Raw genomic sequence first — 57002 nt, 5'->3', positions numbered from 1 at the left:
TTGGTAGAACCAGTTGACGAAGTCGTGCCAGTCGCCGGGGTGGTGGGCGAACTGGGTCAGGGTTTCATCGATCAGCCGGGCATGGCGTGGCGTGTGTTCACGTACATAGGCCTTGCCGCTGCCGGGCAGCGCCGGGGTCACCCAGCCCAGGGCGTTGTACTCGTGGTTGCCCATGATGCAGAACGCCTGGCCGGCTTCGACCATGTCGTGGACGATGTGCAGCGCCTCGCGGATACGCGGCCCACGGTCGACGATATCACCGAGGAACAACGCCTGGCGTCGCGGGTGGCGCCACACGCCGGCCACGCGCTTGTATCCGAGAGTGTCGAGCAGGCGTTCAAGGGTCAGCGCACAGCCGTGCACGTCACCGATGATGTCGAAACTTCGCGCCGGATCGAACATCAGTCGTCCCTGCTCCCCAGGCGGCTGCCCCACCCCAGCTTGGTGCGGCAGACCTCGTAGTAATTGTGGTCCAACGGGTGGATCAGGCGCAGTTTCTGCGGTTTCTTGCTCACCGTGATGGTGTCGCCGGGGGCGCAGGTGAAGTGGTTCTGGCCGTCACAGGACACCTGCGGGTAGATCTGCAGGTCCTTGGAGACCACGATCTTCAGCTCGCTGTTGCCATCGACCACGATCGGCCGCCCCGACAGGGTGTGCGGGTACATCGGCACGATCACGATAGCGTCGAGCTTGGGGTGCATGATCGGCCCACCGGCCGACAGCGCATAGGCGGTGGAGCCGGTGGGGGTGGCGACGATCAGGCCGTCGGCCTTTTGGCTGCAGACGAACTGGCCGTCGATGTAGATCTCGAACTCGATCATGCGCGTGGACTTGCCGGGGTGCAGCACCACGTCGTTCAGCGCATCACCCTGGCCGATGGCTTCGTGGTGGCGGCGCACCTCGGCCTGCAGCAGGAAGCGGTTTTCTACCAGGTAGTGGCCATCGAGCACCTGGGCGACCTTCTCTTCCAGCTCGTCGGGGCGGATGTCGGTGAGGAAGCCCAGGTTGCCACGGTTGATGCCCAGCACCGGAATGTTGTGCCGGGCCAGGGCACGGGCAGCGCCCAGCAGGCTGCCGTCGCCGCCGACCACGATGACCAGGTCGCAGACCTCGCCCAGCAGCTTGCGGGTGGAGGTTTGCAGGCCATGGCCAGGCAGCACTTCGGCGATGGTGTCCTCGAGGATCACGTGCAGGTGGCGATCGAGGAGGAATTTTTTCAGTCGGCGAATGGTGTCGAGCACCTGCGAGCTGCCAAGGCGACCGATGATACCGATATTGCGAAATTGCTCCATGGGGCTCCTGCGAGGCTCTGCGGCGGGTGACGATGCGCCGATTATGGGCGAAAGCACCGGGCAGCGGCAAACCGGCTATGCTCGCAGGATGACGCCATTCACCTTGCTCCAAGACCTGCCCCGACAATTGCAGCGCCCCGCCGTGCGCGATTTGGCCTGGGCCCTGCTGTCGCCGCCACTGCTCAGCGCCCCGCCCTGCCCCCAGCGCCACCCGCTGGCAGGCAGCCTGTGGGCGCAGCAGCCACAACGCCTTGAACAGTGGTTGCGCGGGCTGGATGACGACGACCGCCCGTTGCGCGAATGGCTGGCGAAACTGGGCAGCCGGCGCCTGGGGCATTACTACGAACGCCTGTGGCAATTCGCCCTGGGCCAGGCGCCGGGCATCGAACTACTGGCGGCCAACCTGGCGATTCGCGACGGCGGGCGCACCTTGGGCGAGCTGGACGTGGTACTGCGCGACGGCGACGGCGTACACCACCTGGAACTGGCGATCAAGCTGTACCTGGGCCCTGAAGGCGGCGGGCTCAACCCGCACACCTGGCTGGGCCCAGGCTGCCATGACCGGTTGGGGACCAAGCTTGCGCACCTGGCCGGGCACCAGTTGCCCATGTCCAAGGGCGCGCACAGCCGCGAGCTGTTGGCCACGCTGGGGGTTGAGCAGGTGCAGGCCCATGTATGGCTGGGCGGCTATCTGTTCTATCCGTTGCCTGGGCATGCCGAGCCACCCGCTGGGGCCAACCCGCAGCACTTGCGCGGGCGCTGGGTGCGACGGCGGGACTGGGAGATGGCAGAGGGTGAGCATTGGCAGCCGCTGCAGCGGCATGCCTGGCTGGCACCGGCGCGGGTCGAAGCAGGCGAATGCTGGACGGTGGAGCAATTTGCGGCATGGTTGCATGTGCTGGAGCGGCAAGCGCCGGCACAGTTGCTGGTGAGGTTGGAGCAGGCGGGTGATGGCGCATGGCAGGAGGTGGAGCGGGTGTTTCTGGTGGCTGACAATTGGCCATTTTTACCCGAGGCATGATGTCGCCCGTTAAAAAGGCCGGTGCAGGCAACACAATTTTCACAGACCCAGCGCAAAGATTTGTTCCCGGTAACCTTTACAGTGGTACCTGAGCGCCAGCAAGAGCGCCATTCCGACCTGATGACGAGGACCGATCATGGTTTCATCCACCCCCGCGACCCATTACGCACGCCTGTCCATCGCCCTGCATTGGCTGATGCTGGTACTGCTGGCCGCTGTCTACGCCCTTATCGAACTGCGTGGCCTGTTCCCCAAGGACAGCGCCGAACGCAACCTGATGAAGGACCTGCACTTCATGCTCGGGCTCAGCGTATTCGTACTGGTCTGGCTGCGCCTGGCCATGCGCCTGAGCCGCCCGACCCCGCCCATCGTGCCCAAGCCGCCAGCCTGGCAAACCGGCCTTGCACACCTGATGCATTTGGCGCTTTACCTGCTGATGATCGGCCTGCCGCTGGCCGGCTGGCTGATCCTCAGCGCCGCCGACAAACCGGTGCCGTTCTTCGGCCTGGAACTGCCGCACCTGATCGGCCCGAACCCGGACCAGGCCAAGTTCATCAAGGGCTGGCATGAACGTATCGGCAGCTGGGGCTACTGGCTGATCGGCCTGCACGCACTGGCCGGGCTGTACCACCACTATGTGCAGCGCGACAACACACTGTTGCGCATGCTGCCCTACAAGTAACCGCGCCGGCCCTGCAGGCCACCTGTGTGGACGAAGATCAGGCGGCTGCCGGGCGTGAACAGCCCGGCAGCGACCTGATTACGCAGGGCCAGCAGGGCCTTGCCGGTGTAGAGCGCTTCGAACGGCACCCCAGTGTGTTGCTCGCACTCAGCAATGAAGGCCAGCAGTTCATCGTCGAACTTGCCGAAACCACCACGGCAGGCGTCGTGTAGCTGGTAACCAAGCGTGCCGGCCAATGCAGCTACCGTCTCCGGCACACCATGAGCCCTGGGCACGGCAAGTGCGCCATGTACCGCATGTGCCCCCGCCTCGGCCAGCACCAGGCCGGCCAAGGTAGTACCCGTTCCAGCAGCCAGCCACCAGGCGTCGTAGCCCGACCACCCCAGCGTCGCGATTTGCGCGTGCGCCTGCTGCATGATCAGCGCGCAGCCCTGCGCGCCAGCTTGCCCGCCACCGCCTTCGGGGATGCAGTGCCAGCCTGGGTAACGTGCCTGCCAGGGGCCCCAGAAACCGGGCTCGTTGCGTGCGCGGTAGCCGCCATAGCCCAACCAGTGCAGCGCCATGCCCAGCGCCTGCAGGTCACGCACGGTTGGCGTGTCCTGGGCGTGACCGCGCAGCAGGCCGACAGTGGCGAAGCCGAAGCGTTTGCCAGCGGCGGCCAGGGCGTGCAGGTGGTTGGAATGGTTACCGCCTAGGCTGATCAGCCCGGGGGCGTTATCGGCACTGGCCTGATCCAGGTGATGGCGTAGCTTGAACCACTTGTTGCCGCTGATCAGCGGGTCGATCAGGTCCAGACGCAGGATGGCGGCTTCGACCTGTGCGGTTGCCAGCCAAGGCAGATCCAGGCGTTGCAGGGGGGCTTGAGGAAGGTCGAATACAGGCATGGCCGCAGTTTACAGGGATGGACGAAGCGAAAGGTTACGCGATCCTTGTGCGAGCGGCCTTGGTCGCGAAAGGGCCGCGAAGCGGCCCCTGCCCATTCAAAGCTCAGCCGCTAATCGCGACCCCTGGTTGATCGCCCGCTTGGCGTCCAGCTCGGCCGCCACATCCGCGCCACCAATCAGGTGCACCGACTGCCCCGCCGCCACCAGCCCGTCCTGCAACTCGCGCAGCGGTTCCTGCCCGGCGCAGATCACCACGTTGTCCACCGGCAACACCTGCGGCTCGCCGTCCGCCACGCGAATGTGCAAACCGGCATCGTCGATACCCAGGTACTCGACGCTGTTGAGCATCTGCACCCGCTTGTTCTTCAACCCGGTGCGGTGAATCCAGCCGGTCGTCTTGCCCAGGCCATCACCCACCTTGGACTTCTTGCGCTGCAACAGGTAAACCTGCCGTACCGGGGCATGCGGCTCGGCCTTGATCCCGGCCACCCCACCGCGTGCCTCAAGATGGGTATCGATGCCCCACTCTTTCCAGAATGCGTCACGGTCCTGGCTGGAGGCCACGCCCTGGTGCACCAGGTACTCGGACACATCAAAGCCAATGCCTCCCGCGCCAATCACCGCGACAGCCTTGCCCACCGGCTTGCGCTCGAGCAACACATCCAGGTAGCTGAGCACCTTGGCATGCTCCACACCCGGAATGGCTGGGGTACGCGGGGCGATACCGGTGGCCAGGATAATTTCATCAAAGCCACCCTCCACCAGTGCCTGCACATCGACGCGAGTATTCAGGCGCAGCTCCACGCCTGTGCTTTTGACCTTGTTGCGGAAGTAACGCAGCGTTTCAAAGAATTCTTCTTTGCCCGGCACCCGCTTGGCCACGTTGAACTGGCCACCGATTTCGCTGGCGGCGTCAAACAGGGTCACGGCATGGCCCCGCTCGGCCGCCACGGTGGCCGCCGCCAGGCCTGCCGGCCCGGCGCCAACCACGGCGATACGCTTCACCGCGCGCACAGGCAAGTAGTTGAGTTCGGTTTCGTGGCAGGCACGCGGGTTGACCAGGCAACTGGTCAGCTTGCCGCCAAAGGTGTGGTCCAGGCAGGCCTGGTTGCAGCCAATGCAGGTGTTGATTTCGTCGGCTCGGCCAGCGGCGGCCTTGTTGACGAAATCCGGGTCGGCGAGGAACGGTCGAGCCATCGAGACCATGTCGGCATCCCCCTCGGCCAGCACCGCCTCGGCCACTTCCGGGGTATTGATGCGGTTGGTGGTGATCAGCGGAATGTTCACCACACCGCGCAGTTTGGCGGTGACTTTGCTGAACGCCGCACGCGGCACCTTGGTGGCGATGGTCGGGATACGCGCTTCGTGCCAGCCGATGCCGGTGTTGATCAGGGTCGCACCGGCCTGCTCGATAGCCTTGGCCAGCAGTTCGATTTCGTCCCAGGTGCTGCCACCCTCGACCAGATCGAGCATCGACAGGCGGAAGATGATGATGAAGTTCGGCCCTACCGCACCACGCACCCGGCTGACGATTTCCACGGCCAGGCGCATGCGGTTTTCATAGCTGCCGCCCCAGCGATCGGTGCGGTGGTTGGTGTGGGCGGCGAGGAACTGGTTGATGAAGTAGCCTTCCGACCCCATGATCTCGACACCGTCGTAACCGGCGCGCTGGGCCAACGCCGCACAATTGACGAAGTCGGCAATCTGTTTCTCGATGCCCGCCTCGTCCAGCTCCTTGGGCTTGAACGGGTTGATCGGCGCCTGGATCGCGCTAGGCGCCACTTGCCGTGGGCTGTAGGCATAGCGCCCGGCATGCAGGATCTGCAGGCAGACCTTGCCACCGGCGGCGTGCACCGCCTCGGTGACGATGCGGTGCTTGTCAGCCTCTTCCTCGGTGCTGAGCTTGGCCGCGCCGGAATACACCCCGCCTTCATCATTAGGCGCGATGCCGCCAGTGACCATCAAGCCAACGCCACCCCGGGCGCGCTCGGCAAAGTACGCGGCCATGCGCTCGAAACCACCGGGGCGTTCTTCGAGGCCGGTGTGCATCGACCCCATCAGGGTACGGTTGCGCAAGGTGGTAAAGCCTAGGTCCAGCGGAGCAAGCAGGTGCGGGTAGCGGTCGGCGGCCATGGAAAGGTCCCCTGGTGGCGTGATCACGGTATGCGGGCACCTCACTGGTCGGCGGGGCCCGTCGTTTGTCTGTCAGCGACATTAAACAGCCGTTTGAATTGGCTCAATGATCGAAACTGACAAGTTATTGATCCTGGCATACAGCGCGACTAACCTAGGGGACCCTCACTGTCCAAGGTGCCGTACTGCTTCATGCGAAAACTCCTGGCAAGCGCCCTGGCGCTGGTGATGATCGCCGCGCTTTGCGGCTACGGTTTCTGGACTCAACAGCGCCCGGAAGGCCACTACCTGTCCGACCTGCGCATCGAGTTGGCACTCAACCATGGCGTGCCGGGCGAGCATGGCAACCTGCTCGGTGTGGAGCCGCTGCTTTACCCAGGCGACTACCAGAACCTGCAACGCCTGCACCGCAAGCTCGCCGCTTACCTGGAGCAAGCCCGAGCCCAAGGGCTGGTGGGCCCACGCACGGTGGTGGTGCTGCCAGAGCACATCGGTACCTGGTTGTGGGCGCGCGGTGAGAAAAACGAGCTGTACCAGGTCACTCAGAGCCGCGAGGCTCAACAATGGCTGGAGCTAAGCAACCCGCTGCGCTACGGCCTGGCCATGCTTGGCGCCGACGGCGACGACTGGCGTGCCGATGCGCACCTGCGCATGAAGGCCGAGCAGATGGCCGCAGACTACCAGCAACTGTTCGGCGGCCTTGCCAAGGAGTTTGGCGTCACCTTGGTGGCCGGCTCGATCGTGCTGCCCGAACCCTACGTGAAACAAGGCGTGCTGCATGCCGGCCGTGGTCCGCTGTTCAACAGCAGCGTGGTGTTTGCCGGCGACGGCTCGCTACTGGGCCAGCCCCAACGCCAGCAATACCCTGACAGTGAAATGCGTCGCTATGTCCACGACGGCCGCCAGCACCCGCTGCAAGTCGTGCAGACTCCCGCCGGGCGCCTGGGGGTACTGGTGGGCAGTGACAGCTGGTACCCGGAAAACCACCAACAACTGGCACAGCAAGCAGTACAGCTGATCGCCAACCCGGTGTTCCTGAGCGGCAAAGGCAGCTGGGAAGCGCCATGGCGTGGCAATCGCCACCAGGAGGCCACCGCTGGGCTGGCCCTGCAACGTGGCGAAGTCAGCGAGCAGAACGCCTGGCAGCGCCTGACCGAGGCAGCCGGGGCCGGCGTCAGCAGCATGAGCGTGTTCATGCGCGGGCAGTTCTGGGAACAGGCCAGCGACGGCCAGGGCTTTGCCCGCCAGTCGGGTGAACTGCTGGCGGGTACTCCTAGCCATGGCGCCCGCCTGCTGAACCTGTGGCTGTAGGCCCATGGCCCGCCCCCGCGTACGCCTCGGCGACCTTTCAGTAGGCTTTGTCCAGCCGCTGACCGAGGCCCTGCGCGAGCGGGGTCATGACCCCGAGCCCCTGCTGCTGCGCTATGGCCTGGATGCCCCACGCCTTGCCGAAGCCGGCGCGCGCTTGTCGATCCCCCGCTACATGCACCTGGGCCACGCAGCCATCGAGCTGAGCGGCGAAGCCGCACTCGGCCTGCACATGGGGCGCTTGAGCCGCCTGGCACATGCCGGCCTGGCCGGAGTAACCGCCGCCCAGGCCCCCACCCTGGGCGAGGCGGCGCGCACGCTGCTGCGCTTCGAGCCCCTGTACGCAGCCAACTACCGTGGCCGTTCCAGCTTCGTGGAAGATGCCCAGGGCGCTTGGTTGCGCTTCTATTCCATCAGCCCCTACAACGCCTACAACCGCTTCGTGGTCGATTCACTGCTTGCCGGCTGGCTGGCGCAACTTGCCGACCTGGCCGGCATGGCGATACAGGCAGAACGCCTTAGCATCGAATTTTCCGCCCCCGCCTATGCTGCGCGCTATCAGGCGCTGTGCAGCACGCCAGTGCAATTCACGGCCGAAGCCAATCAACTGCGGCTAAGCCGCGCAACCCTACAACTAGCCAACCCCAGGCATTGCCCGAGCACCTGGCAGCACCTGCTGCAACTGTGCGAAGCAGAGTTGCTACAGCGCACACGGGTACGCAGCCTGGGCGAGCGCATCACCCATCTGCTGGGCCCGCTGCTCAATGGTGGCCGTGAACCGGACCTGGAAGAAGTGGCGCTGCACCTGCAGCTGCCAACCTGGACCTTGCGTCGCAAACTCGCCGAGGAGGGCACGCGGTTTCGCGACCTGCTCAACGAAACACGGCGCGACCTGGCAGAGACCTACATCCGTGACACGGAGCTGGCCTTTGGCGAGATTGCCTATCTGTTGGGGTTTGCTTCAGCCGAGGCCTTCCAGCGCGCGTTCAAGCGCTGGACGGGCCTCACGCCGGGGGAGTTCCGCCGCAGCCAGCGCCGGGCGGGTTAAAGCTCGGTGGCATCGTCGGCCGGTTCCGGGGTGTCCAGTTCATAAGCCTGGGTTTCAAGTAGTTCTTCCTGATATTCATCCATAGCCCTGCGTCCTCTTTGCTCATTTTGTCTTCGTGGGTATCGCCTTCAGCCTAAGCAGGTGGGATGAAGCGATGATGACAAGCGTATGAGTGATAAACGTAGCAGGTGTTCAGGAAGTTATCGCGGGGTGTCTGTAACAGGGGATGTGTACAGCCTGTACCGGCTTTATCAAAGGGAAGGCGGCACAGCCTCGGCAGGCTGTGCATCCTGCTGCACCTGAATCGGCGCAGCCTCCACGGGCGGTGCGACCGGCTGCGAACCCTGGCTGTCATCCACCACCGGTGCCGCGACTGCCTCACTTGCCGGGGAAACAGCCGCAGGCGCGGGTGCAGCTTCCTGGGCAGGGGCAGGCGCCACTGGGTTCGCCGCAGCCTGCTCCGGCAACCCCAGGTCAACCGCCGGCTTTTCAACCTTCGGCACTGGTGCGTCGACCTTGGCCTTTTCGACCTTCTTCGGTTTGGGCAAATAGCTCTCCACCAAGGCGAAATAGCGGTCATAGAACTGCGCCGCAGTCACGGTCTCGCTGGCTACCTTGACCATCGAGTCGTCACTGGAGCCGATCGGCATCGACACCGACCCCAGCACGCCCACACCCAGGCTGGCGGAGGTATTGGACTTTTTCAGTGCATAACGGTCCTGCAGGGCGTTGGCGAACATGGTCGAGCGCTGTTCGTCGCTCACATCCGGCGCGCAGGTGACGTTGAAGCTGATCTGCAGGTGGTTCTCGCTGTTCTGCTGGAAGCTCTTGTTGCCCACCACCTGGTTGGCACCGCTGCTGGTAATGATGTACCCCTGGCTGAGCAAGGCACGCCTGGCCGCCTCGCAAGAGCCAGCATCGCTCACCGGAAAGCTGCGCGAGAACGTACCTGAGTCATCGAAGTTTTCGTGCTCATAGACGGCCGCTTTTTTCGAGGAACAACCGGTCACGCCCGCCAGCACCAGGGCCAGCCCGAGCGCACCAAAGACGGAAGATCTGGTCATTGCGAATTCCGGGTATGTCGAGAAGGTGCCTATTGTGCAACACAGCAGGCAGGCACAGGAACCGCTGGTCGGTGAAGAACCTGTCAGGTTGGTGTAAATCTGGGTAAAGGCAGGCAATTTACCAGGCGCCAGAACGAAAAAAGCGACCCGAAGGTCGCTTTGACGTTGCTTCAAGGCGTTCATGGGGCCTTGAGGCGAAGATGGCGCAGCGGACGGGACTCGAACCCGCGACCCCCGGCGTGACAGGCCGGTATTCTAACCGACTGAACTACCGCTGCGTATCATTCAGGCTTGCGCCCGATTGAAACCTGGGTCTACCCTTGCGCCGCAATGGCCTCGGGGCAGGCACAAAAAAAGCGATAACGTGATCGCTTCTCTTGTGTTTGCTTCAAGGTGTTCTAGGGACCTTGAAACGAAGATGGCGCAGCGGACGGGACTCGAACCCGCGACCCCCGGCGTGACAGGCCGGTATTCTAACCGACTGAACTACCGCTGCGTATCGTTCAGGCTCGCGCCTGATTGAAACTGGGATCAGCCCAAGGCATTTGCCTTGTGGCTTCAGACCGGTGCCAGGCACCCATCTGTTACTGAAAAATGGCGCAGCGGACGGGACTCGAACCCGCGACCCCCGGCGTGACAGGCCGGTATTCTAACCGACTGAACTACCGCTGCGCAGTGCGTTCCTCTCTGGCTATCGACTTCTTGCGAACCCGATGCTTTAGGAACATCTCAGGAAGTGGTGGGTGATGACGGGATCGAACCGCCGACCCTCTGCTTGTAAGGCAGATGCTCTCCCGGCTGAGCTAATCACCCTCGCGATGTTGCTTGTTGCGTTTGCTTCGCTGAGGCCGCGAAATTTACGCAGATGGCGGAGCTAAGTCAATAGCCCCATTGAATTTTTTTCAAAAAAGACAAAAGCGGCATAGGTTGGACGGGAAGCCTCAGGTGTAGATCATCTTGCGGGTCATGCCGCCATCGACCACGAACTCCTGGCCGGTGACGAACGCCGCCTGGCGCGACAACAGCCAGGCAACCATGGCCGCCACATCTTCCACCGTCCCTACCCTCCCCGTCGGGTGTTGGGCATGATCGGCCTCGGTCAACGGCTCGGCACGGCGCTGCGACGGGTCACGGGCATCGATCCAGCCCGGGCTCACCGCATTGACGCGAATCTCCGGGCCCAAGCTCATGGCCAGAGCATGGGTCAAAGCCACCAGGCCGCCCTTGCTTGCCGCGTAAGCTTCGGTGTCGGGCTCGGACTGCCGCGCCCGAGTAGACGTCAGGTTGACGATCGCCCCATTGTGCGCACGCAGGTACGGCGCACAATGCTTGGCCAGCAGCATCGGGCCGTTGAGGTTGACCGCCAACACCCGGTTCCATTGCGCCAGGCTCAGGCTTTCGAGGGTCTGGTTGTGCGGGTTGGCAATGGCCGTATTGCACACCAGCGCGTCCAGCCGACCGAACTGCCCGAGCACTTCGGACACCCCGGCACTGACCTGGGCCTCGTCGGCAACGTCCATGGTGATGAACCAGGCGTTGTCACCCAACGCCTTGGCCACCTTGGCGCCGCGCTTGCGGTCCAGGTCACTAAGCACCACCTGCCAACCTTCGCAGATCAACCAAGCGGCAATGCCCAGGCCGATGCCGCGCGCGGCACCGGTGACCAAGGCTACCCGGCCATTGTGGCCTGGGGTACTGCCGCTGATTTCGATCACAGTGCAGCCAGCCCGCGCGCCAGGTCGGCTTGCAGGTCGGCCACGTCTTCCAGGCCTACGGCAACCCGGATCAGGCTGTCGCGGATACCCGCAGCTTCACGCTCCTGCGGCGACAGGCGACCATGGGAGGTGGTGGCCGGGTGCGCGATGGTAGTTTTGCTGTCACCCAGGTTGGTGGTGATGGAAATCACCCGGGTGGCATCGATGAAGCGCCAGGCACCCTCTTTACCGCCTTTGACTTCAAAGCTGACCACCGCACCAAAACCGCTCATCTGGCGCTTGGCCAGTTCGTGCTGCGGGTGGCTCGGCAGGCCTGCGTAATGCACCTTTTCCACGCCTTCCTGCTGCTCCAGCCATTCGGCCAGGGCCTGGGCGCTTTCGCAGTGCGCACGCATGCGCAGGCGCAACGTTTCCAGGCCCTTGGTGAAGATCCAGGCGTTGAACGGGCTGAGCGTCGGGCCTGCGGTACGCAGGAAACCGACCACTTCTTTCATCTGCTCGGCACGGCCGGCGACCACACCGCCCATGCAGCGGCCCTGGCCGTCGATGAACTTGGTGGCCGAGTGGAACACGATATCGGCACCCAGTTTCAGCGGCTGCTGCAGCGCCGGGGTGCTGAAGCAGTTGTCCACTACCAGCATGGCGCCATGGGCATGAGCGATTTCACTGAGCGCGGTGATATCGACCAGCTCGGCCAGCGGGTTGGACGGCGATTCGACGATCAGCAGCTTGGTGTTGGCCTTGATGGCCTTCTCCCAGCCATTGAGGTCGACCAGTGGCACGTAGTCCACTTGTACGCCAAAGCGCTTGAAGTACTTCTCGAACAGGCTGATGGTGGAGCCAAACACGCTCTGCGACACCAGTACATGGTCACCGGCGCTGCACAGCGACATGACCACGGCCAGGATTGCCGCCATACCGGTGGACGTACCCACGGCCTGCTCCGCGCCTTCCATTGCAGCCAGGCGCTCCTCGAAGGCACGCACTGAGGGGTTGGTGTAGCGCGAGTAGACGTTGCCCGGCGTTTCGCCGGCAAAGCGCGCAGCAGCATCAGCCGCTGTGCGGAACACATAGCTGGAGGTCAGGAACAGCGCTTCGCTGTGTTCGCCTTCCGGTGTACGGTTTTGACCGGCGCGCACCGCCAGGGTGTCGAAACCGACACCCTCGAGGTCACTGTCCAGTCGCCCGGCATCCCATTGATCCGTCATGCCGTCGCTCCCAAAATCAGTTGTTGTAGAGGTCGATGATCGCGCTGACGGCCTGGTTCTTGACCTTGGCCAGGTCATTACGGGCCTGCTCGATACGCTCGAGGTAGGCTTCGTCGATATCGCCGGTGACGTACTCACCGTTGAACACCGCGCAATCGAAATGATCGATCTTGATCTTGCCGCCACCGACCGAGTCGATCAGGTCTGGCAGATCCTGATAGATCAGCCAATCGGCGCCGATCAACTCGGCCACCTGTTCGGTGGTACGGTTGTGGGCGATCAGTTCGTGAACACTCGGCATGTCGATGCCGTAGACGTTGGGGTAGCGTACTGCAGGGGCTGCGGAGCAGAAGTAGACATTTTTGGCGCCGGCTTCGCGGGCCATCTGGATGATCTGCTTGCAGGTGGTGCCGCGCACGATCGAGTCGTCCACCAGCATCACGTTCTTGCCACGGAATTCCAGCTCGATGGCGTTGAGCTTCTGGCGCACTGACTTTTTGCGCGCGGCCTGGCCGGGCATGATGAAGGTACGGCCGATGTAACGGTTCTTGACGAAACCTTCGCGGAACTTGACGCCCAGGCGGTTGGCCAGTTCCAGCGCAGCAGTGCGGCTGGTATCCGGGATCGGGATGACCACGTCGATATCATGCTCAGGGCGCTCGCGCATGATCTTGTCAGCCAGTTTTTCACCCATGCGCAGACGGGCCTTGTACACCGAGATACCGTCGATGATCGAGTCCGGGCGGGCCAGGTAGACGTGCTCGAAGATGCACGGCTGCAACTTCGGCGCTTCGGCGCATTGCTTGGTGAACAGCTGGCCTTCTTCGGTGATGTACACCGCTTCGCCCGGCGCCAGGTCGCGGATCAGGGTAAAGCCGAGCACGTCCAGGGCCACGCTTTCCGAGGCGATCATGTATTCCACGCCTTCATCGGTATGACGCTGGCCGAACACCACCGGGCGGATGCCGTGGGGGTCGCGGAAGCCGACGATGCCGTAGCCGGTGATCATCGCCACCACGGCGTAACCGCCGACGCAGCGGCTGTGTACATGGGAAACCGCCGCGAACACGTCTTCTTCGGTTGGCTGCAACTTGCCACGCACCGCCAACTCATGGGCGAACACGTTCAGCAGCACTTCCGAGTCGGAGTTGGTGTTGACGTGGCGCAGGTCGGACTCGTAGATCTCCTTGGCCAACTGCTCGACATTGGTCAGGTTGCCGTTGTGGGCCAGGGTGATGCCGTACGGCGAGTTGACGTAGAACGGCTGGGCCTCGGCCGAGGTCGAGCTGCCCGCCGTCGGGTAGCGCACGTGGCCGATACCGATGCTGCCCACCAGGCGCTGCATGTGGCGCTGCTGGAACACGTCGCGCACCAGGCCATTATCCTTGCGCAGGAACAACCGGCCGTCATGGCTGGTCACGATACCGGCAGCGTCCTGGCCGCGGTGCTGGAGGACCGTAAGCGCGTCATACAGCGCCTGATTGACGTTCGACTTACCGACGATACCGACGATGCCACACATGCGACGCAACCCCTACTTTGACGAAACTTGAGTGAATAGCGCTCAGGGCTTGGACGGCCCGAGCAACTGTTCCTTGAACGGAAGATCAGCGGGAGCGCTGATCAACCCACTGGGCGACCACTGACCGGTGAAACCCAGAATCAGGTTTTTCGACCAATCGGCGACCAAGAGAAATTGTGGTATCAGGCGTGATTCCTGCCACCAGGTGTCCTGTTGAACCGGCCCCAGGCTGATCAGGCCTATGGCCACCACTACCAGCAAGGCCCCGCGCGCGGCACCGAAGGCCATGCCCAGGAAACGATCGGTGCCGGACAGCCCGGTCACGCGGATCAGTTCGCCGACGAGGAAGTTGACCATGGCCCCCACCAGCAAGGTGGCGACGAAAAGAATGGCGCAGCCAGCGATGACGCGCATCGATGGCGTCTGGATATAGCTCTCAAGATACACCGAGAGCGAACCGCCGAACATCCAGGCAACCGCACCGGCAATGATCCAGATGAGCAAGGACAAGGCCTCTTTGACGAAGCCGCGCTTGAGACTGATCAGTGTGGAGACGGCGATGATCGCAATGATCGCCCAATCAACCAAGGTAAATGCCACGGTGCTGCCTGCAGACGTTTGAGGCGGCGCATTTTACCAGAGCAGAGGGCTGGGAGTAAGCGGAATGTCGGGGATTAGCGCCACCTGGGTGTGGGAGCGGCCTTGTGTCGCGAAAGGGCCGCAAAGCGGCCCCAGCAGTTCTGGCTGTACTGCAGAGATCTTAGGGGCCGCGCAGAAGCCTACGGCCTGAATTAGCTGCGTTCTGGCTGGAACCTCACCACAAAGCCCTTGAGGCTGTTCTGGCGATTGATCGCATCACGCACGCGCTCGGCTTCGGCCCGCTCGATCAACGGCCCGACATACACCCGGTTCATGCCACCCGCCGAGCGGATATAAGCGTTGTAACCCTGGCTACGCAGCGTTTGTTGAAGTTTTTCGGCACCGGCACGGTTTGACAGGCTGGCCAGCTGGATCGACCAGCTGACTGGCAGACCATTGACGTCGATCTTCGAAGGCGCTGCCGGCGCTGGGGCTGCAGCGGCCTTGGCCTCGACCTTTGGCGCTGGCGCGGGTGCTTGCGGCTTGGGCGGTTGAACCTGTGCCTGAGTCTGTGGTGACGGGGTAATGGGCTGGCTGGGCGTGCTCGCCGGCGCAGTGGCTTCATCGATCACCACCGGCGCCTGCTGAGGCGCCTCCGGGATCACCTGCGGTTGCGGCACGGCAACCGGCTCCACCTTCACTTCCGGCAGGCTGGGCATGGCCGGTGCCTGCGGGGTTTCGACGTGCACCTGGCGCATCTCGTCCTCGCGGCTGAACAGCATCGGCAGGAAGATCACCGCCAGCGCCACCAGCACCAGCGCACCGACCATGCGCTGCTTCATCCCTTTATCCAGCACTGCCATCTACTCCACCCTCCTGGGCATGCCGCTCCAGCCATTCCAGCGCCTGGGCGACACAGAAAAACGAACCGAACAGCAGGATCTGGTCATCCGCCGTCGCCTGCGCGCATTGCCCTTCAAGGGCGGCGTCGACGCTGGCATAAGACTTCACTGCGGCGCCATGGTTCGTCAAGGCCGTGGCCAGTTCCGCAGCCGGGCGGCTGCGCGGGGTGTCCAGCGGCGCCACTGCCCATTCGTCGACCAGGCCCTGCAGCGGCGCGATAACGCCGCCCAGGTCCTTGTCGGCGAGCAAGCCGAACACCGCGAAACGGCGCCCATTCAGCGGACGGGCCGCCAGGCGGCGGGCCAGGTACTGCGCCGCATGCGGGTTATGCCCGACATCCAGCAACAGCTCAACTGGCTTGCCCTGCCAGTTCAGCTGGCGGCGGTCGAGACGCCCGGTGATACGGGTATCCAGCAATGCCTGGCGAACCTGCGCCGCATCCCACGGCAGCCCCATCAACAGGTAAGCCTGCAACGCCAACGCGGCGTTTTCCATGGGCAGGTCGAGTAAAGGCAGGTCACTCAGCGCTACCTGCGCACCATTGGCCGCGGTACCACGCCAGCTCCAGCTGCCATCGGCGCTGGCCAGGTCGAAATCACGACCGCGCAGGAACAGTGGCGCGGCCAGTTCGCCAGCCTTGTCCAGCAACGGCCGTGGCGGGTCCAGGTCGCCGCACAGGGCCGGCTTGCCGGGGCGGAAGATGCCGGCCTTCTCGAAGGCCACAAGCTCGCGGGTATCGCCCAGGTAATCGACATGGTCGACGCCGATGCTGGTCACCAGGGCCAGGTCGGCGTCCACCACGTTCACGGTGTCCAGCCGGCCACCAAGGCCCACTTCCAGCACCACGGCATCCAGCTGCGACTGGTAGAACAACCAGAACGCGGCCAGCGTACCCATCTCGAAGTAGGTGAGGGAAATATCGCCCCGCGCCGCCTCAACGGCGGCGAAGGCTTCGCACAAGCGCTCATCGCTGGCTTCTTGGCCCTCGATCAGCACCCGCTCGTTGTAACGCAACAGGTGCGGCGAGCTGTACACGCCGACCTTGAGGCCCTGGGCACGCAGCAACGAAGCCACGAAGGCGCAGGTCGAACCTTTGCCGTTTGTGCCTGTTACCGTCACCACGCGTGGCGCCAGCTTGCCCAGCGCCAGCCGGGCAAGCACCTTCTGCGACCGCTCCAGGCCCATGTCGATGGCCGAGGGGTGCAACTGCTCGAGGTAGGCGAGCCATTCGCCCAGGGATCGTTGTTTCATCACGCGACGGCAGCCGCCTCACGCGCTTGCTCCGGGGTGTCCTGGCCGGTCATCTGCGCCAGCAGGCGGGCCAGACGCGGGCGCAACTCGCCACGGGAGATGATCAGGTCGATGGCACCGTGCTCCAGCAGGAACTCGCTGCGCTGGAAGCCTTCTGGCAGCTTCTCGCGGACGGTCTGCTCGATAACGCGCGGGCCGGCGAAGCCGATCAGCGCCTTTGGCTCACCGACGATGACATCGCCGAGCATTGCCAGGCTGGCAGAGACACCACCGTACACCGGGTCGGTCAGCACCGAGATGAACGGGATGCCTTCTTCGCGCAGGCGTGCCAGCACGGCCGAGGTCTTGGCCATCTGCATCAGCGAGATCAACGCCTCCTGCATGCGCGCACCGCCCGAAGCGGAGAAGCAGACCATCGGGCAGCGATGCTCCAGGGCGTAGTTGGCCGCGCGCACGAAACGTTCGCCGACGATGGCGCCCATGGACCCGCCCATGAACGAGAACTCGAAGGCGCTGACCACGATCGGCATGCCCATCAAGGTGCCACTCATGGAGATCAGCGCGTCTTTTTCACCGGTCTGTTTCTGGGCGCCGGTCAAGCGGTCCTTGTACTTCTTGCCGTCACGGAACTTCAAGCGGTCGACCGGCTCCAGGTCGGCACCCAGTTCGGCACGGCCTTCGGCGTCGAGGAAGATGTCGATGCGCGCACGTGCGCCGATGCGCATGTGGTGGTTGCACTTGGGGCAGACATCCAGGGTCTTTTCCAGCTCCGGACGATACAGCACGGCCTCGCAGGACGGGCACTTGTGCCACAGCCCCTCAGGCACCGAGCTCTTCTTCACCTCGGAACGCATGATCGAAGGGATCAGTTTGTCGACTAACCAGTTGCTCATGCTTTCTTTCTCCAGTATTGGCAGGCGGGGGTCGGTGTCGCCGGCCCTGCCCTGCCCTTGAGCTCAAAATCTTTTACAAAACGATGGTGGACCGGCCGCCGGGGCTTCCAGCGCGCCACTCCACCGCTAATGTGTTTTCTTGCCGCCATAAGCGCTGGCGGCGGCCCCGCAGGGCTGCGAAAGCTATGGACGATGGCGCGCAGCCAGCCGTCACATCTGCCATCACGCCTGCTTCACCGCTCGCATGAACGCCTCGATCTTCGCCGCGTCCTTGATGCCCTTGGCCTGTTCGACGCCGCCACTGACATCCACCGCATAAGGCCGTACCTGGGCAATTGCCTGGCCAACGTTATCGGCTGACAGCCCGCCCGCCAGAATGATCGGCTTGCTCAGGTGCGCCGGTACCAGTGACCAGTCGAACGCTTCACCGGTTCCCCCAGGCACGCCCGCCACGTAGGTATCCAGCAGAATACCGCGGGCACCTGCGTACTGCTTACAGGCCGCCTCCAGGTCGTCGCCAGGGCGCACACGCAGGGCCTTGATCCAGGGGCGGTGGTAGCCTTCGCAGTCCTGCGGGGTTTCGTCGCCGTGGAACTGTAGCAGGTCCAGCGGAACCACTTCGAGGATCTCGTTCAGCTCGCAGCGCGAGGCATTGACGAACAACCCGACCGTGGTCACGAACGGCGGCAGCTCGGTGATGATCGCCCGCGCCTGGCGCACGTCCACCGCCCTCGGGCTTTTGGCATAGAAGACGAAGCCGATGGCATCGGCACCCGCTTCGGCGGCGGCCAGCGCATCTTCGATGCGGGTAATCCCGCAGATCTTGCTGCGAACATAGCTCATGGAACGCGAACCCTGGTTATTGCGGCGAAAGGCCGGATGTTAGCAAATGGCTTTTCGCCCGTCAGTCTGCCAACGCCTCGTAACCGCTCAAAAAGTGTGGGCCGATGTAACGCTTGGGCAGCGCAAATTCCTCGGGGTACTCCACCTGCACCAGATAAAGCCCGTACGGGTGGGCGGTTACCCCACCTTCGCGGCGGTTACGCCCTTCGAGCACCTCGCGCGCCCAGGTGACTGGGCGCTCACCGGCGCCAATGGCCATCAGCACACCGGCAATGTTGCGCACCATGTGATGCAGAAAAGCGGTGGCACGCACGTCCAGCACGATCATCTGGCCATGACGGGTAACGCGCAGGTGGTAGATGTGCTTGATCGGTGACTTGGCCTGGCACTGGCTGGCGCGGAAGGCGCTGAAGTCGTGGGTGCCGAGCAGAAACTGCGCGGCCTCGGCCATGCGCTCGACGTCCAGCGGACGGTGGTTCCAGGTCACTTCCTCGGCCAGGTGCGCCGGGCGGATCGGGTCGTTGTAGATGACATAGCGGTAGCGCCGGGCGCAGGCCTTGAAGCGGGCATGGAAGTCGGCCGGCATTGGCTGCGACCAGACCACGCTGATGTCGTGCGGCAGGTTGAAGTTGGTGCCCATGGTCCAGGCGCGCTCGTCACGCACGGCACGGGTATCGAAGTGCACGATCTGCCCGCAGCCATGGACCCCGGCGTCGGTACGCCCGGCGCAAATCACTGAAATCGGCTCGTTGGCAACCTTGGACAGGGCTTGTTCCAGGGCCTGCTGGACACTCGGTACACCGCTGGCCTGGCGCTGCCAGCCGCGGTAGCGCGCGCCCTTGTATTCCACGCCCAGGGCGATACGGGAGAAGCCTTCGGCCGCGGATTCGGCGGTAGCGGTGTCGATGATGTCCAAGCGCATGAAACCTGTGGGTGTACGGAATGGCGGGGATTATAACGACAACGGCAGCCGTGTAGGGCTGCCGTTGGATATGCACTGCGTTTGAGGGCCTCTTCGCGGGCTTGCCGCGAAGAGGCCGGCGCAGTCAACCTCAGACCAGGCGAGAGAGCATGTCCTCGGCTTCCTGGCGCTGGCTGTCGTCGCCGTCCTTGACCACTTCGTCGAGGATGTCGCGCGCACCCTGGCTGTCGCCCATGTCGATATAGGCACGGGCCAGATCGAGTTTGGTAGCCACTTCGTCACTGCCGGAGAAGAAGTCGAAGTCCAGGTCGTCCAAAGGCTCGGGCTCGGGCTGCGCAACCGCGTCCTCGCGGGTGAAGTGCGGCTCCAGCGATGGCGATTCGAGGCTCTGCGACAGCTTGTCCAGCTCGGCGTTGACGTCGTCCAGCTCCGAGGCAAAGCGCTTGGCTGCGGGCGAGTCGTCTTCCAGCGACAGGGACAAGTCGAAGTCTGACGGCATATCGAACTCGGACACTGGGTCAAATGCCGGCTCGCTGTCGAAGGCGGCCAGTTCGGCGGCGACATCAACCGGTTCTTGCGCCAGCGCGTCAGGAGCAGCTGGGGCAACCGGCTCGCTGATATCGAGGTCGAAATCAGACAGGTCCACGGCAGATTGTGGCTCAGCCTGAGCCAGCATGGCCTCGAAATCAGCGTCGGCGCTGTCTTGCAGCTCGGCATCCACGGCGAACGGCTGTTCTTCTGGCTGAGCGTCTTCCAGCTCTGGCTCATCCAGCACAGGCTCGGCGATGACCAACTCGTCGGGCACAGGCGCCTGGGCCATCGGCTCATCCAGCAACGGCGCTGCCAGCGGGTCTTCCTCGGGCAGGTCTTCACCCAGGCTCAGGTCGAATGCGCTGTCCAGATCCTGCTCATCCAGGCCCGAAGCATCGAGTGTCGGCACGTCATCGAAGGCCTCCAGCTCTGCTTCAGGCTCTGCTTGCGCGACAACCTCGGGTTCGGCCTCTACTTGTGGCTCGAACTCAGGCACCTCGTCAGGCACCACATCCGCAACCACCGGGGCCTCGGGCTCGTCGTGCAGCAACTCCTGCACGTACTGTTCATCCATCTCGGCAGCCAGCGCCGCCGCACCCAGGCCGGCAGCAGCCAGGCCGAGCATGGCAGGATAACGCTCTTTCAGCCCGGCGACTTCGGCAACGTTCTGCTCGCCGGCCGACAGCTGGCGCTCCTGCTCGGCGAACGCGCTCTGGTCACCCTGGCGAGCGTACACATCCATCAGCTTCAGACGCAGGTCGTCACGCTCCGGCGCTGCGGCCACAGCGGGCTCCAGCAGGTCGGCGGCGCGATTCAGACGGCCTTCGGCCAGGCACTGATCGACTTCTGCAAGCAGTGCGGCGTGCGGGTCTGCTTGTGGTTCAAGCTCGGGCTCTGCCTCGGCAACGGGTGCCGACACTTTTTCCGCAGCGACAGCGGCGGCGGCGGAAGCTGCGACCACAGCCGGCGACAGGGTCACGCTCGGTTCCGAGACTTCGACGCCATCGAGGCTCTCGGTATCGCTGTCGAAGCCTGTGCCCTGCTCTTCTTCCAGCGCACGCGCCATGCGCAGGTGCTTTTCAGCTTCTTGCTGGGCCTTGCGCTTGCGAGCCAGCAGCAATAGCAGAAGCAGCAGCACCAGGAACGCGCTACCGGCGATCAGCCACAGCAACAGCGGGTTGCCCATGATTTCGTCGACAACACCTTGCGACTGGGCGGCAGGCGCCGGCTTGGGCGCGGTGGCGGCGGCAGGTGCCGGCTTGGCCGCTGGCGGCACGCTCGCCGCCGCAGGGGCCGAGGCCGGTGCAGCAGCCGCTGGGGCCGGCGTGGCTGCGCCTTGGGCTTCAAGGCGGGCCAACTGGTTGTTCTTCAGCTCGATAAGACGCTGCAGCTTGTCCAGCTGGCTCTGCAGGTCGCTCATGCGGCTCTTGAGTTCTTCATTGTCGCGGCGGCTGGTGTCAAGGCTTTCCTGGGCCACCGCCAGCTTGTCATTCAACGCCTTGGCCTGGCCGGCACCGGCCTGGTTGCCCGGGCTGACCAGGCGCAGGTTGTCGCCTTGGGCGATACGCGACGGCGCGGCCTCGGCAGCGCCACGGCGGGTGGCATCCAACTGGCGCGCACGCGGCCCCAGGCGGCGGCCTTCTCGCCAGGCGGCATATTGTTCGGCCACCTCGCTGTTCGCCTCGGCCTGCGCAATGTTCTGGATCTGCTGCTGGTCGGGCAGGCGCAGCACCTGGCCAACCTTCAACTGGTTGATGTTGTTGCCAATGAAGGCGTCCGGGTTCAACGCCTGGATCGCGATCATGGTCTGCTGGATAGAGCCACCCTGGGTGTTGCGCGCGGCAATTTGCCACAAGGTGTCGCGGCGCTGGGTGGTGTAACTGCTGGCACCGGTTGTAGCCGGCGTGACATTGCCCGCCGCCGGTTTGTCGCCCTGGGCCTTGGCCTGGTCGAGCAACACGCTGTAGTCACGCAGCAGGCGGCCCTGCGGCCACATCACCTGGACCAGAAACTTGACCACTGGCCCTGGCAGCGGCTGGCTGGAAGTCACCCGCAGCACGCTCTTGCCGTTGGGGTTGATCACCGGTGTGAAGGTCAGGTCTTCGAGGTAGGTCGGAAATGCCACCCCGGCCTTGCTGAACTCTTCCGGTGGCGCCAGGCTCGGCGCCACTTCGGCGGCTTTGAGGTCGCGCACGTCGAGCAATTCGATCTCGGCGTCCAACGGCTGATTCTGTGCCGACTTCAGGGTCAGCTCCCCCAGGCCCAGCGCATTCGCCATGCCAGACGACAGCGCGGATGCTGCAGCCATGGCCAGAACCAGTTTGCGAATTCGAAGCATGACCTCTTCCTTTGTATGAATCGTCCCGAAACCTGCATGCGGAGCAGGACAAAAGTGCTCGCCAGTATCTTTTACGGCATGTGTTTAATCAACAATTGCGCCACTTGCACGGCATTGAGTGCGGCGCCTTTGCGCACGTTGTCGGTGGTCAGCCAGAGGTTGAGCTGCTGGTCTTCATCAACACCGTGACGTACACGACCAACATAGACCACGTCTTGGCCCACTGCGTCACCTACCGGGGTCGGATAATCATCACGCTCCACCAGCTCAACACTTTCGGCGCTCTCCAGGGCCTGATTGACCGCTTCCAGGTCAACCGGGCGACGGCTCTGCACGGCCACACTGAAGCTATCGCCGAAAAACACCGGGACTTGAACACAGCTCACGGAAATCTTCAGTTCAGGCAGCCCCAGCAGCACGCGCAGCTCGCTGACCAGCCGGCGCTCCAGTGCCGTATGGCCCTGTTCATCGGCAGCACCGACCTGGGCCAGCAGGTTGAACGCTACCTGGCGGTCGAAGAAGCGCGGCTCCAGCGGCCGGGCGTTGAGCAGTTCGGCGGTTTGCCGGGCCAGTTCGCTGACCGCTTCACGGCCTTGCGCAGACACCGCCAGCGCGGCCATCACCTGTACCCGCTCGATGTCCAGCAGGCCCTTGAGCGGCGCCAGCGCGACCGCCAGGGCAACCGCCGCCGAGCACGGGCTGACAATACGCGCCGGCAGGGCCAGGCCCGTCAGGCGTTGCGCGTTGGCTTCAGGCACCAGGGCCAGGCCACCGTCCAGCTCACCGGACAGGTCGATGACCGTGCAGCCCGCCTGCAGCGCCTTGCCTGCAAAGCTGCGGCTGACGGCGGCGCCAGTGGCGAAGAAAGCCAGTTTTACCTGGGCGAAATCGAAGCTGTCGACCTCGCGCACCTTCAGCTTCTTGCCGGTGAACATCACGCTGCTGCCTGCCGACTCCATACTGGCCAGCAGGTGCAGGGTGGCGACCGGGAACGCCAGTTCTTCGAGCACCTGTACCAGGGTTTCACCGACGCTGCCGGTGGCGCCGACGACGGCGATATCGAATGTAGGGTTCATGATGCGGTCTGCCTCTGGCGAAACGGGAGCGGCACTTTACTCGCATTGCCCGATCGAGGCCAACGCCGTCGCTAGGCTGGCAGTCAGAACTGCTTCTCCAGCTTGAGGCTGACGCTGTTGCGCTCCCAGCTGTACAGCCAGTCGACGTTGCTGTTCACCTTGTTGTACTTGAAGGTCAGGCTGGGTACCAGATCGTGGAAGGCCAGGCCCGGTGCGCGCACGATAAAGGTATAGCCCTGCTCCTCTTCATGACGCCGGTCATCGAGCAAGGCACTGTAGGCGTCGTACTGGCGGGTGCGCCAGGAGGCGAACAGCACAGTGCTCAGGCCGATGCCGAAGTCCTTGGCAACGCCCAGGCGCAGGCCCCTCTGGAAGTAGGCTTCGGTAGCATCGCGGGTGTTGCGGTCGGTGAGGTCGAAGCCGCCGAACAGCACCCACTGCTGTGGCAGGGCTTGCCACAAAGTGGCGTACACGGAGGCTGCGCTGCCGTCATAGGTGTCCGCGGCCTGGCGGCGGTAGGCCATGTCCTTGTATTCGCCTTCCAGCTTGAGCATGCGCGTGGCCGAAAGGTTGTGCATCCATTCACCGCGCAGGCCCCAGGCTGAGTACATCGGGTCACTGCCAATGCGGTTGTATTCGAACTGTGGGCCCAGGCTGTACTGGTTGCGCCCGTCCTGATAGCTGTAGCCGGTGTTACCGATGAAAGTGTCTTCGTTGTACTTGCTCTCTTTGTCGTAAGCCTGCCCGTAGGCGAGCGCCCGGCCGAATACGCCATGGTGGCCGGACAGCGCTACGCGCTTGTTCAGTGTGGCTTCGTAGTCGATGCCTTGTGCCGACACTGCCTTGGGCATCTTGCGCTCGACCAGGTACACCCCGTCACTGGTTTCCAGGCGGTAGTGGGTGGTGCTTTCCGAGGACTGGTTGAGGTTGTCGTTCCAGGTCGGGCCGATGGCAAGCGAGCCTTGCCAGCTTTCGCGGTGGTCCAGCGCCTCGATGAAACTGTCGACGGTATTGCCCAGGCCCTGGTTGCGCGCATCGGCTGGGCCCAGGCTTTGGCTGATCTGACGGAAAGCCTCAGCCGACTCGCGGTCCTTGCGGTTTTCGAACAGCACCCGGGCCAGTTCGAGCTGGCCGGGGAGAAAGTCGCCCTGCAACGTCAACAACTGGCGGTAGTGCGCCTCGGCTTGCTCCAAGTCGCCACGCGAGCGAGCCAATGCGCCATCGGCGTAGGCCAGCAGCATTCGGTCGTGGCCTGACAGCGCGACGTAGCGGGCGCGGAATGCGGTCACAGCCGCCCATTGCTGGCGCTGCACCGAAACATAAAGGGCACGGCCCAGGTCATCAAGGTTGTTCTCTACCCGGTACGTCTGGCCATCGATGACCAGCGTCGTGCCAGCGATTTCGTCCTTGAGCAGCTCTCGCTCCTGACGGTTGGCGCGGTATTCAATGCTCTGGTTCAGGCGCAGGTTGGTGTCCTGGTCGGCCAAAGCAGTGAGGGGGAAAGAAAGCGGGAGGGACAGCAACAAGACGTAATGCAGGCGTGAAGGCTGGGGCATTGCTTGGCTCTCGGGGGGCCTTGAAATAGCTGCAATCAGGGCCGCAAGGCGGCCCTGATGCACTTAACTGACCAGCATCAAGCGGGTCGGCTTACTTCTTCACACCACCGAACGCGGTGTCGTAGTTACGGTTTTCGAACTTGGCGATACCGGCCAGGGAAGCGGCAGCGCCCGCGCCGAAGAAACTGCCCTGAGTGGTGCCCTTGGACAACTGCGCGTTGTTGGTCGGGTTGAGTGCCAGGGCCGCGCCAGAGAAGGCAGCGGTCGATTTGTCGATGTTGGCCGCCAACTGGACTTTCAGTGCACCGTTAGCCAGGTTACCGGTCAGGGTCGGGGCAGCAGCGCCGAAGCTCGCAGTCAGGTCACCCGACAACAGGTTGCCACCGGAGTAGTTGCTGATGCCCTGGACGGCATAGGAAACGTTGGTGGTCGGCAGCACGCGCCCCGTGGTATCACCGGAGTAGTAGACGACGCGGGTCGGGTCATTGTTGGTACCGTTCTGCGACCATTCGCCGAAGTAGACTTGCTGGGTGGAAACCTGCTTGAAGTCAAAGTTACCCAGGGTAGCGTGCGATGGCGGCATCATGGCTGTAGTGATAGTGGTCACACCATGGGTATCAGCCGCGACCATGCCCTTGAGGCCGCTGAACGCAACTTTCGTACCGTTGTAGAAAGCCGACACACCCACGGCAGGCGCGCCCGCTTCACCGGGATGATTGGTAGAGTTGCCTTGGGCGCCACCCACTACGATGGCGCCTGTGTAGCTCTGCCCCGAGGCGGTGTCAGCCTGCGCAACACCAGCCAGACCCAGGAGTGCAACTGCAAGTACGGAAACATTGAACGCTTTCATTTCATAATCCATTGATAAGTTAATAGTATCCAACACACAAGCACGTCCGACGTTCGGCGCCGTTCACCCGTCCATAATCAATTCACCTCAGAAGTTTGCTGTTAAACCGATTTTCAGTGTTCGGCCTGGTGCGGGCATGGCCGACCGGGTCAAAGGGTCCAAATAATAGAGATTGGTCAGGTTGGTACCGACCAACTCGACACTCACGTCGTCGGTGAGCTTGTAGTTGACATACGCGTCATAGGTCACAATGTCATCCCAGGACAATGGCGTATTCAGGTAGTAACTAACCATGGGATTACCGCTGTAGTTACTGTGAAACTTGCTGTCATGTCCCTTGTAGTAAATGACACGCCCACCCACTTCCAGGCGACGGTCAAGGAAACGTGCGCCCAACCCAAGGTTGGCGGACCATTCAGGCATTGCCATACCCACCAGGTAACCACCGATAAAGCCGTCATCCACGCAGTTCGGGGTAGCGCCGGTGGCGTCCAGTTGCATCGCCGAGTTTTCATCGCACACTTCATTCTTGAGCACATGCGCCACGCTCAAGTCAGTGAAAAAACCGCCATTATCGTATCGGCCTTGTAACTCAACGCCTGCGGTAGTTTGTTTCTCTATATTGGAGAACACCAACTGCGGGCTACGCTCGATGACGTCATTGGTCGTGTTGTGATAATACGTTAGCTTTACATCCGCCTGCTCACTGCCCCACCAACCACTCAGGTTATGGATATAGGCGACTTCATAGTTATGCGCATGTTCAGGCTTCAAGTCCCATGGCGTCAGCGAAGCCGAGAAACCAACGGTACTTTCGAACATGCTTGGGTAACGGATCGCTTCGCTGTAACGAAGGTAAAATCGGCCGTTCTCCGACGTGTAGAATGTGGCGGACAGGTTGGGCACCCACCCCTGATCCTTGCGGTGCCGCGCAGAGGTATCGACTGCCTGATTGACCAGATTACCCTCACTGTCGACAGCATCTGCAGCACCGCTGTACAGGGCAGCGCTGCATGTCACTATTTCCTCGCCAGCGGCAGCAGCCGCGATGCACGGGTTGTTACTACGCTGATACTTTCCCTTGCCGTCATGCGCCCAGTGTTTTTTCTGGTCCACATCGAGAACGTACGGCGTACTCGCTTCAATAGATGCCTTATCAGCCTGCCGTTCGGCTTCGCTATAGCCGAACATGTCCCAGAACATTTGTGCGAATTGAAGTTTTTCATCCACAACTGCGCGCCACTCCTCCTGCGACAGCTGTTTACGCGTGGTATACCAGAGCTCTTTACCGCTTGGGACAACCTGAGTACTCACGCCCGTGTCACGCTGCTGACGCTTGAGAAAATCATCGAACGACCAGTACGAGGAGTAGCGCCCACCCGCTGTGAAGCGTGCAAAGGAGACGGGCTGCCAATCGAAGTTGAAGTTGTATTCCTGCTCTTCGCGACGCCCGGCCCTGGGAAACAGACGCGTTGCCGAGAACGTGGTCGGGTCATAGATGCTGTCGCCCGAACTTAGCTTTTCATGCTGGTAGCTCCCGCCCAACGTCAAATCCAGGCTGTCGAGCAACTTCAACTTGTTGCTGACCGTGAGCCCGGCCCGGTCATGCTTGGCATTGGCCACAGCGGTATTACGAAACTCGCGATTCTGCGCCGTGGTTTCGTTGGGAACGCCACCCGAACTGTAGGTATCGCTGACGGTCCGGGTCATCCACAGGTTCGAGTAGAAGTCGACCCAGCGGTTGTCTTCTGGGTTGAGCTTGTACTCCACGTTATAGGCCTTGCTGTCTACATGGCTCAGCGGCCACTGTGGCACGCCGTAGGTCGCGGCATCATAGGTACTCCCCGGCGTGAAAAATGAAATACGCGAGGGCAGGATCTCGCCATACAACGAGTCAGTGGCACGGTAGCCAAATTCCAGGCTCTGGCCCTCGTCGATCTTCCAGGTAGCCTTGGCCAGCCACGACTCCATCTTGCTGGAACTGTTCGGTACTTCATCGCCAGGCTTGTAGATGCGCGCCAGATTGGGCACGTAGTCCCACTTGCCATCCACCAACTCGCCACTGGCGTAGTAACTGCTCTTTTTCTTGCCCGCGTAGTGGTTGCCCTTTTCCCGGTAGGCGTAGGCGCCCATCAGGTCGAAATGCTCCTGGCGCGTACCCAGTGCCAACCGATAGGCCTTGTCGTCGCTCGACAGCAGGTCGTTGCTGCTACTGGTGCGCGGGTGCTTGTACAGCGACGGGTCGTAGTACGAATTGATCGGAATGTACTGGTAATCCGCACCGGGCATCTGCCCGGTCATCAGTGTGGGCAGCTTCGGGGATACCGAATTGTTACTGCCCTCGATCTTGAACTCGCCGCCGAATGCTTCGCCCTCCTTGAGGATGTCATCGACGCTCAGGGTATTGGCCACCACCGCGCCGCCGACACCGCTGTAGACATTGCGTTCCAGGTTCGGCCCCTTGATTACCTTGATCGAACCGATCAGGTTGGGGTCGATGTAGTTGCGGTTGTTGGCCCCCATGTAGCCGCGGTACACGGTCAGCGCCTGCTCGGTGCCGTCGATGGTCAGCGGCACCCGCCCAGGGCCCTGGATGCCACGTACGTTCGGGTCCAGCGCACCGCTGTTGCGGGCGTCGCCGCTGTAGACGTTGAGCATGCCCTTGAACACGTCGGCGGGGGCGGCGCCCTTGTAGCGCTCGATCTGCTCCTTGCCGGCGTAGACGGTGGAAATGTCCTGGTCGTAGATGTCGCTGTAGCCCTTCTCGTCCCGCGAGCGGCCGTCACGCTGGCCGTACACGTAGGTCGGGTGAAGGTCATCGGTGCCAGCGCTGGTGGCCGATTGCAGGTGGATCACCGGGCGGTCGGGCCCGCCACTCAGGCTGAAGCTGATCGGCAAACCACTCAGCAATTGCTTGAGCGCACCTTCCAGAGAGAAACGGCCCTGTACCGGGTTGGCGTACAGGCCATTGAAGGCCTCGCCGGTCAGGTAAAGCTCGGCGCCCGCCTGGCGTGCCAGCTGCAACATGGCATCTTCAAGTGCCCCGCCCTTCACATCGAATTGATGGTACTGGCCGGCCTGGCTGCGTGCGTCGCCAGCCGGGTCGGTGGCGGCCATGGCAGGCAGTACCGGCGTGGCGCCGCAGCAGGCCAACAGTGCCAGCTGAATCCCCAGGCTCAGCGTTCCACGTTGGGGGGCAAGACGCCCTGAAGCTCCCTTTGACATCGTTTCCAAGCACCCTAGCTAAAGACAAATAAGAGTTATTTGCATTCAGTAACGTGCGAAGCTGGAAAACACAGTAGAGCGATATGATCTATTAAATGGTTTTTTTAGATCAGTAAATCAGCATTAGACCTGGAAGCTCCAGCACCCGGGCATGTGCCTGCCTGGCCAACTGCCTCAGGGAGTCATCGACGTGGTCGACCCGTGCCACGGCATTCACCGGCAGGCGCCGCAGCGCATCGCCGCGCACCAGCGTCAACCCTGCGCGATAACGGCCTAACTGCTCGACTGCCTGGGCCAGGGTCTGCTGGCGCAGCACCACCCTGCCCTCCTGCCAGCTGGCCAGTTCCTCCGGGGATTGCTCCAGTGGCTTGAGCCCGGCATGTGGGCCGAAATACAGACTGTCGCCTTGCTGCAGCACGGCAGATGCCGAAGCATCGTCCAGGCCATGGGAAACCAGGTTGATTTCAACGCTGTGCTGCAGCACGCCCACCCAGCCAGAGCGGTCATCCTTGTCGACCGCGACCAGATAACGAGTGCCACGAGCGGTGATGGTTGCCCCTGGCGTGCTGACAGTGAAAGGTCGTGGCTCCGCTTCGCCAACGGGTGAAGGGCTGAAGACTGCCTCGCCGTGCTTGAGGCGCACCATACGTCGCTGGCCGTCATACGCGATGCTGAGAATACTGCGGCTGCCCAGCACAAGCTGGCTACCATCGCCCAATGTGACATGGCGCACTTCGCCATAGCCGGTCTGGTAGTCGGCGCCCAGGCCCTGCACCCAGAATGGCGGCGCCAGCCACAACCAACAGGCCATCGCGAATCCGCTGAGTACGCCACCACTGGCCCATGGCCGTTGCCATATAGCCTGTAGCCAGCCCTGCGGCCCGGCGGCGCGAGCTGGACGCGGTGGCCGCACATACCCCTGACGCAGCGCCGCACTGGCTTGCCAGGCGCGGTCGAGGCGCTGGGCGACGGCAGCATGCCGGGGGTCGGCTTCCAGCCAACGCCGATAGGCCGCTTGCTCGGCGGGACCGAGGCGACCTTGACGGTGTTTCATGACCCAATCGGCGGCCTTGCGCTCGATCGGGTCAACAGGTTCTGAGGGGTTCACGGTGCGGTGTTTGCTGCCTGTTGGTGTTTTTCTGGTAGCCCGGCCAGGTCAGCGCCTGGTCTAGTGATCAGGCTCAAGCCCTCGGCCGATCCTGGCCAGGGCACTGGCCAGGTGTTTTTGTACGGAACTTGTGGAAATTCGTAAATACTCGGCAGCCTCTTTGTGCGTCATGCCCTCCACCCGGCACAGCAGGAACACGTTGCGGGTGCGCTCGGGCAGCAACTCCAGGGTTGCGTGCAGGCGCTCAAGCTCTAATGCGCCCAGGGCCTGGTCCTCTGGCGAACTGGCTTCATCGATCAGGCCGTCGAAGATACTGGCCGGCTCGGCCTCGTAGCGCTTGCTGCCATAGCGCCGATGATGGTCGATCATCAGGTTGTGGGCAACGCGGAACAGGTAGGCCGGGGTCGCGAGCAGCCGCTCTACTCCATCCATCTGTGCCAGGCGCAGGAACGTTTCCTGGACGATGTCCGCTGCCAGGCTGGGCGTGCAGTTCTTGCGCAGCAGGTAGCGGTGCAAGGCGGTGGCATGTTCGTTGAAGAGTTGTTCCAGCACGTCAGCACTTTCCTATGCTCAGGCAAACTGGGGAGGCCGATTATAATGAGAATATTTCTCGTTAAGCCAGGCATTTTGCCACTCCAGGACGCCGCTGTTACAAAACAAAAAAAGCCTGGCAGAAGGCGATTTTTGTAGGAGCCGCGCCGCATGCTGGTAATAAAAAACCCGCGCTGTCACCAGCGCGGGTTTTTAGTCAAAGCAGAGCGATCAACGCTCCAGCAGAATCCGCAGCATGCGGCGCAGCGGTTCGGCGGCGCCCCACAGCAGCTGGTCACCCACGGTGAACGCGCCCAGGTACTGCGAACCCATGTTCAGCTTGCGCAGGCGGCCAACCGGGATGTTCAGGGTGCCGGTGACCTTGGTTGGGGTCAGTTCCTGCATGCTGATTTCACGCTGGTTAGGCACCAGCTTCACCCATGGGTTGTGCTGGCTGATCATGCCTTCGATGTCGGCGATCGGCACGTCTTTGTTCAATTTGATGGTCAGCGCCTGGCTGTGGCAACGCATGGCGCCGATTCGCACGCAGATGCCATCGACCGGGATCGGGCTCTTGAAACGACCGAGAATTTTGTTGGTCTCGGCCTGTGCCTTCCACTCTTCGCGGCTCTGGCCGTTCGGTAGTTCCTTGTCGATCCACGGGATCAGGCTGCCAGCCAGCGGCACGCCGAAGTTTTCGGTCGGGAACGCTTCGCTGCGCATGGCCTCGGCAACCTTGCGGTCGATGTCGAGGATGGCGCTGGCCGGGTTGGCCAGGTCTTCGGCAACGGCGGCATGGGTGGCGCCCATCTGCTTGATCAGCTCGCGCATGTTCTGCGCGCCGGCACCCGAGGCCGCCTGGTAGGTCATGGCGCTCATCCACTCGACCAGCCCGGCTTCGAACAGGCCGCCCAGGCCCATCAGCATCAGGCTGACGGTGCAGTTGCCGCCGATGTAGTTCTTGGTACCGGCGTCCAGCTGCTGGTCGATGACCTTGCGGTTGACCGGGTCGAGGACGATCACGGCGTCATCCTGCATACGCAGGGACGAAGCGGCGTCGATCCAGTACCCCTGCCAGCCGGCTTCACGCAGCTTGGGGAAGACCTCGTTGGTGTAGTCGCCGCCCTGGCAGGTCAGGATCACGTCGAGGGTCTTGAGTTCTTCAATCGAATAAGCGTCCTTCAGTGGCGCTGTATCCTTGCCCACGTTCGGGCCCTGGCCGCCAACATTGGAGGTAGTGAAGAACACCGGCTCGATAAGGTCGAAGTCCTGCTCCTCCAGCATCCGCTGCATGAGCACGGAACCGACCATACCGCGCCAACCGATCAGACCTACACGTTTCATCGCAACTACACCTTTGCTAAAAGTGGGCCGCCACCGGGAATTTTGGGTGGCGGGCCAGAGAGATTACAGATTCCGCAGCGCTGCGACTACTGCGTCGCCCATTTCCTGCGTACCAACTTTGCGGCAGCCTTCGGAGAAGATGTCGCCGGTGCGCAGGCCCTGGTCCAGAACCAGGCTCACGGCCTTCTCGATCGCCTCGGCGGCAGCCGACTGATTGAAGCTGTAACGCAGCATCATCGACACCGACAGGATGGTCGCCAGTGGGTTGGCGATGCCAAGGCCTGCGATGTCCGGCGCCGAGCCGTGGCACGGCTCGTACATGCCCTTGTTGTCGGCATCCAACGACGCCGAAGGCAGCATGCCGATGGAACCGGTCAGCATGGAAGCTTCATCCGACAGAATGTCACCGAACATGTTGTCGGTCACCATCACGTCGAACTGTTTGGGGGCACGAACGAGCTGCATGGCCGCGTTGTCGACGTACATGTGGCTCAGTTCCACATCCGGGTAGTCCTTGGCCACGTCTTCGACCACTTCACGCCACAGCTGGCTGGAGGCCAGGACGTTGGCCTTGTCCACCGAGCACAGCTTCTTGCCGCGCACGCGGGCCATGTCGAAGCCGACACGGGCAATGCGGCGCACTTCGCTCTCGCTGTAAGGCAGGGTGTCGTAGGCCTGGCGCTCGCCGCCTTCCAGCTCGCGCTGGCCACGCGGGGCACCGAAGTAGATACCACCGGTCAGCTCACGAACGATGAGGATGTCCAGGCCCGAAACGATTTCCGGCTTCAGCGACGAGGCATCGGCCAGTTGCGGGTAGAGGATGGCCGGGCGCAGGTTGGCGAACAGGCCCAGTTGCGAACGGATTTTCAGCAGGCCGCGCTCCGGGCGAATGTCTCGCTCGATCTTGTCCCACTTCGGGCCACCCACGGCGCCCAGCAGCACGGCATCGGCCTGGCGCGCACGCTCCAGGGTTTCGTCGGCCAGTGGCACGCCGTGCTTGTCGATGGCGGCACCGCCGATCACGTCGTGCGCCAGGCTGAAACCGAGCTGGAACTTGTCGTTGGCCAGCTCCAGCACCTTGACCGCTTCGGCCATGATTTCCGGGCCGATACCGTCACCTGGGAGAATCAGAATCTGCTTGCTCATGCTTTCCTCTATCCATTCACGCGGTGCGGCCAAACGGGCCCCACCGAAAAGTGCTTAACGCTCGGCCCACAGCACCAGCACATCGGTGCTGAACGAGCCATCGGCCTCGATTTGGTAATACTGCCGTACTTCTTCGCCCATGGCTTGCTGCAATTGGCGGATGGCCACTCGCATCGGTTCTGGGGTGCGCATGCGCTCTACCCAGGTGTTCCACTCCAGGCGCAGCGGTTGACGGGTGTGGCTGCGCACATGCAGGCCGGCTTCGCTGACCTGGCGCTGCCATTCGGCGGCGGAGTAGTCGCGCACATGGCTGGTGTCGCGCAACACTTCGACCGTTTGCAGGTAGGTGTCGAGCAACGGGCTGCCCGGCGACATCACGTCGATGAACGCCGCCACGCCACCCGGCTTGAGCACCCGGCGCACTTCGCGCAGGGCCAGGCCCAGGTCGCTCCAGTGATGGGCCGAGTAGCGGCTGAAGACGAAGTCGAACGAGGCATCGGCGAACGGCAGGCGTTCGGCGGCGCCGCGCTCGGTGGTGATATTGGCCAGGCCGCGCTCGGCAGCGGCGCTGGCGACCACGTCGAGCATGGATTGCGAGAGGTCGTAGGCGACCACCTCGGCGACCAGCGGGGCGACGTGGAAGCTGACATGACCGGCACCGCAGCCCAGGTCCAGCACGCGAGCATGGGCCTGCCCTGCCAGCTCGGCTTGCAGCAGGGCAAACTCACTGCCCTGGGCGTGCACGGCGCTGCTGAGGTAGGCGTTGGCCTGTTCGCCGAACTGGCGTTGGACCACGTCGGTGTGGGTGGTGCTGGTCATGGGAGCATTCCTTTCGATTGTCATCACCAGTGCCGGCCTCATCGCGGGACAACCCCGCTCCCGCAAGGCCAGCACTCACTGCTATATCACTCAGGCATCACGGAACAGCCAAGGCTGCCCGGCGCGGTGCTTGCCTTCGAAGGCCTTGATCGCATCGCTGTCCTGCAAGGTCAGGCCGATATCGTCCAGGCCGTTGAGCAGGCAGTGCTTGCGGAACGCGTCGATCTCGAAGTGCAGTACCTTGCCATCCGGGCGAGTCACCGCCTGGGCCTGCAAGTCGATGGTCAGTTGGTAGCCGGGGTTGGCTTCGACCTGCTTGAACAGCTCGTCCACTTCCTCATCGCTGAGGATGATCGGCAGCAAGCCGTTCTTGAAGCTGTTGTTGAAGAAGATATCGGCAAAGCTCGGCGCGATGATGCTACGGAAGCCATATTCGTCCAGCGCCCACGGGGCGTGCTCGCGGCTGGAGCCGCAACCGAAGTTCTCCCGCGCCAGCAACACGCTGGCACCCTGGTAGCGCGCGTGGTTGAGCACAAACTCCTGGTTGACCGGGCGCTTGCTGTTGTCCTGGTAGGGCTGGCCCACGTCCAGGTAACGCCACTCGTCGAACAGGTTCGGGCCAAAGCCGGTGCGCTTGATCGACTTCAAGAACTGCTTGGGGATGATCTGGTCGGTGTCGACGTTGGCACGGTCCAACGGCGCGACGAGGCCAGTGTGCTGGGTAAAGGCTTTCATGCTGCGCTCCCTTGGATCAACTCGCGGACATCGATGAAATGGCCGGCTACCGCAGCAGCGGCGGCCATGGCCGGGCTGACCAGGTGGGTACGACCACCGGCGCCCTGGCGGCCTTCGAAGTTGCGGTTGGAGGTGGACGCGCAATGCTCGCCGCTCTCCAGGCGGTCCGGGTTCATCGCCAGGCACATCGAGCAGCCCGGTTCACGCCATTCGAAACCGGCTTCGAGGAAGATCTTGTCCAGGCCTTCACGCTCGGCCTGGGCTTTGACCAGGCCCGAGCCCGGTACGACGATGGCTTGCTTGACGCTGGCGGCCACCTTGCGGCCCTTGGCGATTTCCGCCGCGGCGCGCAGGTCTTCGATACGCGAATTGGTGCACGAGCCGATGAACACGCGGTCCAGTTTGATATCGGTGATCGCCTGGTTGGCGGTCAAGCCCATGTACTTCAACGCACGCTCGATCGAACCACGCTTGACCAGGTCGGCTTCGGCAGCCGGGTCCGGTACGCGCTGGTCGACGGCCAGGACCATCTCGGGCGAAGTGCCCCAGCTGACCTGTGGCTTGATCTGGCTGGCATCCAGCTCGACCACGGTGTCGAACACGGCGTCTTCATCCGACACCAGGTCTTTCCACGATTCGACCGCTTGCTTCCATTGCTCGCCTTTCGGCGCGTACGGGCGGCCTTCGACGTAGGCAACGGTAGTGGCGTCGGTCGCCACCAGGCCCACACGGGCACCGGCTTCGATGGACATGTTGCAGATGGTCATGCGGCCTTCCATCGACAGTTCGCGGATGGCGCTGCCAGCGAACTCCATGGCGTGGCCGTTGCCACCGGCCGTGCCGATCTTGCCGATCACGGCCAGCACGATGTCCTTGGCGGTAACGCCGGCTGGCAATTGGCCTTCCACGCGCACCAGCATGTTCTTCATCTTCTTGGCGACCAGGCACTGAGTGGCGAGCACGTGCTCGACCTCGGAGGTGCCGATGCCATGGGCCAAGGCACCGAAGGCGCCGTGGGTGGAAGTGTGCGAGTCACCGCAGACCACGGTCATGCCCGGCAAGGTGGCACCCTGCTCCGGGCTGATGACATGGACAATACCTTGGCGCTCGTCATTCATCTTGAATTCGACGATGCCGTATTCGTCACAGTTCTCGTCGAGGGTCTGCACCTGCAGGCGCGACACCTGGTCGACGATGGCCTCGATACCGCCCTTGCGCTCTGGCGTGGTCGGCACGTTATGGTCGGGCGTGGCGATGTTGGTGTCGATGCGCCACGGTTTGCGGTTGGCCAGGCGCAGGCCTTCGAAGGCCTGGGGCGACGTCACTTCGTGGATGATGTGGCGGTCGATGTAGATCAAGGACGAGCCGTCATCACGGCGCTTGACCTCATGGGCTTCCCAGAGTTTGTCGTAGAGCGTTTTGCCAGCCATCAGACTGTTCCTCATCAGCGTCTTTCTATGCCAAAGACCCCTTGGCTTGTACGGACGATGCTAGGGGGTTAGATTGAATAACTCAAATTCATAATTTTTATGCTTTGGATAACCCAAAGGAATACAAAACCATGGACCTGGCCAACCTCAGTGCCTTTATCGCCATAGCCGAAACCGGCAGCTTTTCCGGCGCGGCTGAACGCCTGTTCCTGACCCAGCCGGCCATCAGCAAACGCATCGCCGGCCTGGAACAGCAGTTGGACGTGCGCCTGTTCGACCGCCTGGGCCGCGAAGTGACCCTGACCGAAGCCGGGCGCGCCCTGCTGCCACGGGCCTACCAGATCCTCAACGTCCTTGATGATACCCGACGGGCGCTGACCAATCTGACCGGGGCCGTGAGCGGTCGCCTGACCCTGGCCACCAGCCATCACATCGGCCTGCACCGCCTGCCCCCGCTGCTACGGGCGTTCACCCGTCAATACCCGGCGGTGGCGCTGGATATTCAGTTCATGGATTCGGAACAGGCCTACGACGAGATTCTGCATGGCCGCGCCGAAATTGCCGTGATCACCCTCGCGCCCGAACCGCATCACCTGGTCAAGGCCGTGCCGGTGTGGGACGACGCCCTGGACTTCGTCGCCGCCCCCGAGCACCCACTGGCCAGCAACCAGGCGGTCAGCCTGGCTGACGTCGCCCGCCACCCAGCGGTATTCCCCGGCGGCAATACCTTTACCCACCATATTGTCCAGCGCCTGTTCGAAAGCCAGGGCCTGACGCCAAACATCGCCATGAGTACCAATTACCTGGAAACCATCAAGATGATGGTGTCGATCGGCCTGGCCTGGAGCGTGCTGCCACGCACCATGCTCGATGAACAGGTTGCACCCATCGCTTTGCCCGGCATACAGCTGTCGCGCCAGCTAGGCTACATCTTGCACACGGAGCGTACGCTATCGAACGCGGCCAGGGCATTCATGGCCCTGCTCGACAGCCACGCAGGGCCCGCCTGACCGGCCGTCAGCCAGGTATTTCCGATTCCAAGGACGCGTCATACGCCAAAGGTCTGGTACCGATGCCCAAATCAGCAAACCGCTTTTTGCGCCTGCCGCGAATACCTGCGGCTGATCCCCAGGAGTCCGAGCAGGCCTGGCAGAACGCGCCACAACTGCTGGCCGCGCTCAACGGCGCGCGCCTGGGCGCCTGGCTGTGGGACATCGAAAGCGGCAGGGTCAGTTGGTCGCGGGGCACCCAAGCCCTGTTCGGCTTCGATCCGCAGCGGCCACTGCCCGCCGATATCGATTACCTGGACCTGCTGCCCGAGGAGGATCGCGCCCGCACCCGCCAGGTGTTCCAGGCGGTGTTCAACGGCGAGCCCGTGGAGCAGGCCATGCGCCACCGTATCCGCTGGCCGGACGGTAGCCTGCACTGGCTTGAGATCAACGGCAGCCTGACCCACGACCCGCAGGGCCGGCCGCAGATGATCGGGGTGATCCGCGAAATCACCCGCCAGCGCGAACGGGAAACGGCGCTGATCAATTCGGAAAAGCGCTTCGCCACGCTGTTCCACCTCAGCCCCAACGCTATTTTGCTGACCCGTCGGCACGACGGCATGATTTTCGAAGTGAACCAGCATTTCGAGGACATGTTCGGCTGGCCCGGCAGCCAGGTGATCGGCAAGACCAGCCTGGAGTTGGGCCTGTGGGTCAACCCCGAACAGCGCCACCAGGTCATGGAATCCACCCGCGCCAACGGCGGCCCGCTGATCATGGAGGTGCAGTTCCGCGCCACCAGCGGCAAAGTGCATGACGGCATCCTCTGCACCCAGGGTATCGAGCTGGAGGGCGTGACCTTCCTGATCAGTACCTTCGTCGACACCACCGAACGCAAGCGCGCCGAGCAGGCCCTGAAAGACAGCCAGGAGCGCCTGGACCTGGCCCTGGACTCGGCGCAGCTGGGCACCTGGGACTGGCACATCCCCAGCGGCATGCTCTACGGCTCGGCCCGCGCCGCGCAGCTGCACGGCCTACCGCCGATCCCCTTTCATGAATCGTTCGATGCGTTTTTCGAAGGGGTACCGGAGCAGGAACGCAATTCGATGCGCCAGGCCTACCGCAGCCTGCGCGAAGGGCCCGCAGGCAATTACCAGATTACCTACCGGGTGCAGCTGGAAAGCGGCATTTCACGCTACATCGAAAGCCGCGCGCGGCTGTACCGCGACGAGCAGGGCAACCCGCTGCGCATGGCAGGCACCCTGCTCGACATTACCGACCAGGTGGAACGCGAGCAGCGCCTTAGCGCCTCGGAGGAGAAGTTTGCCAGCCTGTTCCAGGTCAGCCCCGACCCGATCTGCGTCACCCGCCAGGACACGGGCCAGTTCATCGAGATCAACCCGGCATTCACCCAGACCTTCGGCTGGAACGGCGAACAGGTACTTGGCCGCACTGCAGAAGAGATCGGCCTGTGGGCCGAGTCCATCGAGCGCGCGCAACGTATCGAGCGAGTGATCCGCGAGCAGGCCCTGAGCAACGTTGCCGTGGTGGTCAATCACCGCAATGGCGCGCCCCTGACCTGCGTGATTTCCAGCCGCCTGATCACCGTCGACGACCAGCCCTGCAGCGTTACCACCCTGCGCGACATTACCCAGCAGCAACGTGCCGAGGCCGCGCTCAAGTCCAGCGAAGAAAAGTTCGCCAAGGCCTTCCACTCCAGCCCCGACGCCATCACCATCACCGAACGCCACAGCGGCCGCTACCTGGAAATCAATGACGGCTTCTGCCGCCTGACCGGTTACAGCGCAGCCGAAGTGGTGGGCCACACGGTGTACGAGATCGGCATCTGGGCCGACGACAAGCAGCGCAGCGCACTGCTGGCCGAACTGCGCGAGCGTGGCCGGGTGCACCACCGCGAGATGCTCGGGCGCAACAAGCGAGGCGATATCCTCACCGTTGAGGTTTCGGTGGAACCGATAACCCTCAATGAAGTGGACTGCCTGCTGCTGAACGCCCGCGACGTCAGCCAGCTGAAGAACGCCCAGGCACAGATACGCCACCTGGCCTACCACGACCCGCTGACCAACCTGCCAAACCGTGCCCTGCTGATGGACCGCCTGAGCCAGCAGATCGCCCTGCTCAAGCGCCATAACCTGCGCGGCGCCCTGCTGTTCCTCGACCTCGACCACTTCAAGCACATCAACGATTCGCTGGGCCACCCGGTGGGCGACACCGTGCTGAAGATCATCACCGCCCGACTGGAGGCCAGCGTGCGCCTGGAAGACACCGTGGCGCGGCTGGGTGGCGACGAATTCGTGGTGCTGCTCAGCGGCCTGGAAGGCAGCCGCGAACTGGTGGAAGAGAAGGTGCGCGAGCTGGCCGACACCCTGCGCGAACTGCTGGCCGAGCCGATGTCGCTGGATGGCCAGCGCCTGCAGGTAACACCCAGCATCGGCGTGGCACTGATCCCCGACCACGGCGCCACGCCGGCCGACCTGCTCAAGCGTGCCGATATCGCCCTGTACCGGGCCAAGGACTCGGGACGCAACACCACCCAACTGTTCCACACCACCATGCAGAAGGCCGCCAGCGAGCGCTTGCGCATGGAAAACGACCTGCGCCTGGCATTGGCCCGTGGCGAACTGGCGCTGCACTTCCAGCCGCAGGTGGATGCCCGCGACAACCGCATTGTCGGCGCCGAAGTGCTGCTGCGCTGGCACCACCCTCAACTGGGCCAGCAACCGCCCCCACAGTTCATTCAGGTGCTGGAAGAAAGCGGCCTGATCCTTGAAGTTGGCAGCTGGATTCTCGACGAAGCCTGCGACGCCTGCGCCCGCATGCTGACCGACGGGCTGATCGACGCCGATGACTTCAGCCTGTGCGTGAACATCAGCCCCAGGCAGTTCCGCCAGAACGACTTTGTCGGCCGGGTGCTGCGCAGCCTGGACGACTATCGCCTGCCGCGGCATATGCTGAAACTGGAAATCACCGAAGGCATTGTCATCCAGAATCTGGAAGACACCATCAGCAAGATGCGCGAACTGAAGCGCTACGGGGTGAGTTTTGCCATGGATGACTTTGGCACCGGCTATTCCTCGCTGACCTACCTCAAGCGCTTGCCGGTGGATGCGTTGAAGATCGACCAGACCTTCGTGCGCGATGCACCGATCGACCCCAACGACGCCGAAATCGTCCGCGCCATCGTCGCCATGGCCCGCAGCCTGGACCTGGCGGTGATTGCCGAAGGGGTGGAGCTGACCGAACAGCTGGAGTTTCTCGAACGGCTGGGCTGCCACCTGTACCAGGGCTACCTGCACAGCCGGCCGCTGCCGTTGCCGGAGTTTCGGCAGATGCTACTGGAGGCGCCCGCAGATTATTGAGCCGGCGTGTAAACGCAAGAAGGGCACCCGAGGGTGCCCTTCTTCACATCTGCGCCTTCAGTTCAGCGCTGGCTTGTCGCCATTGATCGGGATGCGCTTGGCCTTGGCTTCTTCAGGCACGATGCGCAGCAGGTCGATGCTGAGCAGGCCATTGGCCAGGCCGGCGGCCTTGACTTCGATATGGTCGGCCAGGCGGAACGACAGCTTGAAGGCGCGTTGCGCGATACCTTGGTGCAGGTAGGTCACCTCAGTGGCGCCATTTTCGCGCTTGCCACCGGTTACGGTCAGGACACCTTTTTCAACCTGCAGGTCGAGGTCCTGCTCCTGGAATCCGGCTGCGGCAACCACGATGCGGTAGTGGTCATCACCATGCTTTTCCACGTTGTAGGGCGGGTAGCTGCTACCGGCCTCATTACGCGCCGCGGACTCGAACAGGTCGTTGAAACGGTCGAAACCAACGGAATGGCGGAACAGTGGAGCGAGAGAGAAAGCGGTGGTCATGGTCATAAACTCCTGAGAATCAGCAAGTAAGTCATTACGCGACCCGACTTCGGCATCGCGTACTCAAGAGATATGGCCGAGGGAAATGCTTTCAAGGGGCAAGCAGAAAAAATCTGATTTCTTGCACGGGATCTGGTGGCTGCTTCGTCGGTAACCCCGCGAAGCAGCCGACTCAGGCAACACATGCTTCCAGAGCTTGAGGCTCAACCCCAAGCAAACGGCTGATCCGCGCGCAATCATCCTCCCGACGCAACTCGGCAAACAACACCACCGCTTCGGGGTAACTGCGGGTCAACATCGCCAGCCACTGCTTCATCCGCCCTGGCGCATAGCGCGGCGACAACTTGTTCTGGGCCTGGCGCCAGAACTCGCGCAACAACGGCAGCAGGTCATCCCAGCTCATCGGCTGATAGTCGCGCCCCTCACGCGCGGCGGCTATCTGCAGGCCCAGGTCTGGGCGCGACACCAGCCCACGGCCCAGCATGATATCTTCGGCCCCACTGACTTCACGGCAACGCCGCCAGTCGTCGACGGTCCAGATCTCGCCATTGGCGAACACCGGCACCTTGACCACATCCTGTACCCGCGCCACCCACTCCCAATGCGCGGGTGGCTTGTAGCCCTCGACCTTGGTCCGTGCGTGCACCACCAGGTGCGCAGAACCGCCTTCGGCCAGCGCCGTGGCGCACTCCAGCGCCCCATCAGGGCTGTCGAAGCCCAGCCGCATCTTCGACGTGACCGGGATATTCGCCGGAACCGCACGGCGTACTTCACGCACGATGGCATGCAGCAACTCCGGCTCCTTGAGCAGCACGGCACCACCGCGTGACTTGTTCACGGTCTTGGCCGGGCAACCGAAGTTCAGGTCGATCACCGGCGCCCCCAATTCACAAGCCAGCGCGGCGTTCTCCGCCAGGCACACCGGGTCCGAACCCAGCAACTGCACGCGCATGGGCACCCCGGCAGCCGTGCGCGCGCCCTGGCGTAATTCGGGCGCCAGCTTGTCGAACGAAGAAGGCGGCAGCAGGCGGTCGCACACGCGAATGAACTCGGTGACGCACCAGTCGATACCGCCCACGCGCGTCAGCACGTCGCGCAGGATGTTGTCGACCAGCCCCTCCATGGGGGCCAGGGCAATTTGCATGTTGGGGTCTCGGGGTAAAAAGCCGGCAGTCTAACAAAAATTGCCGGCGATTCAGGCGCCGATCAGCGCCGGACCGTAACCCTCGATGAATTCCGCCGGCATACGCTTGGGTTTACCGCTGGACAACTCGATGCAGGCAAAGGTGGTTTGCGCGCGCAGCAGGGTTACACCGTCACGTGGGCGCTTGAGCTGGAAGCGCCGGGTCATGCGCAGCCGCTGGTCCCAATCGATGATCCAGGTGGCCAGTTGCAGCTCGTCGTCCTCGTAGGCGGCAGCCAGATAATCAATTTCGTGACGCACCACGGCCATCGCCCGGTCCAGGCGCCGATACTCGGCCAGGTCCAGGCCCAGGCGCTGGGAGTGGCGCCACGCGCAGCGCTCCAGCCAGGTGACATAGACTGCATTGTTGGCGTGGCCGAGGCCGTCGATATCCTCGCTGCCGACGCGCAGGTCGATGACGAAGGGTGTTGCCAGGTCCCAGCTCATGTTCGCTTCCTTGGCGCAAAAAGTGAATTTAGCAGCGACCTGCAGAAGAATGTCCAGCCCTACCGCCCTGACACGGCCACTCCTGCAACGACAGGGGCAGCCTGCCAATCAGGCGCTTTGCCGCGCCGGTGCGGCTGCGCGGGCCAGCAATTCGAGCACGGCTTCACCCAGACGCGGGTCAGCCAGCACCCGCTGGTGGCCGCCCTCTTCCAGCAGCATCAGGCGGCTATCGAACCAGGCCTTATGGATTACATGGGCTTCATCGGGAGCCACCAAGGCATCATCGGCGGCATGCACCACCAACCCCGGCAATTCCAGCTGGTAACCGGTCACATCCAGCCGCGCGATCTGCATGCCCACATCCCGCTCAATCTGGCGAATGAACGCCGCCCGTGCCCGCGCCGGCAACCCCAGGTGATGGGCAAAACCTCGCAACACGCCTAGCAGCCGCGCCGGGGCCGCAATGCTTACCGCCGATTCTGTGCGCAACCCCATCTGCAGGGCCAGCAACACACTGGCCCCCCCCATGGAATGGCCAATGACCGCACGCAGTGGCGGTAACTCGGCGGCAGCCTCAAGCAGCGCTCGGGCAAACAGCACCACATTGGCCTGCTCGCCAGGCGAACGCCCATGCCCCGGCCCCTCCAGCGACACTACCGTGTGCCCGGCCTGGACCAGGGTTTCGATCAAGGCGGCAAACTGGGTCGGGCGCCCTTCCCAGCCATGCATCAGCAGCACGGTCGGCCCCTGGCCCCAACGCAAGGCCGACAGGCCGAAGCGCAGGGTAATGCGCTCGGCGCTGGCCAGCATGGGCAGCTCCCAGTCCCGCGGCGGCAGGTTGCGCGGGGTCATGAAGGCACGACGCATCTTGCCCGCGACATGCTCAGGGGCCAGGCGGCCCAGGGTGCCATTGACACCACGAATCCAGCTCAGGGTGGTCATCGCCATGCTCCAGGGTTAAAGCACCGCCGATTTGGCGGCGCGCAGAATACGGTCAGACAGGTCACTGGTACCCAAGGCCCGCGCCAGCGCCAGGCCACCGACCATCAGCGCCAGGTCGGCCAGCGCCTTGTCGGCATCCTCAGGGCGGTCAACCATTGCGGCGGTCATCAATTCGATGTGCTCGGCCAGCACCTCGCGGAAAACCTCCGGCAGGCGCTGCATTTCGCCCAGCGAGTTAGGCAACGGGCACGCGTGCACTTCGGCGTCCCGGTGCTTGCGCGACAGGTAGAAGGCCCCGGCCAGCGCACGCCGCCCGGCACCATCGAGATTGGGGTCGATCTGGGCGAGCAAGGCGCGGCGCTCGCCCAACAGCTGGCGGAATGCTTCGAGCATCAGCTCGTCTTTGCTGTCGAAGTGGGCATAGAAGCCGCCGACGGTCAGGCCTGCCGCGCCCATCACCTGACTGACGCTGGGCTCCGCCGGGCCATGCTGGATCAGCGCACTGCGCGCAGCTTCCAGAATGCGTTCACGGGTTCTGCTCTTCTTGTCGCTCATCAGGGCACTCACCATGCAAAATATGATGATCGAAATATTATTCTCATCATATTTTTTGGCAAGCAAAATATTCAACCGTCGGTCGGTAGTGGTTTTTTGGAGAGGGGAGAAAAACAAAAGGCCCATTCAATAAGCGAATGAGCCTTTAAAGTCCCGCAAAACGCGGGTAAATGTGGCGTCCCCTAGGGGACTCGAACCCCTGTTACCGCCGTGAAAGGGCGGTGTCCTAGGCCACTAGACGAAGGGGACGTAACCTTCGCGAAGGTCCACTTGCGTGAACCCTGGCAGAAATGGTGGAGCTAAGCGGGATCGAACCGCTGACCTCCTGCATGCCATGCAGGCGCTCTCCCAGCTGAGCTATAGCCCCGAAACAAAAGGCTCATCAATAATCGACGAGCCTTTTTAAGCCCTGCAAAACGCAGGAAAAAGTGGCGTCCCCTAGGGGACTCGAACCCCTGTTACCGCCGTGAAAGGGCGGTGTCCTAGGCCACTAGACGAAGGGGACGTAACCTTCGTGCCGGCCCGCCAAAGCGAACCGCGGCAAAATTGGTGGAGCTAAGCGGGATCGAACCGCTGACCTCCTGCATGCCATGCAGGCGCTCTCCCAGCTGAGCTATAGCCCCAGATTTATAGCCTCGCGGCCCAGCGACATCGTGAAACATCGCCTGTGTAAAACTGGCGTCCCCTAGGGGACTCGAACCCCTGTTACCGCCGTGAAAGGGCGGTGTCCTAGGCCACTAGACGAAGGGGACGAACCTTCTTACCTTCAAGACCCGGTTGCTGGACCCGGTCTTGCTTATCAGCCTTGGCTGCTAAGCGGAATTTGGTGGAGCTAAGCGGGATCGAACCGCTGACCTCCTGCATGCCATGCAGGCGCTCTCCCAGCTGAGCTATAGCCCCACAATGTCGCGTTGAACCGAAGCGCTGGCTGGGTGCCTGGCGTTTCGTTTTCGTTCATCGCTGTGGACGGGGCGCATATTAAGATCGGATTGCAAAGCTGTCAAACTAATTTTTCAAAATATTCAAAAAAATTTTCACAGATAACAATCACTTACCGCCCTGCCCCAGTTCTTGGAGGTTTAGTTGAACCTGCAGGAGCGGGCTTGCCCGCGAATGCGGTGTTGAATTTACCATCGCATTCGCGGGCAAGCCCGCTCCTACAGGTTAGGGGTAAAGCTGAATCAGGCGATGGAAGCCAGCAGCTTTTCCCACTCTTTGTTTTCTTTCTTAGACACACCGCCCAGCAGGTCCAGGGCCTGGCGCAGGCGGTAGCGGGTCAGGTCGGGGCCGAGGATTTCCATGGCGTCCAATACCGAAACCGAGCTGGCCTGGCCGGTGATGGCGGCGAACATCAGCGGCATGGCATCACGCAGCTTCAACTCCAACGCCTCGACCACGGCCTGGATGCAACCGGTGATGCGCTCTTTTTCCCACTGGCGCAGGCTTTCGAGCTTCCACAGGATCAGCTGGATCACCTGGCGCACCTGGTCGGCCGACAGTTTCTTGCTTTCGAACAGCTTGGCATCCAGCTTCAGCGCACCTTCGAAGAAGAACCCGCCCAGCGGGGCAACCTGGCTGAAAGTCTCGACCCGGCCCTGCACATGCGGGGCGATCTTCATCATGTAGTCGCTGTTGAACGCCCACTTCTGCAGACGAGTGGCAAACTCTTCGACCGGCAACTCGCGCAGCCACTGACCATTGAGCCAGGACAGCTTCTCGATGTCGAAGATCGGGCCGCCCAGCGAGATACGCGACAGGTCGAAATGTTCGACCATCTCGGCCAGCGAGAATTTCTCGCGCTCGTCAGGCATCGACCAGCCCATGCGGCCCAGGTAGTTGAGCATCGCTTCCGGCATGAAGCCCATGCGCTCGTAGAAGGTGACCGAGGTCGGATTCTTGCGCTTGGACAGCTTGGACTTGTCCGGGTTGCGCAGCAGCGGCATGTAACACAGCTTGGGCTGCTCCCAGCCGAAGTACTCGTACAATTTGATCAGCTTGGGTGCCGACGGCAGCCACTCTTCCCCACGCAGCACGTGGGTGATGCCCATCAGGTGGTCGTCGACCACGTTGGCCAGGAAGTACGTCGGCAGGCCGTCGTTCTTCATCAGCACCTGCATGTCCATGCGGTCCCACGGGATTTCGACATCGCCGCGCAGCATGTCCGGCACCACGCAGATACCTTCGCTCGGGACCTTCATACGGATCACGTGCGGCTCGCCAGCATCCAGGCGGCGCTGCACTTCTTCGGCGCTCAACAGCAGCGCGCGGCCGTCATAGCGTGGGGTTTCGCCGCGAGCTTGCTGCTCGGCGCGCATCTGCTCCAGCTCTTCGGCGGTGCAGAAGCAGTAGAAGGCGTGGCCGGCGTCAACCAGTTCCTTGGCGTATTTGGCGTAGATATCGCCACGCTCGCTCTGCCGGTATGGGCCATGCGGGCCGCCGACGTCCGGTCCTTCGTTCCATTCGATGCCGAGCCAACGCAAGGCGTCGAAGATTTGCTGCTCCGACTCGCGCGTGGAGCGCAGCTGGTCGGTGTCTTCGATGCGCAGGATGAACTCACCGCCGTGCTGCTTGGCAAAGCAGTAGTTGAACAAGGCGATGTAGGCGGTGCCGACATGGGGGTCGCCGGTAGGCGATGGCGCGATACGCGTGCGTACGGTGGTCATGGAGAGTCTCGAACGAAAGATGAAACAAAGGCGGGATGTTAGCAGGAGGCAGGCACCGGGCTCCAGCAATGGCGCGAACGTCACTTGTCGACAGGCCCTGCGGCGCTGTTAAATTTGTTTACATTTTTGGAACGATAGTCCCCATGCCTGCTCAACTCAAACGCCGCCTGGCGATCTTCTTTACTCTGGTGGCCATCATCGCCCTCGCCTTCCTGGCCCACTGGTACTTCAAGGGCCGCTTCTACGAGAGCACCGACAATGCCTATGTGCAGGGCGAGATCACCCGTATCTCCAGCCAGCTTGGCGCACGTATCGACACTGTGCCGGTCGAGGACAACCAGCACGTCAACAAGGGCGACCTGCTGGTGCGCCTGGAAGCCGCCGACTTCGAACTGGCTGTCGAGCGCGCACACGCCGCCTTGGCCACCCGCGAAGCCGAGTACGCGCAGGCACAGAGCCGCCTGACCCAACAAGGTAGCCTGATTGCCGCTGGCCAGGCTCAGGTGGCGGCCAACCAGGCCACGTTCGACCGCTCACGCCTGGACCTGAGCCGCGCCGAGAAGTTGCGCAAGCCGGGTTATGTCTCCGAAGAGCGGGTCACCACCCTGTCGGCGGACAGCCATGTTGCCGGCTCCCAGGTCGACAAGGCCCGGGCCGACTTGCAGAGCCAGCGCCAGCAGGTCAACGCCCTGAACGCCGACCTGAAACGCCTGGATGCGCAAATTGCCAACGCCCGCGCCGACCTGGCCCAGGCCGAGCTGAACCTGACCCGCTGCGAAATCCGCGCGCCCATCAGCGGTACCATCGGCCAGCGCAATGCGCGCAATGGCCAGGTGGTACAGGCCGGCGCTTACCTGCTGTCGATCGTGCCGGACGAAGATATCTGGGTGCAGGCCAACTTCAAGGAAACCCAGATTGGCCACATGCAGCCTGGCCAGCGTGCCGAGCTGTTGTTCGACAGCTACCCCGACACCCCCATCGAAGGGCGGGTGGACAGCCTGTTCGCCGCCTCGGGCGCGCAGTTCAGCCTGCTGCCGCCAGACAACGCCACCGGCAACTTCACCAAGGTGGTGCAGCGTATCCCGGTAAAACTCACCTTCAGCGCCGACAACCCGTTGCACGGGCGTATCCGCCCTGGCATGTCGGTCACCGCCACCGTCGACTTGCGCCGCGAAGACGAAGGCCAACATGGCCGGTGATACGTTGCTCCGCCCCACTGCGGAGCCGACTCGGCGCGACTGGATCGCAGTGATGAGCGTGATGCTCGGTGCCTTCATGGCGGTGCTGGACATCCAGATCACCAACTCCTCGTTGAAGGACATTCAGGGCGCATTGTCAGCGACGCTGGAAGAAGGCTCATGGATTTCCACTTCGTACCTGGTGGCGGAAATCATCATGATCCCGCTGACGGCCTGGCTGGTACAGCTGCTGTCGGCGCGGCGCCTGGCCGTGTGGGTATCGGGCGGCTTCCTGCTGTCGTCGCTGCTGTGCTCGATGGCCTGGAACCTGGAGAGCATGATCCTGTTTCGCGCCTTGCAGGGTTTCACCGGCGGCGCGCTGATTCCGCTGGCATTTACCCTGACACTGATCAAGCTGCCCGAGCACCACCGCGCCAAGGGCATGGCGATGTTCGCCATGACCGCCACTTTCGCGCCCTCCATCGGCCCCACCCTGGGCGGCTGGCTGACCGAGAATTGGGGCTGGGAGTACATCTTCTACATCAACATCCCACCAGGCCTGGTGATGATTGCCGGCCTGATGTATGGCCTGGAGAAGAAAGAAGCGCACTGGGAACTGCTGAAAAGCACCGATTACGCCGGCATCGTCACCCTGGGCCTGGGGTTAGGCTGCCTGCAGGTGTTTCTGGAAGAAGGCCACCGCAAGGACTGGCTGGAGTCGAACCTCATCGTCGGCCTGGGGAGTGTGGCCCTGGTCAGCCTGATCACCTTCGTCATCTTGCAGTTTTCCAAACCGCACCCGCTGATCAACCTGCGCATCCTGGGTAACCGCAACTTCGGCCTGTCGAGCATCGCCAGCCTGGGCATGGGTGTGGGCCTGTACGGGTCGATCTACCTGTTGCCGCTGTACCTGGCGCAGGTGCAGGGCTACAACGCCTTGCAGATTGGCGAGGTGATCATGTGGATGGGTATTCCGCAGCTGTTCCTGATCCCCTTGGTGCCGCAACTGATGAAGGTGGTGTCACCCAAGGTGTTGTGCGCGTTGGGGTTCTGCCTGTTCGGGGCTGCCAGTTTCGGCTCTGGGGTGCTCAACCCGGACTTTGCCGGGCCGCAGTTCAACCACATCCAGATCATCCGCGCCCTGGGTCAACCGATGATCATGGTGACCATTTCGCTGATCGCCACAGCGTATATCCAGCCGCAGGATGCAGGGTCGGCGTCGAGCTTGTTCAATATCCTGCGTAACCTGGGCGGGGCCATCGGCATTGCCCTGCTGGCCACCCTGCTGGATGCGCGGACCAAGGTGTATTTCGACTACCTTCGCGAATCGGTGGTGCCGAGCAACCCCCAGGTAGCGGAAAGGCTGGCGCAACTGGCGGAGCGCTTGGGCAATGACAACGCGGCGCTGGGCAAGCTGAGCGAGATTACCCACCAGCAGGCCATGATCATGGCTTACAACGATGCGTTCCATTTTGTCGGGATAGGCTTGGCGGTAAGCATGGTGGCGGTGTTGCTGACCCGGAAGTTGCCGGAAGGGTTGAAAGCCGGGGAAGCACATTAAACACTCAAGGTGCTACGCGGCCACCGTGGGGGCGGCTCTTTCGCGACACAAGGCCGCCCCCACGTCATACTTCAGCTGGTAATCAACCGCTCGCGCAACTGGCTGATCTCGTCGCGCAACTGCGCCGCAGCCTCGAACTCTAGGTCGCGAGCGAACTGCATCATTTTCTCCTCCAACTGCTTGATACGCTTGGTGATCTCGCCCGGCGTACGCAGTTCGGCCTCGTAACGGGCGCTCTCCTCCGCCGCCTTGGCCATGCCCTTGCGCTTCTTGCTGCGCGCGCCAGGTACCGTGGCACCTTCCAGGATGTCGGTGATGTCCTTGACCACGCCCTTGGGCACGATACCGTTGGCCTCGTTGAACGCGATCTGCTTCTCGCGGCGGCGCTCGGTTTCATCGATCGCTCGCTGCATCGAGCCCGTCACATTGTCGGCGTAGAGGATGGCCCGGCCATTGAGGTTACGCGCAGCACGGCCAATGGTCTGAATCAGTGAGCGCTCGGAACGCAGGAAGCCTTCCTTGTCCGCATCGAGGATCGCCACCAGTGACACCTCGGGCATGTCCAAGCCTTCGCGCAGCAGGTTTATACCTACCAGCACGTCGAAGGTGCCCAGGCGCAGGTCACGGATAATCTCCACTCGCTCTACAGTGTCAATGTCCGAGTGCAGATAGCGCACCCGCACGTCGTGATCGGCCAGGTAGTCGCTAAGGTCTTCGGCCATGCGCTTGGTCAGGGTTGTCGCCAGCACACGCTCGCCTGCCGCGACACGCTTGCGGATCTCGGACAACAAGTCATCGACCTGAGTCAGCGCCGGGCGTATTTCGACCTGCGGGTCGACCAGGCCGGTCGGGCGCACCACCTGCTCCACCACGCGCCCGGCATGCTCAGCTTCGTAGGGGCCAGGGGTCGCTGAAACGAAAATGGTCTGCGGGCTGACATCCTCCCACTCGTCGAAACGCATCGGCCGGTTGTCCAGTGCCGAAGGCATGCGAAAGCCATACTCGACCAGGGTTTCCTTGCGTGAGCGGTCGCCCTTGTACATGGCGCCTACCTGCGGAACGCTGACGTGGGATTCGTCGATCACCAGCAGCGCATCGGGCGGCAGGTAGTCGTACAGGGTAGGCGGCGGCGCCCCGGCCGGGCGCCCGGACAGATAGCGCGAGTAGTTTTCGATGCCATTGCAGTAGCCAAGCTCGAGGATCATCTCCAGGTCGAAGCGGGTGCGTTGCTCCAGGCGCTGCGCCTCGACCAGCTTGTTGGCCTTGTGCAGGTATTCCAGGCGCTCCTTCAGTTCTTCCTTGATGCCCTCCACTGCTTCCAGCAGCGTTTCACGCGGGGTGACATAGTGGCTCTTGGGATAGAAGGTGAAACGCGGCAGCTTGCGGAAAACCTCGCCGGTCAGCGGGTCGAAGGCGGCGATGTTCTCCACCTCATCATCGAACAGCTCGATGCGGATGGCCTCCAGGTCCGATTCCGCCGGGAAAATGTCGATCACATCGCCCCGCACGCGGAAGGTGGCACGGGCAAAGTCCATTTCATTGCGGGTGTACTGCAAGTCCGCCAAGCGGCGCAGCAGCGCGCGCTGGTCGAGCTTGTCGCCACGGTCCACGTGCAGGACCATTTTCAGGTAGGTCTCGGGGCTGCCCAGGCCATAGATGCACGAGACGGTGGTGACGATGATGGCGTCGCGCCGCTCCAGCAGCGCTTTGGTCGCCGACAGGCGCATCTGCTCGATGTGGTCGTTGATCGAGGCGTCCTTCTCGATGAAGGTGTCCGACGACGGCACGTAGGCTTCCGGCTGGTAGTAGTCGTAATAGGAGACGAAGTACTCCACCGCATTGTTGGGGAAGAACGCCTTGAACTCGCCGTACAGCTGTGCGGCCAGGGTCTTGTTCGGCGCCAGCACCAACGTCGGGCGCTGCACGTGCTGGATGACGTTGGCAATGCTGAAGGTCTTGCCCGAGCCCGTCACGCCGAGCAGCGTCTGGTGCGACAGCCCCGCCTCGATGCCTTCGACCAACTGGCGGATGGCCTCGGGCTGGTCGCCTGCCGGCTGGAAACGGGTGACGAGCTGGAACTCGGACATGACGGACCTCGCGGCGCTGCGGCAACTGTAAATTTAGCCAGTAGTCTATACCCAAATGCGCCCGCTCGGGGGCGCTTTCAAGGCATAGCTGTGAACGCGTGTAACGGTGGACCCGGCAATTAGACCAATGGTCGAAAAATATTTGCGCAAATAACCGGAAAAGCTGCGCCAGAGTGTCGCGGTGACCGGTCGGTATCACTATACTGACTCCCCGTTTGTGCACCGCTTCAGTGCATTCGGCTGGAGCGTGTACGTCCTATCACTCTCCAATCAGAGCCGAAGTAACAATGAGCCTGTTTTCCGCTGTCGAGCTGGCACCCCGCGACCCTATCCTGGGCCTCAACGAAGCATTCAACGCCGACCCACGTACCGACAAGGTCAACCTGGGCGTGGGCGTGTACTGCAATGAGGAAGGCCGCATCCCGCTGCTGCGCGCCGTGATCGAAGCCGAGACCCAGCGTGCCGCACAGCACGCCTCGCGCGGCTACCTGCCGATCGACGGCATCGCCACTTATGACCAGGCCGTGCAAAAGCTGATCTTCGGCGCCGAGTCGCCACTGCTGGCCGCTGGCCGTGTGGTCACCGTACAGGCCGTCGGTGGTACCGGCGCACTGAAAATCGGTGCCGACTTCCTCAAGCGCATCTCGCCTGACGCCGTGGTCGCCATCAGCGACCCAAGCTGGGAAAACCATCGCGCGCTGTTCGAGTCGGCCGGTTTCCCGGTGCAGACCTATCGCTACTACGATGCGCCGACCAACGATGTGAACCGCGGCGGCATGCTGGAAGACCTCAACGCCCTGCCATCGGGCTCGATCGTCGTGCTGCACGCCTGCTGCCACAACCCGACCGGCGTCGACCTGAACCTGGACGACTGGAAAAATGTCCTGGAGGTGGTCAAGGCCAAGGGCCACGTGCCGTTCCTCGACATGGCCTACCAGGGCTTTGGTGATGGCATCGCCGAAGACGCCTTCGCCGTTCGCCTGTTCGCCGAGTCGGGCCTGGAGTTCTTTGTTTCCAGCTCGTTCTCCAAATCGTTCTCGCTGTACGGCGAGCGCGTCGGCGCACTGTCGGTCGTCACCGCCTCCAAGGACGAGAGCACTCGCGTGCTGTCGCAGGTCAAGCGCGTGATCCGCACCACTTACTCCAACCCACCAACCCACGGTGCAACCATCGTAGCCACCGTGCTGAACAGCGCCGAACTGCGCCAGATGTGGGAAACCGAACTGGGCGAAATGCGCCAGCGCATCCACGGCATGCGCAAGCAGATGGTTTCGCTGCTGGCCGAATATGGCGCCAATCGCGACTTCAGCTTCGTTGGCCGCCAGGTCGGCATGTTCTCCTACTCGGGCCTGACCGTTGATCAGGTGGCCCGCCTGAAGAACGATTTCGGCATCTACGCCCTGGACACCGGCCGTATCGCCGTGGCCGCGCTGAACCAGAGCAACATCCATGTGGTCACCAAGGCTATCGTGGAAGTGCTGTAACTCATTGTTTTGCCTAGGGGTGGCTTGACTTCCCCTGGGCAATCAGTAAGATACGCGCAGATTCCGCGATAGCTCAGTCGGTAGAGCAAATGACTGTTAATCATTGGGTCCCTGGTTCGAGTCCAGGTCGCGGAGCCAAACACTGAAAAAGCCCCCAGATGCGCAAGCAACTGGGGGCTTTTTCGTTGCATCGGGTTTATTGGCCCAGCGCTTCGGTCACCGGCTTGCCCTCATCCACCAGGCTCCAGACCAGCAGCTTGGCAGGCTGGGTCTTGCTGGCATTACGTGACACGCTATGCACGGTGCCGGGCGCCTCGTACCAGTACTGGCCGGCCTTGTAGGTCTTTTCCTGCTCGTTGTTGAGCTTCGATACCACCGCACCTTCCAGCACGTAGGCCATCACTGCACCTGGGTGCTGATGCGCAGGGGACGCTTCGCCGGGTGCGTAGCTGACGGTAAGCATGACGGCGGTTTTGCCGGGGGCATTCGAGGGTTGTTGCTGCTGCAGGACTGTGACCTGGTCGGCAACGTCGCCGTGGGCCCAGGCGGGGGTTTGGGCGGCGAGCAGAGCGAAGAGGATGAGCGTTGAGGGTTTCATGCTGGGCTTCTCCTGGATGGCAATTGCCAGCAGGTTAGGCCCTGACAGGCTGAAGACAAATGGCCAATCCTGGGGAAAATCAGGAGGCCGATTGTTGCCAGTGCCGGCCTTTCGCGGGCACTGGCAACAGAGCATTCAGCTGCTGCGCCCAATCGGATAAAACTCGCCCTGGCTCCATACTCCAAGCCATTCCTCACCCTCGATCTCACGCGGCACCGCCAGCTCCACCAGTTGGTAGAACACATTGCGGTGTATCAACGCCTCAAGGTTGCTGCGCATCAGCACATACGGCGACGGCTCCTGCGTCACCGGATCGATGACCACCCGCAGAGGATTGTCCGGCCCGGCCTCGACCTGGTCCTCGACATTGCTGGTAAAGCGCAGCACTTGCTGCTTGCCCTTGCCCTGCACGTCCAGCGCTACAGCCACGAACGGGGCATCGTCAACGCGAATGCCAACCTTCTCGACCGGAGTAATCAGGAAATAGTCATCGCCATCGCGGCGAATGATGGTAGAAAACAGCCGCACCATCGGTTTGCGCCCGATCGGCGTGCCCAGGTAGTACCAGGTGCCATCGCGGGCGATGCGCATGTCGATGTCGCCGCAGAAGTCCGGGTTCCACAGATGCACCGGCGGCAGGCCCTTGGCCTTGGGGATCTGCGCCAGAAGGTCATTGGCCTTGCCGGAATCGCTCATCACGCTTGCCTCATTCACTCATGCCCAGAAGGCTACGAGCGTACTCGCGCATCGGCGCACCAAGCAAATCCTCCGGGGTATTGTCGTGGAACGTCAACAAACCGCCACGACTCTTGATGCGGGCGGTGTCGATCAGGTAGCGGGTATTGGTTTCGATCAGCATCATCTGCACCACGCCACTGTCCCAACCCACGCGGTCGACGGCCTGTTCGTCGTACCACTCGTCACCATTGCCGATGCGGTCGTCGGTGCGCGCGAAACGCGTATACAACACGTAATCGGCGCCTACCGAGCGCGCCTGGGCAATGGCCTCCTCCAGGCCCAACGGGCCCTGGGCGCGGCGTACCAGCGGGAAATACTCGACGAAGCTCTTGAAGGCTTGCTCTGCCACTGCGTTCTGCCGTGGCACTGGCCCCTTGCCCGGCGGCACGAATGCACCCTGGCCGATGAAAATGAACGAGTCCGGTTGCAGGCGGATCGACAAGGTGCGGCGGGTTTCACTGTGATCCAACAGACCGGCATCGCTCATGTGATAGCGAACGCCCTCGCCCATATCACTGACATTCATGCAGCCGCCCAGCGCCATCAGCGCCAGCAGCAAGACCAGGCTACGCATCTTTCCTCCAGTGGCCGGCGACGAAAAACCGGCGAATAGCCGGCGGATGCAGCTTTTGCGCCAGCTTCAGCCACCGATCACCTTCATCACCGTAACGCCCCCGGAAAACGCCAGCTCCTGCTTGTCTGCCAACGCCTTGACCAACAACCGTTGCAGGGCTGGCAGCGCCTGATGGCGTGGCTTTTCCAGCAGGTCACCGACGAAGTGGCGGTTGCCTGACGACAGACAGCCATGCAACCAGCCCGTTGAAGACAGGCGCAACCGTGAGCAGGTACGGCAAAACGGCACAGTCTCGTTGGCGATAACACCGAAGTAGCCCTTGCCGGGGATTTGATAACGCAAGGCAGTGGCATCCAAGGGCGCGTCGACCTGGGCATAGGTATGCTTGCCGCCAATCAGCGTGAGCAGCTGGTCGAGGCCGACGAACTGCTGCAGGAAAGCATTGTGATCACGGGCCAGATGGCCCATGCGCATCAGTTCGATGAAGCGCAACTCGAAGCCGCGCTCAAGACAGTATTCCAGCAGCGGCAGCACCTGGTCGAGGTTCTGCCCACGCATCGGCACCATGTTCACTTTCACCTGCATGCCCAGGGTGCTGGCTTGCTGCATACCCGCCAGCACGCAGGCCAAGTCGCCGCCTCGGGCGATACGGCGGAAGGCTTGCGGGTCGAGGGTGTCGAGGGAAACATTCAGGCGACGAATACCGGCCGCCTGCAACTGCGGCAATTTGCGCTCCAGCAGCTGGCCATTGGTAGTCAGCGAGATATCGTCGAGATCAAGTTTGGCCACGCCAGCCAGAAAGGCGTCCAGGCGCGGGCTGATCAGCGGTTCACCGCCGGTGATGCGCAGGCGCTCGACGCCGGCAGCTTCGATCAGGTAGGCCACGCCACGGGCCAGGGAGTCTGCTGAGAGTTCGTCCTGCGCCGCCACCAGGCGCTTACCGTCGGGTACGCAGTAAGTGCAGGCGTAATTGCAGGCAGCCGTCAGGCTGACACGCAGGTTGCGAAAGCGCCTGCCTTGACGATCGACAATCATGAATGACTCCGGCATGGATGATGAGGGGCAGGCGAAACCTGACTCATAAATCAGGTTTTTGCAAGCCCCCACCGCACCCTACCGGCTTCAGCGGGAAGTGACGAAGCGCTTCAGTTGGTTGGTTCCGGGTCGCGCTTACGCTTGTTGCCCATACGCACGCCAATGTCCATCAGAAACTGGAAGAAGCCTTCCTGGTCTTCCAATACATTGCTCCAGAACGGCGAGTGGTACAGCGCCACGGCGCCATGCACCAGCGCCCAGGCGGCGCAGTAATGGAAGTACGGCGGCACGTCTTCGAGTTTACCTTCGCTGATACGACCCTTGATCAGTTGGGTCAGGCGATCGAAGTTGGAAGCGCGGATGCTGTGCAACTGCTCGACCATTTCTGGCACCTGGTTGCCCTTGACCACCTTTTCTTCAAGGCGATCGAACAGCCGGTATCGTTGCGGATCGCGCATGCGGAACTCGAAGTAGGCGCGCGACAGGGCTTCCTTGTCACGGTCGACATCGGCCGAGTGCAACAGCGCGTTCAGGTCGCGCTCGTAGTCGAGCATCAGGCGCAGGTAGATTTCCGCCTTGGACTTGAAGTGCTTGTAGATCGTGCCTTTGCCGATGCCCACGGCGTCGGCGATCATCTCGACGGTGACGCTGTCTTCGCCCTGTTCGAGAAACAGCTTGAGCGCGGTGTCGAGGATTTCCTGTTCGCGACGGCGAAACTCACGGACCTTACGAGGTTCTTTCTGCATGGGAAGGACTGGATGACAATCGAAGCGGTTTATTATGCCTAACTTGCGGGAAATTGCACGGATCATCCAAGCATGGCAGTGTTTCACGATGCATACGGCCATGCGATGCGGGAGGAACGGAACGGCGGCGTATTCCAAATCTGTTTAAAAAACGACCAATATGCACTGGCACTGCGCCAAACCTGACCAATACTTGAAGTGTTGGCGCGGCGCATCCCCCCCAAGTGGCGCGCCGATAAAGGTGCTCAGGGACCGCGTACCTTTGTTTTACTCCTAATGGTCTTAACCCGGATTCCTCCCCCAGAACCCGGGTTTTTTTTGCTTACGCGACGGGCCGCAAAGCGGCCCGCACTCCCGCTCGACATTTGTACTGTGCTTTTGATC

Annotated in this window: 47 protein-coding genes and 11 tRNA genes (1 of these 58 running past the window's edge); 10 read left to right on the top strand and 48 right to left on the bottom strand. The window is 62.6% G+C overall.

From position 1 onward, the window contains the following. Together APH35_RS16120 and APH35_RS16115 are read right to left on the bottom strand one after the other, a co-directional pair. Nucleotides 1-402, bottom strand: the beginning of a protein-coding gene (locus APH35_RS16120) for a metallophosphoesterase (RefSeq protein WP_012271217.1). 570 nt of this gene lie to the left of the window's left edge; the window shows 402 of its 972 coding nt (coding positions 1-402); the start codon lies at nt 400-402; its stop codon lies off the left edge, out of view. Further along, on the bottom strand, nt 402-1292 hold the full coding sequence (locus APH35_RS16115) for an NAD(+) kinase (protein WP_012271216.1): 891 nt from the start codon (nt 1290-1292) through the stop codon (nt 402-404). The genes APH35_RS16120 and APH35_RS16115 overlap by 1 nt, the downstream gene beginning before the upstream one ends. Between APH35_RS16115 and APH35_RS16110 the strand changes: the two genes are divergently transcribed. Together APH35_RS16110 and APH35_RS16105 are read left to right on the top strand one after the other, a co-directional pair. Next, nucleotides 1291-2313: a DUF1853 family protein gene (locus APH35_RS16110; protein ID WP_060515089.1), complete on the top strand. Its 1023-nt coding sequence runs from the start codon at nt 1291-1293 to the stop codon at nt 2311-2313. The genes APH35_RS16115 and APH35_RS16110 overlap by 2 nt on opposite strands. A 136-nt stretch (nt 2314-2449) precedes the next feature. Beyond that, the gene (locus APH35_RS16105; RefSeq protein ID WP_012271214.1) at nt 2450-2995 is read left to right on the top strand and encodes a cytochrome b; all 546 of its coding nucleotides are present in this window, start codon (nt 2450-2452) and stop codon (nt 2993-2995) included. Here the strand turns inward: APH35_RS16105 and APH35_RS16100 are convergent. Then, nucleotides 2986-3879, bottom strand: a complete 894-nt coding sequence (locus APH35_RS16100) for a 1-aminocyclopropane-1-carboxylate deaminase/D-cysteine desulfhydrase (RefSeq protein WP_060515088.1) — start codon at nt 3877-3879, stop codon at nt 2986-2988. The two genes, APH35_RS16105 and APH35_RS16100, sit on opposite strands and share 10 nt — an antisense overlap. A 96-nt stretch (nt 3880-3975) precedes the next feature. Then, on the bottom strand, nt 3976-6012 hold the full coding sequence (locus tag APH35_RS16095) for an NADPH-dependent 2,4-dienoyl-CoA reductase (protein WP_060515087.1): 2037 nt from the start codon (nt 6010-6012) through the stop codon (nt 3976-3978). Nucleotides 6013-6204: 192 nt separating this feature from the next. On the opposite strand from APH35_RS16095, the gene APH35_RS16090 reads away from it, so the two are divergent. Both APH35_RS16090 and APH35_RS16085 read left to right on the top strand, forming a co-directional pair. Beyond that, complete coding sequence (locus APH35_RS16090) at nt 6205-7323, top strand: nitrilase-related carbon-nitrogen hydrolase (protein WP_012271211.1); 1119 nt, start codon at nt 6205-6207, stop codon at nt 7321-7323. Nucleotides 7324-7327: 4 nt separating this feature from the next. Then, on the top strand, nt 7328-8368 hold the full coding sequence (locus APH35_RS16085; RefSeq protein ID WP_012271210.1) for an AraC family transcriptional regulator: 1041 nt from the start codon (nt 7328-7330) through the stop codon (nt 8366-8368). A gap of 251 nt (nt 8369-8619) precedes the next feature. Here APH35_RS16085 and APH35_RS16080 read toward each other — a convergent pair whose 3' ends face one another. From APH35_RS16080 to leuC, 26 genes are all read right to left on the bottom strand, one after another. Beyond that, complete coding sequence (locus APH35_RS16080) at nt 8620-9432, bottom strand: DUF2242 domain-containing protein (protein ID WP_012271209.1); 813 nt, start codon at nt 9430-9432, stop codon at nt 8620-8622. Between the two features lie 201 nt (nt 9433-9633). After that, a tRNA-Asp gene (locus tag APH35_RS16075) sits at nt 9634-9710 on the bottom strand. A 141-nt stretch (nt 9711-9851) separates the two neighbouring features. Further along, a tRNA-Asp gene (locus APH35_RS16070) sits at nt 9852-9928 on the bottom strand. Nucleotides 9929-10027: 99 nt separating this feature from the next. Further along, nucleotides 10028-10104: transfer RNA gene (locus tag APH35_RS16065), tRNA-Asp, on the bottom strand. Between the two features lie 65 nt (nt 10105-10169). Next, nucleotides 10170-10245: transfer RNA gene (locus tag APH35_RS16060), tRNA-Val, on the bottom strand. A 128-nt stretch (nt 10246-10373) separates the two neighbouring features. Continuing rightward, nucleotides 10374-11147 carry an SDR family oxidoreductase gene (locus APH35_RS16055; RefSeq protein WP_060515086.1) on the bottom strand — a complete coding sequence of 258 codons (774 nt, stop codon included), beginning with the start codon at nt 11145-11147 and terminating at the stop codon, nt 10374-10376. Then, the gene (locus tag APH35_RS16050) at nt 11144-12355 is read right to left on the bottom strand and encodes an O-succinylhomoserine sulfhydrylase (protein WP_012271207.1); all 1212 of its coding nucleotides are present in this window, start codon (nt 12353-12355) and stop codon (nt 11144-11146) included. The genes APH35_RS16055 and APH35_RS16050 overlap by 4 nt, the downstream gene beginning before the upstream one ends. A gap of 16 nt (nt 12356-12371) precedes the next feature. Then, complete coding sequence (gene purF, locus APH35_RS16045; protein ID WP_012271206.1) at nt 12372-13877, bottom strand: amidophosphoribosyltransferase; 1506 nt, start codon at nt 13875-13877, stop codon at nt 12372-12374. 42 nt (nt 13878-13919) lie between these two features. Continuing rightward, complete coding sequence (locus tag APH35_RS16040; RefSeq protein WP_012271205.1) at nt 13920-14477, bottom strand: CvpA family protein; 558 nt, start codon at nt 14475-14477, stop codon at nt 13920-13922. Between the two features lie 191 nt (nt 14478-14668). After that, complete coding sequence (locus APH35_RS16035; RefSeq protein ID WP_060515085.1) at nt 14669-15319, bottom strand: SPOR domain-containing protein; 651 nt, start codon at nt 15317-15319, stop codon at nt 14669-14671. Then, a complete protein-coding gene (gene folC, locus APH35_RS16030) occupies nt 15303-16610 on the bottom strand; it encodes a bifunctional tetrahydrofolate synthase/dihydrofolate synthase (RefSeq protein ID WP_060515084.1) in 1308 nt (435 codons plus the stop codon). The genes APH35_RS16035 and folC overlap by 17 nt, the downstream gene beginning before the upstream one ends. Then, on the bottom strand, nt 16610-17503 hold the full coding sequence (accD, locus tag APH35_RS16025; protein ID WP_012271202.1) for an acetyl-CoA carboxylase, carboxyltransferase subunit beta: 894 nt from the start codon (nt 17501-17503) through the stop codon (nt 16610-16612). The genes folC and accD overlap by 1 nt, the downstream gene beginning before the upstream one ends. A 222-nt stretch (nt 17504-17725) precedes the next feature. Next, nucleotides 17726-18346, bottom strand: coding sequence for a phosphoribosylanthranilate isomerase (locus tag APH35_RS16020; protein ID WP_012271201.1), 621 nt, complete (start codon nt 18344-18346; stop codon nt 17726-17728). Between the two features lie 61 nt (nt 18347-18407). Next, on the bottom strand, nt 18408-19268 hold the full coding sequence (gene truA, locus APH35_RS16015) for a tRNA pseudouridine(38-40) synthase TruA (protein WP_012271200.1): 861 nt from the start codon (nt 19266-19268) through the stop codon (nt 18408-18410). 130 nt (nt 19269-19398) lie between these two features. Beyond that, nucleotides 19399-22137 (bottom strand): FimV/HubP family polar landmark protein, encoded by a 2739-nt coding sequence (locus APH35_RS16010; protein ID WP_012271199.1) that lies wholly within the window; start codon nt 22135-22137, stop codon nt 19399-19401. A gap of 71 nt (nt 22138-22208) precedes the next feature. Continuing rightward, nucleotides 22209-23213 (bottom strand): aspartate-semialdehyde dehydrogenase, encoded by a 1005-nt coding sequence (locus APH35_RS16005; RefSeq protein WP_060515083.1) that lies wholly within the window; start codon nt 23211-23213, stop codon nt 22209-22211. A gap of 83 nt (nt 23214-23296) precedes the next feature. Continuing rightward, entirely contained in the window at nt 23297-24769 is a 1473-nt protein-coding gene (locus APH35_RS16000; RefSeq protein ID WP_060493362.1) for a surface lipoprotein assembly modifier, read from the bottom strand. A 91-nt stretch (nt 24770-24860) separates the two neighbouring features. Beyond that, complete coding sequence (locus APH35_RS15995) at nt 24861-25619, bottom strand: Slam-dependent surface lipoprotein (protein WP_041166420.1); 759 nt, start codon at nt 25617-25619, stop codon at nt 24861-24863. Nucleotides 25620-25706: 87 nt separating this feature from the next. Next, entirely contained in the window at nt 25707-28844 is a 3138-nt protein-coding gene (locus APH35_RS15990) for a TonB-dependent receptor domain-containing protein (protein ID WP_060515082.1), read from the bottom strand. Between the two features lie 109 nt (nt 28845-28953). Then, the gene (locus APH35_RS15985) at nt 28954-29952 is read right to left on the bottom strand and encodes a FecR family protein (protein WP_226342915.1); all 999 of its coding nucleotides are present in this window, start codon (nt 29950-29952) and stop codon (nt 28954-28956) included. Between the two features lie 60 nt (nt 29953-30012). Next, on the bottom strand, nt 30013-30504 hold the full coding sequence (locus APH35_RS15980) for an RNA polymerase sigma factor (RefSeq protein WP_012271193.1): 492 nt from the start codon (nt 30502-30504) through the stop codon (nt 30013-30015). A 210-nt stretch (nt 30505-30714) separates the two neighbouring features. Next, the gene (gene asd, locus APH35_RS15975; RefSeq protein ID WP_012271192.1) at nt 30715-31827 is read right to left on the bottom strand and encodes an aspartate-semialdehyde dehydrogenase; all 1113 of its coding nucleotides are present in this window, start codon (nt 31825-31827) and stop codon (nt 30715-30717) included. Between the two features lie 63 nt (nt 31828-31890). Continuing rightward, nucleotides 31891-32973 (bottom strand): 3-isopropylmalate dehydrogenase, encoded by a 1083-nt coding sequence (leuB, locus tag APH35_RS15970; RefSeq protein WP_012271191.1) that lies wholly within the window; start codon nt 32971-32973, stop codon nt 31891-31893. A 54-nt stretch (nt 32974-33027) separates the two neighbouring features. Beyond that, nucleotides 33028-33792, bottom strand: a complete 765-nt coding sequence (locus APH35_RS15965) for a class I SAM-dependent methyltransferase (RefSeq protein WP_060515081.1) — start codon at nt 33790-33792, stop codon at nt 33028-33030. A gap of 90 nt (nt 33793-33882) precedes the next feature. Continuing rightward, a complete protein-coding gene (leuD, locus tag APH35_RS15960; RefSeq protein WP_012271189.1) occupies nt 33883-34527 on the bottom strand; it encodes a 3-isopropylmalate dehydratase small subunit in 645 nt (214 codons plus the stop codon). Then, complete coding sequence (leuC, locus tag APH35_RS15955; RefSeq protein WP_012271188.1) at nt 34524-35957, bottom strand: 3-isopropylmalate dehydratase large subunit; 1434 nt, start codon at nt 35955-35957, stop codon at nt 34524-34526. The genes leuD and leuC overlap by 4 nt, the downstream gene beginning before the upstream one ends. A 131-nt stretch (nt 35958-36088) precedes the next feature. Between leuC and APH35_RS15950 the strand changes: the two genes are divergently transcribed. Both APH35_RS15950 and APH35_RS15945 read left to right on the top strand, forming a co-directional pair. Then, entirely contained in the window at nt 36089-36967 is an 879-nt protein-coding gene (locus tag APH35_RS15950) for a LysR family transcriptional regulator (RefSeq protein WP_012271187.1), read from the top strand. Nucleotides 36968-37029: 62 nt separating this feature from the next. Then, on the top strand, nt 37030-40326 hold the full coding sequence (locus APH35_RS15945) for a PAS domain S-box protein (RefSeq protein WP_060515080.1): 3297 nt from the start codon (nt 37030-37032) through the stop codon (nt 40324-40326). A 57-nt stretch (nt 40327-40383) separates the two neighbouring features. On the opposite strand, the gene APH35_RS15940 is transcribed toward APH35_RS15945, so the two are convergent. The 12 genes from APH35_RS15940 to gltX all read right to left on the bottom strand — a co-directional run bounded on the left by APH35_RS15940 (nt 40384) and on the right by gltX (nt 46617). Then, nucleotides 40384-40827, bottom strand: a complete 444-nt coding sequence (locus APH35_RS15940) for an Hsp20 family protein (protein WP_012271185.1) — start codon at nt 40825-40827, stop codon at nt 40384-40386. 172 nt (nt 40828-40999) lie between these two features. Beyond that, complete coding sequence (locus APH35_RS15935; protein WP_060494531.1) at nt 41000-41971, bottom strand: tRNA dihydrouridine synthase; 972 nt, start codon at nt 41969-41971, stop codon at nt 41000-41002. A 51-nt stretch (nt 41972-42022) separates the two neighbouring features. Next, nucleotides 42023-42457 carry an acyl-CoA thioesterase gene (locus APH35_RS15930; protein WP_012271183.1) on the bottom strand — a complete coding sequence of 145 codons (435 nt, stop codon included), beginning with the start codon at nt 42455-42457 and terminating at the stop codon, nt 42023-42025. A 108-nt stretch (nt 42458-42565) separates the two neighbouring features. Beyond that, nucleotides 42566-43399 (bottom strand): alpha/beta fold hydrolase, encoded by an 834-nt coding sequence (locus APH35_RS15925; RefSeq protein ID WP_012271182.1) that lies wholly within the window; start codon nt 43397-43399, stop codon nt 42566-42568. Nucleotides 43400-43414: 15 nt separating this feature from the next. After that, complete coding sequence (locus APH35_RS15920) at nt 43415-43954, bottom strand: TetR/AcrR family transcriptional regulator (RefSeq protein WP_060515096.1); 540 nt, start codon at nt 43952-43954, stop codon at nt 43415-43417. Between the two features lie 173 nt (nt 43955-44127). After that, a tRNA-Glu gene (locus APH35_RS15915) sits at nt 44128-44203 on the bottom strand. 42 nt (nt 44204-44245) lie between these two features. Continuing rightward, nucleotides 44246-44321: transfer RNA gene (locus APH35_RS15910), tRNA-Ala, on the bottom strand. A gap of 62 nt (nt 44322-44383) precedes the next feature. Then, nucleotides 44384-44459, bottom strand: a tRNA-Glu gene (locus tag APH35_RS15905). 42 nt (nt 44460-44501) lie between these two features. Continuing rightward, nucleotides 44502-44577: transfer RNA gene (locus APH35_RS15900), tRNA-Ala, on the bottom strand. A gap of 53 nt (nt 44578-44630) precedes the next feature. Then, nucleotides 44631-44706, bottom strand: a tRNA-Glu gene (locus tag APH35_RS15895). 72 nt (nt 44707-44778) lie between these two features. Further along, nucleotides 44779-44854 (bottom strand) — tRNA-Ala (locus APH35_RS15890). A 281-nt stretch (nt 44855-45135) separates the two neighbouring features. Continuing rightward, complete coding sequence (gltX, locus tag APH35_RS15885) at nt 45136-46617, bottom strand: glutamate--tRNA ligase (RefSeq protein ID WP_012271180.1); 1482 nt, start codon at nt 46615-46617, stop codon at nt 45136-45138. A gap of 143 nt (nt 46618-46760) precedes the next feature. Between gltX and APH35_RS15880 the strand changes: the two genes are divergently transcribed. Together APH35_RS15880 and APH35_RS15875 are read left to right on the top strand one after the other, a co-directional pair. After that, the gene (locus APH35_RS15880) at nt 46761-47816 is read left to right on the top strand and encodes an HlyD family secretion protein (protein ID WP_012271179.1); all 1056 of its coding nucleotides are present in this window, start codon (nt 46761-46763) and stop codon (nt 47814-47816) included. A 49-nt stretch (nt 47817-47865) separates the two neighbouring features. Further along, nucleotides 47866-49356 carry an MDR family MFS transporter gene (locus APH35_RS15875; protein ID WP_171577272.1) on the top strand — a complete coding sequence of 497 codons (1491 nt, stop codon included), beginning with the start codon at nt 47866-47868 and terminating at the stop codon, nt 49354-49356. 71 nt (nt 49357-49427) lie between these two features. On the opposite strand, the gene uvrB is transcribed toward APH35_RS15875, so the two are convergent. Further along, complete coding sequence (gene uvrB / locus APH35_RS15870) at nt 49428-51443, bottom strand: excinuclease ABC subunit UvrB (RefSeq protein WP_012271177.1); 2016 nt, start codon at nt 51441-51443, stop codon at nt 49428-49430. A gap of 287 nt (nt 51444-51730) precedes the next feature. On the opposite strand from uvrB, the gene APH35_RS15865 reads away from it, so the two are divergent. Together APH35_RS15865 and APH35_RS15860 are read left to right on the top strand one after the other, a co-directional pair. Continuing rightward, nucleotides 51731-52927, top strand: a complete 1197-nt coding sequence (locus tag APH35_RS15865; protein ID WP_012271176.1) for an amino acid aminotransferase — start codon at nt 51731-51733, stop codon at nt 52925-52927. A gap of 62 nt (nt 52928-52989) precedes the next feature. Next, nucleotides 52990-53065: transfer RNA gene (locus tag APH35_RS15860), tRNA-Asn, on the top strand. A 58-nt stretch (nt 53066-53123) separates the two neighbouring features. Here APH35_RS15860 and APH35_RS15855 read toward each other — a convergent pair. From APH35_RS15855 to APH35_RS15835, 5 genes are all read right to left on the bottom strand, one after another. Then, on the bottom strand, nt 53124-53525 hold the full coding sequence (locus APH35_RS15855) for a cupin domain-containing protein (protein WP_012271175.1): 402 nt from the start codon (nt 53523-53525) through the stop codon (nt 53124-53126). Nucleotides 53526-53660: 135 nt separating this feature from the next. After that, nucleotides 53661-54221, bottom strand: a complete 561-nt coding sequence (locus tag APH35_RS15850) for a DUF1285 domain-containing protein (protein ID WP_060494534.1) — start codon at nt 54219-54221, stop codon at nt 53661-53663. Between the two features lie 10 nt (nt 54222-54231). After that, complete coding sequence (locus tag APH35_RS15845) at nt 54232-54837, bottom strand: DUF4823 domain-containing protein (protein ID WP_012271173.1); 606 nt, start codon at nt 54835-54837, stop codon at nt 54232-54234. A gap of 66 nt (nt 54838-54903) precedes the next feature. Continuing rightward, nucleotides 54904-55872: a GTP 3',8-cyclase MoaA gene (locus APH35_RS15840; RefSeq protein WP_012271172.1), complete on the bottom strand. Its 969-nt coding sequence runs from the start codon at nt 55870-55872 to the stop codon at nt 54904-54906. A 110-nt stretch (nt 55873-55982) separates the two neighbouring features. After that, a complete protein-coding gene (locus tag APH35_RS15835; protein ID WP_012271171.1) occupies nt 55983-56618 on the bottom strand; it encodes a TetR/AcrR family transcriptional regulator in 636 nt (211 codons plus the stop codon). Nucleotides 56619-57002: the final 384 nt, after the last annotated feature.

This window comes from Pseudomonas sp. NBRC 111132, from assembly GCF_001320565.1.
Lineage (GTDB): Bacteria > Pseudomonadota > Gammaproteobacteria > Pseudomonadales > Pseudomonadaceae > Aquipseudomonas > Aquipseudomonas putida_P.
This window is presented reverse-complemented; position numbering and strand designations above follow the sequence as displayed.

What these genes read in the sequence shown, in the direction of transcription:
- APH35_RS16110 (WP_060515089.1), top strand. Translation starts at nt 1,291, where the DNA reads ATGGGGCTCCTGCGAGGCTCTGCGGCGGGTGACGATGCGCCGATTATG.
- APH35_RS16115 (WP_012271216.1), bottom strand. Translation starts at nt 1,292, where the DNA reads ATGGAGCAATTTCGCAATATCGGTATCATCGGTCGCCTTGGCAGCTCG.
- APH35_RS16105 (WP_012271214.1), top strand. Translation starts at nt 2,450, where the DNA reads ATGGTTTCATCCACCCCCGCGACCCATTACGCACGCCTGTCCATCGCC.
- APH35_RS16100 (WP_060515088.1), bottom strand. Translation starts at nt 3,879, where the DNA reads ATGCCTGTATTCGACCTTCCTCAAGCCCCCCTGCAACGCCTGGATCTG.
- APH35_RS16095 (WP_060515087.1), bottom strand. Translation starts at nt 6,012, where the DNA reads ATGGCCGCCGACCGCTACCCGCACCTGCTTGCTCCGCTGGACCTAGGC.
- APH35_RS16090 (WP_012271211.1), top strand. Translation starts at nt 6,205, where the DNA reads ATGCGAAAACTCCTGGCAAGCGCCCTGGCGCTGGTGATGATCGCCGCG.
- APH35_RS16085 (WP_012271210.1), top strand. Translation starts at nt 7,328, where the DNA reads ATGGCCCGCCCCCGCGTACGCCTCGGCGACCTTTCAGTAGGCTTTGTC.
- APH35_RS16080 (WP_012271209.1), bottom strand. Translation starts at nt 9,432, where the DNA reads ATGACCAGATCTTCCGTCTTTGGTGCGCTCGGGCTGGCCCTGGTGCTG.
- APH35_RS16050 (WP_012271207.1), bottom strand. Translation starts at nt 12,355, where the DNA reads ATGACGGATCAATGGGATGCCGGGCGACTGGACAGTGACCTCGAGGGT.
- purF (WP_012271206.1), bottom strand. Translation starts at nt 13,877, where the DNA reads ATGTGTGGCATCGTCGGTATCGTCGGTAAGTCGAACGTCAATCAGGCG.
- APH35_RS16035 (WP_060515085.1), bottom strand. Translation starts at nt 15,319, where the DNA reads ATGGCAGTGCTGGATAAAGGGATGAAGCAGCGCATGGTCGGTGCGCTG.
- folC (WP_060515084.1), bottom strand. Translation starts at nt 16,610, where the DNA reads ATGAAACAACGATCCCTGGGCGAATGGCTCGCCTACCTCGAGCAGTTG.
- accD (WP_012271202.1), bottom strand. Translation starts at nt 17,503, where the DNA reads ATGAGCAACTGGTTAGTCGACAAACTGATCCCTTCGATCATGCGTTCC.
- APH35_RS16020 (WP_012271201.1), bottom strand. Translation starts at nt 18,346, where the DNA reads ATGAGCTATGTTCGCAGCAAGATCTGCGGGATTACCCGCATCGAAGAT.
- truA (WP_012271200.1), bottom strand. Translation starts at nt 19,268, where the DNA reads ATGCGCTTGGACATCATCGACACCGCTACCGCCGAATCCGCGGCCGAA.
- APH35_RS16010 (WP_012271199.1), bottom strand. Translation starts at nt 22,137, where the DNA reads ATGCTTCGAATTCGCAAACTGGTTCTGGCCATGGCTGCAGCATCCGCG.
- APH35_RS16005 (WP_060515083.1), bottom strand. Translation starts at nt 23,213, where the DNA reads ATGAACCCTACATTCGATATCGCCGTCGTCGGCGCCACCGGCAGCGTC.
- APH35_RS16000 (WP_060493362.1), bottom strand. Translation starts at nt 24,769, where the DNA reads ATGCCCCAGCCTTCACGCCTGCATTACGTCTTGTTGCTGTCCCTCCCG.
- APH35_RS15995 (WP_041166420.1), bottom strand. Translation starts at nt 25,619, where the DNA reads ATGAAAGCGTTCAATGTTTCCGTACTTGCAGTTGCACTCCTGGGTCTG.
- APH35_RS15990 (WP_060515082.1), bottom strand. Translation starts at nt 28,844, where the DNA reads ATGTCAAAGGGAGCTTCAGGGCGTCTTGCCCCCCAACGTGGAACGCTG.
- asd (WP_012271192.1), bottom strand. Translation starts at nt 31,827, where the DNA reads ATGAAACGTGTAGGTCTGATCGGTTGGCGCGGTATGGTCGGTTCCGTG.
- leuB (WP_012271191.1), bottom strand. Translation starts at nt 32,973, where the DNA reads ATGAGCAAGCAGATTCTGATTCTCCCAGGTGACGGTATCGGCCCGGAA.
- APH35_RS15965 (WP_060515081.1), bottom strand. Translation starts at nt 33,792, where the DNA reads ATGACCAGCACCACCCACACCGACGTGGTCCAACGCCAGTTCGGCGAA.
- leuD (WP_012271189.1), bottom strand. Translation starts at nt 34,527, where the DNA reads ATGAAAGCCTTTACCCAGCACACTGGCCTCGTCGCGCCGTTGGACCGT.
- leuC (WP_012271188.1), bottom strand. Translation starts at nt 35,957, where the DNA reads ATGGCTGGCAAAACGCTCTACGACAAACTCTGGGAAGCCCATGAGGTC.
- APH35_RS15950 (WP_012271187.1), top strand. Translation starts at nt 36,089, where the DNA reads ATGGACCTGGCCAACCTCAGTGCCTTTATCGCCATAGCCGAAACCGGC.
- APH35_RS15945 (WP_060515080.1), top strand. Translation starts at nt 37,030, where the DNA reads ATGCCCAAATCAGCAAACCGCTTTTTGCGCCTGCCGCGAATACCTGCG.
- APH35_RS15940 (WP_012271185.1), bottom strand. Translation starts at nt 40,827, where the DNA reads ATGACCACCGCTTTCTCTCTCGCTCCACTGTTCCGCCATTCCGTTGGT.
- APH35_RS15935 (WP_060494531.1), bottom strand. Translation starts at nt 41,971, where the DNA reads ATGCAAATTGCCCTGGCCCCCATGGAGGGGCTGGTCGACAACATCCTG.
- APH35_RS15930 (WP_012271183.1), bottom strand. Translation starts at nt 42,457, where the DNA reads ATGAGCTGGGACCTGGCAACACCCTTCGTCATCGACCTGCGCGTCGGC.
- APH35_RS15925 (WP_012271182.1), bottom strand. Translation starts at nt 43,399, where the DNA reads ATGACCACCCTGAGCTGGATTCGTGGTGTCAATGGCACCCTGGGCCGC.
- APH35_RS15920 (WP_060515096.1), bottom strand. Translation starts at nt 43,954, where the DNA reads ATGAGCGACAAGAAGAGCAGAACCCGTGAACGCATTCTGGAAGCTGCG.
- gltX (WP_012271180.1), bottom strand. Translation starts at nt 46,617, where the DNA reads ATGACCACCGTACGCACGCGTATCGCGCCATCGCCTACCGGCGACCCC.
- APH35_RS15880 (WP_012271179.1), top strand. Translation starts at nt 46,761, where the DNA reads ATGCCTGCTCAACTCAAACGCCGCCTGGCGATCTTCTTTACTCTGGTG.
- uvrB (WP_012271177.1), bottom strand. Translation starts at nt 51,443, where the DNA reads ATGTCCGAGTTCCAGCTCGTCACCCGTTTCCAGCCGGCAGGCGACCAG.
- APH35_RS15865 (WP_012271176.1), top strand. Translation starts at nt 51,731, where the DNA reads ATGAGCCTGTTTTCCGCTGTCGAGCTGGCACCCCGCGACCCTATCCTG.
- APH35_RS15855 (WP_012271175.1), bottom strand. Translation starts at nt 53,525, where the DNA reads ATGAAACCCTCAACGCTCATCCTCTTCGCTCTGCTCGCCGCCCAAACC.
- APH35_RS15850 (WP_060494534.1), bottom strand. Translation starts at nt 54,221, where the DNA reads ATGAGCGATTCCGGCAAGGCCAATGACCTTCTGGCGCAGATCCCCAAG.
- APH35_RS15845 (WP_012271173.1), bottom strand. Translation starts at nt 54,837, where the DNA reads ATGCGTAGCCTGGTCTTGCTGCTGGCGCTGATGGCGCTGGGCGGCTGC.
- APH35_RS15840 (WP_012271172.1), bottom strand. Translation starts at nt 55,872, where the DNA reads ATGATTGTCGATCGTCAAGGCAGGCGCTTTCGCAACCTGCGTGTCAGC.
- APH35_RS15835 (WP_012271171.1), bottom strand. Translation starts at nt 56,618, where the DNA reads ATGCAGAAAGAACCTCGTAAGGTCCGTGAGTTTCGCCGTCGCGAACAG.